Here is a 48,199-nt window from a genome sequence, read left to right on the forward strand (position 1 = left end):
CTCCGGTGTGTCCCGCAGCGTCCCCGCCGCGCCCCGCAGCGCCTCAGCGCCGCCGGTGAAGGGGCTTTTACGGGTAACCCAAAACACCCGCAACCCAAAAATCACAAAAATCACAATCTTTTTGAAATATAAAACAATATCAATGGGTTAATTCTAATTTTTTCGGACGTGCTAAACGTTTCTATTGGACAATCCGTGATTTCTCTTTGGCCCAGGAGTCGCCCTGGTCTCACTCATGCCTATATATTGTGTGCTTTGACGAAACTGACACAACTGTGGTCGCGAGTCGCCCTGAGGCCCAAGGGAGGCAACACGGGCGACTCGGGGAGATTCAGCCGACTCGTCCCTGAAATTGGCGCACCTCGACACCGCCGTCTTCCAAACTCTGGCGCACCGACTTGGCCAAGGCGACAGCAGTTGGCGTATCTCCGTGCAAACAGATCGTATCGATGGGGGCTTGGATCTTCTTGCCGCCTTCGGTGATGATGGCACCGGCTTGAACCATTTCCAGAATACGCGGCCCCGCCACCGCCGGGTCATGGATCACCGCACCGGGGAGGCTGCGGTCGACAAGCGTCGCGTCGTCATTATAAGCACGATCGGCAAAGATCTCTCCACACCAATTACAGCCCAGATCGCGCGCAACCTCTTCCATGGCTGTCGAGGCCAGCACCATAATGATGATGTCGGGACATACATCCAGTGCCCCTTCGTAGCAGGCGCGCGCCAAAGCGTGATCGACGCTGGCCATATTGGCCAATGCCCCGTGCAACTTTAGGTGACGGACATCGGTGCCAACGGAGCGTGCCATGGCCAAGGCGGCTCCCAATTGATAGCGCACCATATTCGCCATCGTGTCATGGGGCACATGCATCTTGCGACGGCCAAAGCCCTGGAGGTCCAGAAAACCCGGATGCGCGCCAATGCCCACGCCCGCGTCCCGCGCCGTTGCCATGGTCTGTGACATGACATCCGGATCGCCGGCGTGGAATCCACAAGCCACATTGGCGCTGGAAATCACCTGCAAAAGGCTGGCGTCATCGCCCATGGTCCAGGGGCCAAAGCTTTCCCCCATGTCTGCGTTCAGATCAACGGATTGGGTCATCGGTCGGCTCCTTTTAAGTCTTTTTCCAAAAATGGGTCATCTGTGGCGGAGACCACGCCTCCGACCAATTGGTAGGCCAACAAGTCTTGCAAGGTTGCGGGATCTCGGACCAATGGCTTGCATTGGCTGCGCAACCGGTTGATCTCTTGGGTTGCGCGCTGTTCGGCGTCCAGTGCCGCGTCCAGGCTGACCCATTTGAACCGCAGCTGTTGGCCAGCGCCCGCCTGGGCCACCCGGGGCAGGTCACAAGGCAGAACCGTGCCAATACGTGGGTAGCCGCCCGTGGTCTGACATTCCCGCATCAGAACAAATGGCTGGCCGTCACCGGTCATCTGGATATCACCGGGCACGATGATCTCGGACAGGATGTTCAGCTGGCCATCCGCGGCAAAGCCTTCCCCCTGGCTAAGCAGTTCGACCCCCATGCGATTGGCGCGTGGTCCGCGCTTAAATGTCGTCTCGGCAAATCGGGTCCGGGTTTGCGGCGCGAAAAGATCCGACTGAAAGCTTTCGACAATGCGGATTTCGCCACCGTCAAACCGTGGATCCACCGGCAGGGTGAGGCCGGTCTCGTACGTAGTGTCGGGCCCGGCCTGCAACACATCCCCTGCTTGCGTGTTCCGCCCAAGTCCCGCGGCCAGATGGACGGACCGCGCGCCCAGCATCTTGGGCGCGTCAATGCCGCCACCCAGGTGCAGATATCCGTAGACACCTTGCTGTGCCGCGCCGATTTTCAAACGTTGTCCCGCCATCACCCCATGCGAAGCATTCCAGGCCAAGGGTGCACCATCCAGCGTCGCCACCATAGGCGCACCAGTCAGGGCGATCCGCAGATCACCTCGCGCCTCGAACTCACCCCCAAAGCCCGCCATTTCGAGGGCCGCCAAATCGGGGGCCTGGCGCAAAAGCGCCGCGCCTTCTGCGAGGGCACGAAGATCTGCGGCGCCCCCTTGGGAGACGCCATAGGACAAGAGCCCCGCGCGGCCGTGATCCTGGATCGATACGGCGGGGCCGGTGCGCAGAACAAAGAGCCCGGTCATGCCTCGACCTCTGACACTTGTGCACCGCCAAGATTGGGGTCCTGTTCACACAGGCGCAAGAACTCGGCCTTGGACACGGGGAAGAATTGCATTTCATCCCCCGCCCGCAGGGTAAACGGCGTGTCTGAGGTTGGTTGGAACCCATGCAAACCGGTTTGTCCCACATGACGCCAGCCGGTTGGCGTAGAAGCGGTGAACAGGACGAACTGTGACACAGCCTGCACCAAAGCCCCCCGTGGCACCATCGGGGTCAGCGCGGTTTGCCGTGGTATGTTCCACTCCGGCCCCAGCGGGCCAAGGTAGGGCTGCCCCGGCGCAAACCCGATGGTCAGGACCCGCACCCGTGCGGCTCCCAAGGCGTCGATGGCGGCCTGTTCGCTCATCCCGGCCAAATCCGCAGCCTCAGCCAGCTGTGGGGCCAGATCACCTCCATAGACTGTAGGCACGCGCCAAAACCGACGCCCTTTGGGCAATGGGGCTTGGGTCCAATCCCGGTCGGCCAACAATTGGGAGAGCTGCGCCGTCAAGGCCGCATGTGTGGATTGTTGCGAGTCAAAGCGCACGTAGACCGAGGCCAACGAGGTTGAAGTTTCCAGAACACCCGGGATGGCCGCATCGGACACTGCAGCCCGCAACGCCAAAGCCGCCCGATTGTACGCATCCTCCAGTCGATTGGAGAAACTGATAATGAGCCCTGAAAGCCCAACCGTTCGGATCTGCGGGTAATCGGCCTGGTCGTCGTTGCGCATGCGCTCTCCTGTTTTGGCACACATTTGCGACAAGGCCTGTGGAGGTCAACATCCGACCGGTTGAAACAGGATCATAATTTAGAACCCAAAAGTGGTCTGATCTTGAAAGCATCACAGCAGCCAGAACAGAGGAATGACTTCCAGTGCGGCTACTTTGTATGACATCAGCCACCAAACGCTGCCTCAAAAAGAAACAGAGGTGGCCGTTTGGCCACCCCCGTTCAAGCTGAGCATAGATGCAGCGGATCTGTTGGTATTAGAAATCGTCCCAGCCCACGGCAGCGTCCATTGTGCCATGCGCCGTCGGCTCGGGCGGAGCCGCCGCTGGACGGGGCGCTTCTTGGAAGGTTGTAACCTGAGCACCGCTTGCGCCGGTGAACATGGCCACCTGCTGTCCCAGGCGGGAAGCATCGTTGTTGAGGGTCTGCGCAGCAGCCGTGCTTTGTTGGACCATGGCTGCGTTTTGCTGGGTGACTTTGTCGAGCTCGGTCATGCCTGAATTTACCTCATTCAGGGTGGTTGCCTGCTCTTCAGCGCCTTGTGCAATATCGCTGACGTGGGTCGAGATCGCGCTCACGCTTTCAATGATCTGATGCAGAGCATTGCCAGCCTGACCCACCAGATCCACACCATTTGACACCTGGCGGTTACTGTCACTGATCAGTTTTTTGATTTCCCCAGCCGCATCCGAGGACCGCTGCGCCAAAGCGCGCACTTCCGAGGCAACAACAGCAAAGCCACGTCCAGCTTCACCGGCACGCGCTGCTTCGACACCGGCGTTCAAAGCCAGCAAGTTGGTTTGGAAGGCGATGTCATCAATGACCGAGATAATATTGGCGATCTTGTCTGAAGATTGCTCAATCTCAGACATGGCCGAGATTGCATTGGTCACGATCTCGCCGCTTTCGGTGGCTTTTTGCTGTTCTTTGCGAACGATATCTTCCACCTGACGGGCACCATCCGCCGAAGACCGCACAGTTGCCGTCAGTTCTTCGATTGCGGCGGCCGTTTCTTCCAGGGTTGCAGCCTGGCTTTCGGTGCGATGCGCCAAATCACCAGAGGACTGGCCAATCTCACCGGCTGTACGCTGAACGGCTTCCGACACGGTTGCCACCGTACCCATTGTCCGCTCCAGCTTTTCGACAGATTCGTTGAACGCTTTGCCCAGATCCGCGACGTCGCGGATATGGGAGGCGGAAATCCGGTGGTTCAGTTTCCCTTCAGCCAGCGCTTGAAGCCCTTCGGCAACTGTTGCCAGACCTTCTTTGCGCTCTGTAATGTCAGATGCCAATTTGGCGACTTTGACAACGTTACCTTCATCGTCATAAATCGGCGCATAAGTGGCCTGGATCCACAGGACGCTACCGTCTTTACGGACGCGCGGGAATTGATCTGTAAACGCTTGGCCGCCAGCCAGATCTTTCCAGAATTTGTCGTATTGTTCCGTTGCCGCGAATGTCTTGTAGACAAACATGCGGTGGTGTTGGCCTTGGATCTCTTCCAGAGAGTAGCCCAACGCGTCCAGGAAGTTCTGGTTTGCAGTGATAATCGTTCCGTCAGGTTCAAACTGAATCGTTGCCTGGGTTCTGTCGACCATCTCCATGATGGCCTTTTGGGTCTCATCCATACCAGCCGATTCAGTGCTCTTCTTGGACTTAAAAAACACGCCAATACTCCGTTACATCATTTGCACAGCTCACCAATTGGATAGACTCAAATTCCAAGCAAACCGTTAAACCCACTTGAAAAGCCCAAAAAAGCAGCCCGATTTTATCTTTCACGCCCCAAATCCAAATAAAAACAAGCAATTTTAATACGTCAAAAACGCATTTTCGAAGCTCCGAAAAATTCCTTTTTTGAGTCGTTGTGTTTTTGATTTTTCCCTGCGTTTTCCTTCACGTTTCGTCAGGGAAACAGAGCTAGGTTGAGCTTCGTTTGAAGGCCCCAGAAGGACACACATCAAATGGATGCCCGATTAAAAAGTGTGTTAAAAATTTTCTGTGTTCTAAGTATCTTAACCGTAGCACTGGCGGGAGCACATTTCGTCCAGCCAAAAGAAGCCCAGCGTCACGCCAGCGTCATCCGTACTCTCGCGCCACAGAATATGGAGGCGCGATCAACGGCGATTATTTTGGTGGGGCAACAAGGTTGGGATCACGAAGTTGAGCAACGCGCCCAGCGCCTGTCAGAGATGCACACCTTGGTCATTGGTGTGACGGCCACAGGCACACTGCGGCAATCTGATGCGTGTGAACAGTTTGCCTCTGAATTGGCGAGAATCGCTGAGACTGAACAAAAAAATCAAAATGCACTTGCGCGCACGCCTGTGTTGGTTGGACTACAGGACGGCGCTGCATTGGCAATTTCCGCTGCTTGGGCCGCGCCCGACCGGTTCAAGGGGCTGGTGACCCAAGCGGCACCTAATAGAAACGGCTTTTGCGACACCACACACACGCCGTCATCGACAAAAGCACCGGTGCGATGGCTGGACATCGCCCTGCCAAACACTTCACCGGCCCAAGGTCTGGCTGGTGTGACCGTTGTGGATCCGACGGACAATCCGCGAAAGGCGTTTTACCAATCGTATCTGCGCCTTGCAGGCACCGATTCCTCCTTTGATATCGACACCGGCGCCGGTGCGGACCTGCGCGACCTGCCGTTGACGGTGCACGAGAATCAAAATGTTGCTGCGCAAGATGTCTATGCGATTTTCCTGTCCGGGGATGGAGGTTGGGCCAAGTTTGACGAGGAGATTTCAGACCGCCTGGCAGATCATGGCATACCGGTCGTTGGAATTTCCAGCCTACGTTATATGTGGCGGGAGAAGACACCTGAACAAATCGCAGCCGACTTTGAACGAATCGATGCGCATTTTCGGCGCAAATTCGGCCGAACCAAGGTGATGCTGCTTGGCTTTTCCCTTGGGGCCAATACCGTTCCCTTTGCCGCCAGACACCTGTCGCAGAACATGCGCGAGCGGCTGCTGGGCGTTGGCCTAATCGCACCCGAAACCCATACCGGGTTTGAAATCGTTGTTGGCGGCTGGCTAGGTCAGCGCACCGGCGCCATTGAAGTCGCGCCTGCCATTCAGTCCCTGTCGGCCCATCTGCCGCCAGAGCGCATCCTGTGTCTGCACGGCCGCAAAGAAACGGTCAGCGCCTGCCCTGTGGCCCAGGTCCCTGGTATGCAACGGGTTGTCTTTGACGGCGGGCATCACATGGGCAACGATCACGATGGCGTCGCACGGCAGCTGGTTCAACTGGTCAAACAACACGGCTGAGCCGCGCTTACCTTCGATTTCACGTGTGACATCCCTTAGGCCATGTCTCTGCCTGCGGCGCGGTCTTTGGACGGGGATACGGACCAGCGACGTCGATACAGGTCAGCAAAGTGAGCCTGCGAGGTAAAGCCGGCCATTTCAGCAATCTCTGCAATGCTGAGGTTGCTGCCTCGCAACATGCTGCGGGCTGTCTCCAATCGCACGCTGCGATAGGCCTCCATAACAGACTGGCCCAGCGCGCTGCGAAACTGCCGTTGCAACTGCCGGTCCGACACGCCGACCAAACGCGCGATTTGGCCAACATCGATGGGGTCCGCGATGTGGCTTTCCATCAGTTCCAACGCTTCTGTCACAACCTGAGACTGGATCCCATAACGCGCTGCGACGCTGGCCTGCTGCGGCGCGTGCGACACGCGGATCTCGGTCTGGATGAACCAGTCGCTGATCCTTTGGGCGAAACCGACACCGTGTTCAGCTGACAGAATCGCATGCATCATGTCCAAAGGTGCAGCCCCTCCGGCACAGGTATAACGGTCCCGGTCGATCACAAAGAGACGCTGTTCCAGCAGATATTGCGCAGACTGCGCGCGCAAATCCTCAAGATGATGCCAATGCACCGTGAAACGGCGGTTCTCCATCAGACCATTGCGGGCGAGGATCACCGCGCCGCCAGAGATCCCGCCCAGCGGGACACCGGCCCTGTCCAGACGACGCAGCCAGGCCGACAATCTGACATCATTGAATCGAAAGGGATCTCCGCCCGCGACAACAAATACCAGATCAAAACTCAACCCCGCATCGGCAATGGATTGCGTCGCAAAGCTGCTGCCAAGGGACGCAGGCACATCGCCGCCATCTACTGACAAAAAGCAAATGTCATAGAGCGCTGTGGGCGCAAAGAGATTCGCCGCCCGCAATGGCTCCATCGCTGCCGCCGTCGAGATCAGCGCATATCCTTCAACCAACAGAAAACCGATCCGTCGCAATCTCTCGCCTCTCGCGACCAAATGACCCTTTCTCGATATTATATGTCCTTTCTGCGAAATCTCAATCTGTCACACACTGACTAAAGTGCCCAAATCAAAATGGAGCATCGAGATGAAGTTTTCCGGTTTGCGGGTAATCAAAGAGGCCTTGACGGGTCACAAAGGGTGGAAACCCCTTTGGAGAGATCCTGCGCCCAAGTCACATTATGACTTTGTCATTATTGGTGGCGGCGGCCATGGGCTGGCGACCGCCTATTATCTGGCAAAAGTGTTCGGCAAGGCCAATATCGCCGTGCTGGAAAAAGGTTGGCTGGGCTCTGGCAATATTGGCCGGAACACGACCATCATTCGCTCTAACTATCTCTTGCCGGGCAACCAGCCGTTTTATGAGTTTTCCATGAAACTGTGGGAAAACCTCGAGCAGGAGACCAACTTCAACTCGATGGTCAGCCAGCGCAGCATCATCAACCTCTTCCACACCGACGGCCAGCGCGATGCCTATCGCCGTCGTGGCAATGCCATGAAATTCTCGGGCGCAGATGCCGAACTGCTGAGCCAGGAAGACCTGCGCCAGCTTGCACCGTTCCTGAATTTCGACAACGCCCGTTTCCCGATCAAAGGCGGGCTGCGCCAGTTGCGCGCGGGGACGGCCCGTCACGATGGTGTGGCCTGGGGTTATGCCCGTGGCGCTGACATGCGCGGCGTCGATCTGATCCAGAACTGCGAAGTCACCGGCATGAAGATCGAAGGTGGCAAGATTATCGGGGTAGAGACCACCCGTGGCTATATCGGCGCGGGAAAAGTGGGCGTTGCGGTTGCGGGCAGCTCATCCCGTGTGATGTCGATGGCTGGAAAACGCCTGCCGATCGAAAGCCATGTCTTGCAGGCCTTTGTGTCTGAAGGTCTGAAACCAACCATCCCCGGTGTCATCACCTTTGGCGCTGGCCATTTCTATGTCAGCCAGTCGGACAAGGGTGGTCTGGTCTTTGGCGGCGATATCGACGGGTACAACTCTTATGCGCAACGCGGCAACCTGCCGGTGGTTGAAGACGTGCTGGAAGGCGGCATGGCTTTGATGCCGATGATCGGGCGCGCGCGCCTGCTGCGGTCCTGGGGTGGTGTCATGGATATGTCCATGGACGGCTCACCGATTATCGACCGAACCGATGTGGACGGCCTCTATTTCAATGGTGGCTGGTGTTATGGCGGGTTCAAAGCAACCCCGGCCTCTGGCTATGCCTTTGCGCATTTACTGGCCACAGACACCCCGCACGAGACCGCGACGGCCTATCGGATGGACCGGTTTGCGCGCGGTTATGTCGTTGATGAAAAGGGCGTCGGCGCCCAACCCAATCTGCACTGAGGTCTGTTTGCGATGCTAATCCCTCATCCCCTTCTTGGCCTGCGTGACGCGCAGGAATTCACCTATCTTGGCGACGCGGACCTGATGCTGCGCCCAGATCCCAATGCCGAAGACGCCGAGGCTCAATTCGCCGAATATGTTTATTTGCGCGACAACCCGGCCGGTCTTCACCGCGAACTGTGGTTCCACGAACAGGGCGATCGCTCTTGGTTGGTGGTGACCCGCAATACACTGACACATGAGATCCTGTCGGCCGAGCTCGCCAGCGATGTCAAACGCAAGATCGGAGTCGCACAATGACTCGTTTAAACGGCGGTTTGATTGACCGTAACGCCCCGCTCTCTTTTACCTTCAACGGCAAGCGGCTGAGTGGCTTTAAGGGCGACACATTGGCATCGGCCCTGTTGGCCAATGGCGTACAGCTGGTCGGTCGCAGCTTTAAATACCACCGTCCGCGCGGCATCTTCTCGGCCGGTTCCGAAGAGCCCAACGCGATGGTGGAACTGCGCAGCGGTGCCCATCAGGAACCCAACACCCGCGCCACCGTAACCGAGCTGTTTGACGGTCTGGAAGCGCGGTCGCAAAACCATGTAGGCTCGCTGGAACGCGATCTGATGGCCGTGAACGACCTGATGTCGCCGTTCCTGTCGGCGGGGTTCTACTACAAGACGTTCATGTGGCCGCGCGCGTTCTGGGAGAAGCTCTATGAACCGGCGATCCGTCGGGCGGCAGGTCTGGGCGAATTGTCGATGCTGCCCGATCCGGATGATTATGACCGCGGCTTCCTGCATTGTGATGTTCTGGTCATCGGGGCTGGTGCCGCGGGCCTGATGGCGGCGCTGACCGCAGGGCGTTCAGGCGCGCGTGTGATCCTGTTGGACGAGGATTGTCGTCTGGGCGGCCGCCTTTTGGCCGAGCGTCAGACTCTTGACGGCACCCCTGCCAGCGATTGGGTTCAATCCGTTGAGGCCGAGCTGAAAAGCCTGCCGAACGTGCAGATTATGACCCGGACCATCGCGTTTGGCACCTATGATCACGGTGTTTTCGGTGCCGTGGAACAGGTCAGCGACCACCTGCTGGCCCCCAACGGCAAAGTGCGCCAGACCCTGTGGCGGATTACGTCGAAACGGGCGGTTCTGGCTGCCGGCGCAACCGAACGTCACATCCCCTTTGCCAATAACGACCGTCCCGGCATCATGATGGCTGGCGCAATGCGCGCCTATGCCAATCGTTGGGCTGTGGCGCCGGTCAAACGGGCGGGCGACGGCATTGCGATCTTTACCAACAATGACGACGGTCACCGCACCGCAGTGGATTTGATGGCCCAAGGGGCCAAGGTTCTGGGTGTGATCGACGTGCGCGATGATGCGCCATGTTTTGGCGAATATCGTGTGTTTGGTGGTGGCACCATCACCGACACACGCGGACGGCATGGGCTGACCGCGATCGAGGTAACCCAGCACGGCTCGTCCACCTGGCACAAGGTCGGCGCGCTTGGCGTCTCGGGCGGGTGGAACCCAAATGTGCACCTGGCATCACACCACCGGGGCCGTCCTGAATGGGATGAAAACCTGCTGGCCTTTGTGCCCGGCGCCAACGGACCGGTTGGGCTGATCCCTGCGGGTGCAGCCTGCGGTCAGGGCAGCACGGCTGCGGCCCTGGCGGATGGGGTGCGCGCTGCCAAAGACGCGTTGAGCCAGCTGGACATGACCGCGACAGAGATTGCGGTTCCCACCGCGGAAAACGAAGCGCAAGCGCAAACCGCCTTCTGGCATGTGCCGGGCGCAAAACGGGCCTGGGTGGATTTCCAGAACGATGTGACCGTCAAAGACGTAAAGTTGGCGCATCAGGAAAACATGAAACCGGTTGAGCATCTGAAACGCTGGACCACATTGGGCATGGCAACCGATCAGGGCAAAACCTCCAACATCTCAGCCTTGGCTGTGATGGCCGAATTGACCGGCAAGTCGATCCCGGAAACCGGCACCACAATTTTCCGCCCACCATACACCGGCGTATCAATGGGTGTTCTGGGGGGCGGCGATACCGGCAAACACTTCCGTCCGCACCGCCTCACGCCCTCCAACACCTGGGCAACAGAGCAAGGCGCTGTGTTTGTGGAAGTTGGACAGTGGATGCGTGCGCAGTATTTCCCCAAAGCGGGCGAAACCCATTGGCGTCAGACCGTGGACCGCGAAGCCCTGGCTGTACGCTCGGCGGTTGGGGTCTGTGACGTAACCACTTTGGGCAAGATAGATGTGCAAGGGGCCGATGCGGGTGAATTCCTGAACCGGATCTATTCCAACATGATGGGCACGCTGGCGGTTGGCAAAACCCGCTATGGTCTGATGTTGCGCGAAGAAGGCACGCTTTACGATGACGGGACCTGCGCCCGTCTGGGTGAAAGCCATTATGTCGTCACCACAACCACAGCAAACGCGGCTGTTGTGTACCGCAAGATGGAATTTGCCCGTCAGTGCCTGTGGCCTGATCTGGACGTCAACCTGATCTCGACCACGGATGCCTGGGCGCAGTTCGCTGTTGCGGGCCCCAAATCGCGTGAGCTGTTGTCGCGCGTCGTCGATGACTTCGACATTTCTAACGAAGGCTTCCCCTTCATGGGCTGTGCTGAGCTCACGATCTGCAAAGGTCTGCGGGCACGTCTGTTCCGCATCTCTTTCTCGGGTGAGCTGGCGTATGAACTGGCTGTTCCGGCCCGCTACGGCAATGCGCTGATGGAACGGCTGATGGAGCTGGGTGAGGATCTGGGGGTCACACCTTATGGGACCGAAACCCTTGGCGTGCTGCGCATCGAAAAAGGCCACGCCACCGGCAACGAGCTGACAGGTCAGACCACCGCAGCGATGCTGGGTCTGGGCCGCATGGTCTCCAAGAAGAAAGACAGTATCGGCGCGGTTCTTTCCCGTCGTGAGGGTCTGGAGGCCGACCGCCGCCGTCTCGTCGGATTCAAGCCGGTAAATGCCGCGTCTGAAGTGGTGGCCGGCGCGCATCTCTTTACCAAAGGGAGCGCACAAACCACCGAGACTGACCAAGGCTGGGTTACCTCGGCGTGCTACTCGCCTCATTTGGGCTGCTACATCGGCCTTGGCTATTTGGAAGACGGCGACACCCGCAAAGGTGAAACCGTGATTGCAAGCAACCCGCTGCAGGGACAATCGATCGAGGTCGAAGTTGTCTCGGCCCATTTTGTGGACCCCGAAGGAGAACGCCTCCGTGACTGATCTATCACCAATTACCGCTCTGGGTGCAGCTGGACCATGGGCCAAATCCTATGGCCCGCTGAGCCTGTCTGAAAACACCATGCTGGCTTTGACATCCTTGTCGCTGCCTGCGCAAACCGTTGTTCCATCGCCCTTTGGCCTGACCTTGCCAGAGGCTGGTCAAAGCACGGCGACCGAGACCCACGGCGCGTTCTGGTCCGGTCCCAATCAATGGATGATCGAAGGCTATGGGCTGGCGGAAACAGATTTCGCTGCGGTTGTCAAAGCAGAAGCCGACGCAGGCTATGTGACCGAGCAAACCGATGGCTGGTGCGCGTTTGACATCGAAGACGCCAGCAATGGCGACGCGATCCAGAAGCTGATGCAAAAGCTCGTCAATATCGACGCCCACCAGTTCAGCCCAGGGTCCGCTGCACGGACCGGCCTTGAACATATGAGCGTTTTTGTGATCCGCCGGTCGCAAAGCAAATTGACCGTTATCGGCATGCGCACGCTTGCCGGTGCCCTGATGCACGCGCTGGCAACTGCCGCCCAGCGCCTGGAGGCTTAAGAGATGAGCGTAACTCTAATTGATGGGAAGGCCTTTGCGGCCAAAGTCCGTGGCCAAGTGGCCGAGCATGTCTCGGCCCTGAAGGAATCCCACGGTGTCACGCCCGGTCTGGCCGTTGTGCTGGTGGGTGAGGATCCGGCCAGCCAGGTCTATGTCCGCTCCAAAGGCAAACAGACTGTCGAAGTTGGCATGAACTCGTTTGAGCACAAGCTGGATGTGGATACATCAGAGGCAGATCTGCTGGCATTGATCGACCGTTTGAACAACGACCCAGACGTGCATGGCATTTTGGTGCAGCTACCGCTTCCGGAGCACTTGAACGAAGATCTGGTGATCAATTCGATCGCGCCGGAAAAGGACGTGGACGGGTTTCACATCTCAAACGTGGGACTTTTGGGCACCGGTCAAACCTCGATGGTGCCCTGCACCCCGCTTGGTTGTCTGATGATGCTGCGGGAACACCATGGTTCACTTTCGGGATTGAATGCCGTTGTGGTAGGTCGCTCCAACATCGTCGGCAAGCCGATGGCCCAGCTTCTGCTGGGTGACAGCTGCACCGTGACCATTGCCCACAGCCGTACCAAAGACCTGCCTGAAGTTCTGCGTCGTGCCGACATCGTTGTGGCGGCCGTGGGTCGCCCCGAATTTGTCCAGGGCGATTGGATCAAGCCCGGTGCAACCGTCATCGATGTTGGCATCAACCGGATCGAACGCGACGGAAAAAACAAGCTGGTCGGCGATGTGGATTTCGCCTCTGCGCAAACGGTGGCCGGTGCGATCACCCCCGTTCCTGGCGGTGTTGGTCCCATGACCATCGCCTGCCTCTTGGCCAATACGCTGACGGCCTGCTGCCGCAGCCGCGGCCTTCCTGAACCCCAAGGGCTTACGGCCTAACCCTTCCACAGACATGCGGGTGCCGCCCGCCAAAATAAAAAGAGAGACCCATGACAAAATTCTGTTTGACCGTAACCTGCCCTTCCACCCGTGGCATCGTGTCTGCCGTATCCAGCTATCTGGCGGAAAAAGGCTGCAACATCACCGACAGCTCGCAGTTTGACGATGCTGAAACCGGCAACTTCTTTATGCGGGTGAGCTTTGCGTCCGAAGACGGCGTGGATCTGGCCACGTTGCAAGACGGGTTTGGTGCAATTGCACAGCCGTTTGACATGAACTTCGCCTTCCATGATGAGTCCGAGAAGATGAAGGTCATCATCATGGTCAGCCGCTTTGGTCACTGCCTGAACGACCTGCTGTACCGGGTTCGCATCGGCGCGCTGCCGGTGGAGGTTGTCGCGGTGATCTCCAACCACATGGATTACCAGAAAGTTGTTGTGAACGCGGATATTCCGTTCCACTGCATCAAAGTGACCAAGGAAAACAAACCAGAAGCCGAAGCCGCAATCATGAAAGTGGTTGAAGACACCGGTGCAGAACTGGTGGTTCTGGCGCGTTACATGCAGATCCTGTCGGATGAGATGTGCCAGAAGATGTCCGGCCGTATTATCAATATCCACCACTCGTTCCTGCCATCCTTCAAAGGCGCAAACCCATACAAGCAAGCCTATGAGCGCGGTGTGAAGCTGATTGGTGCGACGTCCCACTATGTGACTGCGGATCTGGACGAAGGCCCGATCATCGAACAGGACATCGTGCGCATTACCCACTCGCAATCGGCGTCGGACTATGTGTCGCTGGGCCGTGATGTGGAAAGCCAGGTTCTGGCACGCGCCATTCATGCACATGCACACCATCGTGCTTTCCTGAATGGCAATAAAACAGTGGTCTTCCCGGCCTCTGCTGGATCGTTCTCCAGCGAACGCATGGGTTAAGCCCCACAAACACTTCCCCAACTGGGCGCGGAACTTGGTTCCGCGCTTTTTTGTTGAGTCAGACCCGCGCTGCCGACTCTAAAACCAATTTGGCAACCGCACGTGCATCTTGGGCAGGGGTCGCGGAATGGGACATCGCGGCCAGGACAATGGCACCTTCTTTCAGAACCATCAGGTGATTGGCCACCTGGACCGGATCCGCAAATCCCGCCGCTCTGGCCAGACCGGAAAACTGTTCGGCCAAGACTTGTTTATGGGCCAGCGACTGTTGATTGATCGCATGGTCTTCGGACTGGTATTCCGCGCTGGCTTTGACAAACATGCAGCCCTGGAAATTGTCTTCGCAGAACCATTCCTCGATCGCGTCGAACATGGCCAGCAGCTGTCCTTCGGGCGTTGGTGACAGCTCTTCCATACGGCTCATCAGCCAGTTGCGAAACCGGGCATCCCGCAGTTCCAGCGCCGCAAGGATCAGCTCTTCCTTGGTGCGGAAATGCTTGTAGATCGACGTCTTTGAAACCCCGGTCTCCTTGGCAACCAGATCCATACCAGTGGCGTGAAATCCGTTCCGATAAAACAGCCACAAAGACTTTTCGACCAGCTCATCGCGTTTATTGCGGCTCATTCCTGCTCCTGATTACCTGCGTCGGTCTTACTCCACAGGTGTTTTACATTCAATAATGCCCCGATTAGAGGCGATTTCCAGGCCTTGACGAAGCTGTGAACGTCTTTTCGCAAGCTTCAGCCACATTTTCCTTGCGTAGGTTAACAGACCGGTCCACCTTAAGTACATTAACAGATCAGTTACCCGCCACGCGGGCTCACCAGCCTAGACCGGAGTTGCCAATGTCTCGTCCTCCTTTTCCGCCTTTTACCGAAGAAACCGCGCTGAAAAAGATCCGCGCCGCCGAAGATGCTTGGAACACCCGTGACCCGGATCGTGTGACCCTGGCCTATACCGACGACAGCAAATGGCGGAACCGGGCCGAATATGTGAACGGTCATTCCGAAATCCACGCCTTTCTGACCCGCAAATGGGAGCGGGAATTGGATTATCGCCTGATCAAGGGGCTTTGGACCTTTGCCGGGAACCGGATCGCTGTGCGCTTTGCTTATGAATGGCATGACGACAGCGGCCAGTGGTTCCGCTCCTTTGGCAATGAAAATTGGGAGTTTGCCGAAGACGGCCGCATGCGTCGTCGCGTGGCGCAGATCAATGATCTGGCAATTGACGAAGCCGACCGCAAGTTCCACTGGGCGTCGGGCCCACGTCCCGAAGATCACCCGGGCCTAGAAGATCTGGGTCTGTAACCCGCCAAACAAGTCGCCCCCGGCCTCGTGGGTCGGGGGCGTCAACTATGCTGGAAATCCATGTCGCTGAACCAGCGCCCAGATCTCGGTGTTCAGGCGTTCCAGGTTGGCGATACAGGCGTCGATGTTTTCCGTCTCTTCGGGCGTTATGGTCTCCATCTTTCCGACTTTGATGTCTTTGCGCCGGTCCTGAATTCGCATCATGATGGTGCGAAGCCGACCCTGATCCGGGTCAAAGGAATAGATACAGTGATTGTATTTGTTCCGCAGCGTGGACTGACGTACCAGACGGTTGGTCAGCGCCAGCACCTCGTCACGCAGCTCCTCCTCGACCTTGGGCAGTTTGGATAGGCGTTCCACCAGATCCACCCGCGCCCGTGTCGTATTGAGGGTCAGGAACAAAACAACTGCCACGTCTTTTTCAACGCCCGCCAGGCCGGCCATCAAATGGATCAACAGGCTTTCGGTGTTGGTCCAAGTGTAATTTAAGCGCCCGACGCGCAGAAGGATATCATCCAGCTGCACGTCGGACTGAGACCCAGAACCAAGCTCCATCGGTTCCGGCTCCTCCCCCCCCATCAATGTTGCATGACTTCAATGAACTTCATCGCCGCCGCAGTGCGGTTGGTCACCTTCAGCTTGGTGATGACGTGATGAATATGCAGTTTGATTGTATGTTCTGACACGTTGAGCTTTTCGGCGATCTGTTTGTTCTGCAGCCCGTGCATCACATGTTCCATCACCGCAATTTCCCGCTGTGTCAGCGTCTCGGCCAAGGTCCGTTTGGCAACATCCATTGCATCGCCATCCCGACGACAGTCCTGTGGTTCTGCCTCCAGCACATCCGCCGGGAAATAGGTGCCCCCGCTCAGCAACAGGCGCATGACCGCCAGCCATATATCGATGCTCTGGTTCATCGGCAGCACACCCTGGAACCCGTCCACATGCCCGACCGCCGCAAAGACCTTTTGAACACAGGTATCATGCATATACGCCAGCACGATCCCCGGTGCCTCTGGTCCGGTAAGCAAAGTCTCCCGTTCATTGAGCAATCGATAAAACTGGCTGCGCTCCTCATCCAGTATCGAAGCATCAATGACAATCAACCGCGCTGGAACCATTGTCCCGGATGCAATTTGAATAAATTCACTGACTGAATCAAATCGCAATGGTTCGATATCGTCCAGTTCAGCTTCCACATTACGCAGAACGGTATTGGAAAAGCTCTTCTTTGGACCAATAAAAACCGCTGTGTCGTAATTTGATTTAAGTTTCTGATGCACCCCCGACGCCATAGTCTCTGAATTGATAATTTCTGGCATTTCAAACTCCCACACACTCGCTACTTCAATCGGCTTTCGCCAAAATAAGTAAGGGACTTTATTTTATTCTTGCCACAATAGGAAAATAGAGTCCCCTCCCCCGCAAAACAAGCCACGCCTGTGAGTATAGAAATCGCCTCTTATAAATTCGGATTTGCGCACAGTCCACGTTATTGTGGCGGCTCCGAATAGGTCAACTAATCCAATGGTTAGCCATCAGGACCTTAAGGTTATCCACAGGTTATAGCAATTTTTACGAGTCGTTTCAAATGAGTTCTTTCCATCAAAGGCGTTTATGCAGATTACACTACACAGCCTGATCATCATCCATGACGCAACATATTGCTTTTCATGAATAAAAAGAATGTAGCGTAAATCGCAAGTTGGCTTAAATACAATCTCCAGCTTTCGCATGTGCCTGATTTCCTCGACCCTGAACCAGCTTGTGACCCTTCTTCACAAGTTCTTTTTACATCCGCTCAAGCCGATTTTTAGCGGAATCACTTGATCGGATTCGCTAGGGAGGAAATTAGCATCAACACGAAATCTCTTAATTTGTTAGCCACTCAAAATAATTGAGCCAAGCCGACAAAAGAGGAGAAGCACTTCATTTAACAATCAAATCGCTCGACAATGACCGCGTTGGATATACTGGTGGTCGTTCGAGCTCCATTGGGAGATTAAACCATGTCCGGTAATCGGCATAACCATCTGTTTGGCCTACAAGGCCAGCTTCAAGGTCAGCTTCAAGGTCAAGGCCAGCACCAAGGTCAGGGCCAGCACCAGGGTCAGGGCCAAGGGCAACATCAGGGTCAGCACAGCGAAAACCTGAACCTGAACGCCAATGAAGCCCTGAATGGGAACGGAAACCTGAATGGGAACGGCAACCTGAACGGGAACGGAAACCACAACGGGAATGGCAACAACAACGGCAATTCCAACTCAAACAGCAACACCAACGACTCAAGCACCGCATCTGACAGCTCCGGACACGGCGCAGGTGCTGGTGCAGGCATGGGTGTTGGTGCTGGCATGGGTGCTGGCTACGGCGGAGCACATTCTGACTCACATTCCGGGTCGCATTCTGGTTCTGCAGCTCTTGCTGCAACCAAGAACATTTCGTCAACCTCAGTCAGCAGCCATACAGACGTAGATGTCGACATCGCGATCGACCTGCCAGGATATGAGCCAACTGATGATGATTTTGCGGATTTCGACCTGGGTCGTGACGCAGAAATCGGTGATATCACCATGGCCAATGGTGACATGAACACCGATATCGGTGGCAACACTGACTTCAACAAGGTGATGAACAATTCCTTGACCGGTCAGGGCAACGACACTGGCACCATCAACAACATGAACAACGCGCTGCAGGACAATGATGTCTCAGAGTCTGCAGAAGTGTCCAATGACGGCTACTTCAAAGCGTACCAAGGTGCCAAAGGCGGCTATGCGTCTTCGGGCGATGGTATCGACAATGAATCCGATGGCGGCGGTGACGGGTATGCCAAGGCCAACGGCGCTGATGGTGGTAAAGCCTACAGCGATGGTGGTTCGGCTCTCGGCTTTGGTGGCAAACACTATGGCAACGACGGCGGTAAGAGCGAAGGCGATGATGGCGGAGATGGCGGCAACGCAACATCCGTAGGCGTCGGCCTCGGCGGTCTGGGCGTTGGTGTTGGTGTCGGCGGCAACGCAGGCGACTCCGGTGACGCTGGTTCCGGCGGCGGCGGCGGTGGCGGCGGTGGCGGTGGTGGCACCGGTTCGACCGGTGACACTGGCCATGCAGCTGGCTTTGGCAAAGGCGACAGCGGTGACGCAGGCGCAATCGGCGCCGGTCTTGGCGGCGGACATGGCTTCCTGCCATCTGGCCACGGTCTAGGCTGGGCTGATGCCGACAGCGGCAACGCCAACGGCTACGGCAAAGGGGCCTCTGGTGACTCCGGCGATAGCGGTGACGCAGGTGACGGCGGTGCCGGTGGTGCAGGCGGCGCAGGCGGAGCATCCGGCTCGTCCGATGGCGGCTATGCAGGTGGCAAAGGCTACGGTGCTGGTGAAGGCAACGGTCTGGCCAAAGCAATTGCCGGTGACGGCGGTGACGGCGGCGACGGCGGAAACGCAAGCGCATCCGGCGGTATCGCTGGTGGCGCAGTTGTCGGCGGCGGTGATGCATATGCCCAAGGCGGCATGGGCGGAGCCGGTGGCTGGGCGTCCTCGATCGGCGGCCAAGGTGGTCAGTCCGGTGGTTACTGGGGGTCCAACAACGGCGATGATGGTTTCGTAACCGGAACCTCAACCGCTTCGGCAGACGCGGCGCTGGACAACGCAGCCTTTAACCAGAGCATCGTCCAAGGTGCAAACGTTCTGGGCAATACCGTTGACATGACCGTTGTGGGCGGTGGCTACACCTCCACGCTGATCGGCGACGACGATCTTGGGTAACCCCTGATAGAAAACAATGCATTGGGCGCGGCATGACCGCGCCCAATGCCAACAATAAAGACCGAGCAGCTCGGGCCGGTGTGTGGCCCACGACTTTATGGAGTTATGCTCATGCTTGACGACAAATCAGAAATTATTGCCCATTTCATTGGAATTTTCGAACTGAACGTCGAAGCCGCGCGCATGAAGATCCAGTACCAGGAAATGCAGGCCTGGCTATCTCCACAACCCGATCTGGGACCGTTGCTGAACATCACTATCAATGTATCAAGCGCCTATAACCTCAGTGATTTTGAACCGGACCTTGGCTGGCGCACAACAATTCCGGCGTCTCCGTTGTTATTTGTAAACACGTCTATTCCGGCCGCACCGGCCTATGCGGCGCCTTATGTCTACGACTTCTTTCCAAAACTGTTTTTTGACCCCGCCCTGTTTTCCCCGGTGATCCTGAGCGGTGAGCCGGTATTTTTCATCCAACCCCCGTCTTCGGCAGCTTCGATTACGGTCCAGACCAACTGGCTGCAGGATCATGATCTTTTGCTGACTTACGACGCTGGTGTTGAGTTTTTGCCAGCCGCCAGCTTTGACGCGATGTTGCTGGATCTCGCGGAATACGCGCAAACGCTGCATGTGCTGAACATGCCCGAAATGGCCGAAGACGAAGACTCCATGATCCAGAATGCCGCTGAGATGCACGAAACACTGGGTCATATTGCGGATCACGGGGTGCCATTGTCGGCAACTGACGCCGACGTTTACGTCGCCCATGGTGACGACGCTTTAAGCGTGACCGTTAATGGCGCCGCCACGGACGCGTTGACGGAGTTGCCGGAAATAAGCATCCACTTTGCCTCTGAAACATCCGAGGATGAGGATGAGGAAGACGCGACCGATGGCGCAAAAACCGCTGAAGGCGAAGAGATCACACAAGAATTTGACGGTACACCCGACAGCCCTGATAACGCCGAGGATCCCCCGCATGAATTGACAACGGGCGGCAACATCGCCTTGAACGAAGCGCGGATCGCGTCGGACTGGCTGGACGCTTCGGTTGTCACTGTGATGGGACATCACGCTGAAACGATCGCCGTAAGTCAGGTAAATATCTGGAACGACACAGATATCATCAACGGACAAGTTTCCGAGACATCAGAAGGAAGCACCGCTGGGATAAATGGCTTCTCGTTTGAGATGACCTCGAGTCCAAGGCCTGCTGCTGAAAGCGAAGACGGTGAACCTGGTCCGCCACCTTCCTTTGCCGCAATCACTGAAATCGACGGCAATCTCATCAACTACAACTACGTCAAGCAATTCAATTTCGCCTCGGACAATGATGTTGTGAGCGTCCAGTTTGAGGCGCAGGATAGCTATTTCCAGACCGGCGGAAACTTCCTGTCCAACGGTTTTGGCCTGCTTGGTCTTGGCTTCCACTACGATCTGATCGTGGTCGGCGGCAATATGGTCGATATGAAATTCATTTCACAAACCAACGTGTTGCTGGACTCTGACGTGCTCTATCATCAAGCGGGGTTTGAGGGTTCGATTTCTACGTCGGACAATCTCCTGTTTAACTCAGCCTCCATCCGTCAGATCGGCACCGACCAGATTGTCGAAATGAACCAGACCTTCGCCGACGCCTCAGAGGCTGTGATGCGCGGGGACACAGATATCGGAGCGGCGCGCAACGACGAGGCCTTTGTCGGCACAGATCTGCTGCGCATTTTGAACATCAAAGGGGACATCGTTGATGTCCAGATGGTCGAACAATTTAATCTGCTCGGCGACGCCGACCAAATCGCCTGGGCGTCTGAAACAGCCCAAAGCATCGATGGCGCAGATGTTTCGGTGATCAGCGGTGAGAACGAGCTGATCAACATGGCTTCGATCATCGACGCTGGCATCGATTCACGCATTTACACAAGCGAAGGAGCCTATACCGAAAGCTTTTTGTACCAAGCCGATTTCATTTCCGAAGAGGATCCTGTGCTGGCGGCCGAAAACAGCGGCCTGACCGGAGAGGCGTTTTTGTTCCTGGCGGACGGGTTGATCCCGCAGGACGAAGGCGGTGACGACCATGCGATTTCAACCCCGCTTCCAACCGAAGTTTCCGTTGATGTCATGCAGTCGGTCCTCGCTTAAAATCACTTAAGGAGCGCACAAGTGAAGGACTACCAATCAGAAGAAACGCAGGGGTTTTCCACTGCGGCCAACAAGAGCAAGTCTTCACAAAACGAAAAGCCGGACACTTTTCGACTGAAACCAGACCAACGTGTTGATCCTCGAAATGAAGGGCGGATCACTGAAAATTCACCCACAGGGCCAAGCCCAACCGGAGGATCCAGCGCGATACTCAAGAAGATCGCGCCGCCCCCCGCCCCCGCAAGCTCTGGTGGCAAAGGTGGCGGTGGGAACAAGTTTCACAAACGGGTGCGTTCGGGAGGTTTTGCCGACGGGCTGCAACGCGGTCTCAAAGCCATTCGCCAAAACCTGATCCTGGTCGGGATTTTCACCTGCGCCACGAATTTTCTGATCCTTGCTATTCCAGTCTATCTTTTTCAGATCTCTGATCGGGTGCTCACTAGCCGGTCGATGGATACGCTGGTGATGCTGACCGCTGTGATCGTTGGTGCGGTGGTACTGCAAGCGATCCTGGACGCGGTGCGGCGGTTTATCTTGATGCGGACGGCGGTTGAGGTCGCAGCACAATTGGGCGCGCCGATCTTGTCTGCAGCGGCGCGCGCCTCGCTCAACAGCAACGGGCGCGAGTATCAGACCTTGGGTGACCTGCAGCAGCTGCGCGGTTTTCTGGTGTCGGCGACATTACTGTCCTTTTTGGACGTGCCCTTTGCCCCCTTCTTTATCCTCGCCATTTATTTGGTGCACCCGCATCTGGGCACCATCGTTGTGGTTACCGCACTGATCCTGTTTGTCATTGCGTTGATCAACCAGCGCATCACCTCGCGCGGGTTTGCCGAAGCCAACCTGCATCAAAGCCGCGCGAACTTGCATCTGGATTCGATGTCGCGCAACAGCCAGATCATCAACGCCCTGGCGATGATCCCCGAAGCCGTGAACATCTGGGGGCAAGACACAGCTCGGTCGCTGAAATCTCAGGTCAAGGCGCAGGACCGCAATATTATCACCGCTGCCCTTTCCCGTGCTGTGCGTTTGTTGACGCAAATCGGCCTGCTGGGCTGGGGGGCGTATCTGGCCATTCAGGATCAGATCACTGGCGGTATGGTCATCGCCGCGTCAATCATCGCAGGCCGCGCCTTGGCCCCGGTAGAAGGCGCGATTGAAGGCTGGAACCAGTTCCTTTTGGCCCGCGCAGCCTATGGTCGGATCTCAAAACTGCTTCAAAGCTCCCCATTGAATACCAACCGGTTGATTCTGCCCAGCCCCGAAGGTCGCCTGGATGTAGAGCGGCTGCTGTTTGTCCCGCCGGGCACCAAACGCGTGGTGCTCAACGGGCTCAGCTTTATGCTGGATCCGGGTGAATCCCTTGCAGTGATCGGCAACTCTGGCGCCGGCAAGACCACGCTTGGTAAAATGCTGGTGGGCTCGATCTTGCCAACTTCTGGCGCGGTGCGGTTGGATCTGATGGATCTGCGCAATTGGGATCAGCGGCAATTGGGGACCAACATCGGGTATTTGCCGCAGGACGTGCAGCTGTTTCCCGGCACCATCAAACAGAACATCGCCCGGATGCGCACCGACGTCAGCGACGAGCAGATCCACAAGGCCGCCGTTCTGGCAGATGTGCATGAAATGATCGCAAGCTTTCCCGAGGGGTATGAAACCATGGTCGCCGCCGATGGGACGCCGCTGTCGGGCGGGCAAAAACAACGGATAGCCCTGGCGCGCGCGTTTTTTGGCGAGCCGCGCCTGGTGGTGCTGGATGAGCCGAATTCAAATCTGGATACGGCAGGCGACGCCGCTTTGGCGCGCGCCATGAAACATGCCAAGGATCACGGCATGACCGTTGTGGTCATCACGCAAAAGCCTTCGCTCCTCAGCGTTGTGGACAAGATCATGCTGATGGCAGACGGCAATATCGCCATGTTCGGGCATCGCCAACAAGTGCTGCAGGCTTTGGAACAACGTCGCAAGGGGGGGCCTCAAGCCATACGCCCCAACAATGGTGCAACACCGCAGGCACCGCCACAACAGCAGAACCCGAATTTGAACCGCCCGACAGACTAAAGCTGAATTGGATATACGATGACCTTTTTGACAATTGATCACGAAGACCCCCAGGACCGTCCAGAGGAATGGTATACAGAACTGCCGCGCCAAGTCTGGCGGATCGGATTTCTTGGTCTGGTCCTGATGCTGGGGGCGCTTGGCGGGTTTGGATATTGGGCATTTTCCGCCCCATTGGCTGCTGCGGTCGTGTCCCAAGGCAGCTTTGTCGCCACCGGCCGCAACAAGATTGTTCAACACTTTGAAGGGGGCATTATCCATGACATCCCGGTTTCAGAAGGGGATTTTGTCGAAGCGGGACAGACGCTGATCTCGTTGGACAAGACAGCTGCCGAAACGGACCTATCCGAGCTGAAACTGCGCCGCGCACGCCTGAACGCCATGGTGTCCCGGCTGGCGGCGGAATATGAGGGGATGGAGAGCATCGCCTTTACCGACAGGTTGCTGCGCCAGGCGGAACGGGATTTCAATCTAGCCCAAATCATCGACAGCCAACGGCTAAGCTTTGAACTGACCCGTGAAAAAATGGAAAACGAATTGGCTTTGATTGACGCCAATATCTCGGCTCAGAAGCTCCGGATATGGGGCTACCGTGAACAGCGCGACGCCTTGAAGCAGCAGATTTCCTTGTTAGAGGACGATCACGCCGCAAAGAGCGCCTTGTTCAAAAGCGGGCTGACACGACGGACCGAGATCAATTCGCTGCAACGCGCCTTGGTAGACGCACAAGGGCAGATCGCGCGCCTGACTGCTGAGATTGGCGAAAGCGAAACAATGATCGGCAAGTACCAAAAACAGGCGCTCCAAACCAGACATGCCTATAATCAGACGGCCCTTGATGAGCTTCAGGCGGCTCAGGCAGAACTGGACAGCATCAATGAACAGATCTTGCAAGCCGAAGACATTCTGCGCCGAACCGAAATCGTGGCCCCGGTGTCGGGTACGGTTCTGAGGATGCACTATCATACGCCGGGCGGTGTCATCAAAGGTGGCAAGGAAGTTGCGGAAATCCTGCCGATGGATGCGCCGCTGATCATCGAAACCCTTGTTCCCAGAACCGAGATCGACAGCGTTCATTTGGGACAGCACGCCTTTATCAGGTTGGTCGCTTTGAACCAGCGCACCACACCGGTGTTGGACGGAGAGGTTTTCTATGTCTCAGCCGACTCGATCCACAACACCACGGATGTGAAGAACCCAGAGGTCTATGTCGCGCGGATCAATCTTGACCCAGAGAGCATTGCAGAAGTTCCAGGCTTCATTCCCACACCAGGCATGCCGGCGGAAATCCTGATTACCACGCAGGAACGCACGTTCTTCCAATATCTCACCAAGCCGATTGTCGACTCGATGTCCCGCGCATTCCGCGAAGACTGAGACAATCCACAAGGGCAGGCTACACCACCTGCCCGTTTTTTCCAATCGCTTCGCATTGCGGTCAAAGCGGCCGTTTGGTTTTCACCCGCAACGATTCTGCGGCAAATCGCGTGAGCTGATGTGCTCATGTTAAAAAACACCCAACGCCCCAAGTGAAACAATCAATTTCCCAAAAACACATAATTTCAAGCCGAACATATACCCAACAAGAAAACGTCACATTATCGACTTAATTCAACCATCAAAAACTTAAAAATCCATCAGCGTCAAAGATCATCAATTATTAACTCTTTGTTTTTTATACATATAATTAAATTTAGAATTTTAAATGTGCGCAAATTCAAGCCATAATCATGGCGTCAATATGGCGATAAAAAACCAGAAAAATTCATTATTCCGCTCATCACAAAAACGTCATTGGAGACAAATCTCGGGCACCATTACCCCAGTGTTAGGAATGGTTAATTCCGAAATTAATGCAATATTTCTCAAGGAGAGAGCCCTTGAATAAGATTATTAAAGAATTTGAATCAGAATTCGAGATCGGCCAAAGCAGCTCGGAAACTCTTATTAACGCAGAGGGCCAGACCAAAGAAGTAGAGCCCGAAACATCTGAAGCAGATAGCTTCTTACTAGGAAATGCTAATAGCGTATCCACGCTGTCTACAAATGGTGAATTCGTGGACGCTCAAGCCGGTGAAGACGTCGTTGTTGTTGACGCTGGCGACACCACTGGTGGCATTGACATCTCCAGCATTCCTCGTTTCTCGGCGCTTGGCCGCGAGCTGGGCATCAACGCTTCAAACAGCGGTTTTTTGTTTTATGATCGCGGCGCAACCGCACAGTTCGGTGACCAAACGGTTACCGCGAACTTCCACTCTTTGAACAACAATGTCGCCAATCGCGGATCCGATGCCTTGCTGTCGTCGACCGCATTGGAAACCTCGCTCGAATTGGCAAGCCTTGCCGTAAACATCGAAGGTATTGTCGCCACTGACGGCAATGATCGCTACTTTGGCTATCGTGAGGACGCGATTGTCTATGGCGGTGACGGCCGGGACTTCTTCCGCTCTCTGGGTGGGGACAAAGAGCTCTATGGTGAAAACGGCAACGACCGCTTTTTTGTCCGTGGCGGTGACGGTGCCTTTCTTGATGGCGGCAATGGCAACGACCGCGCCTCCTTTGTCAATGAATCCCAAGGGCTGGTGATCGAATCCATCGGACGATACGGCGCATTGGGTCGTGAGCTGGAATTGGCACGATCGGATAAAGCTTATTCGGTCTATCAGCGCGGCGCGACGGCCGAGTTTGACGGGCAAACAGTCAATGCGCGTTACGGTGTGATCAACAGAAATCACCTCAGAGGTTCCGACGAGCAATTGTCGGATTCCGCGCTCGATACAGCGCTGGAATTTGGCCATGTGACCCGCGACATCGAAAAGATCATCGGTAGCCGCCACAATGACAGCTTCTTTGGTGGCCGGTACGACGACCATTTCCATGGTCAGGCCGGGGATGATTGGATTGACTCTCGTGGCGGTGACGACACCATCAAAGGTGGTGCGGGTGATGACCGGATTGTGCTGACAACTGGCAGCAATGACATCGACGGCGGATCCGGTGTCGACCAGCTTTGGCTGCGTGGAACGGCTGATGACTTTGTCGTTGTGGCCGAAGCAGACGGTTCCTTCTCAATCACAACCGCGGCTGGTGAAACCAGCACGGTACGCGGGGTCGAACTGGCCCGTTTGGCTGGCGGCGAAACTGTTTCCTTGCAAGACTTGGCCAGCGGTGCGGTTGTAGACCCATCGCCAACTCCGGCACCGACACCGACCCCAGATCCGGAGCCGACCCCAGAACCCACACCTGCGCCCACACCGGCACAGGCTGCAGACGACACGGGCACGGTCGCCGAGGACAGCGCGGTTGTTCTGGATCTGTTGGAAAATGACACTGGCGAGGGGCTGACGATCACTGCCCTTGGCACCGTGGAAAATGGCACAGCCGAGCTGAATGCAGATGGCACCGTGACCTATCGCCCTGCCGCAGACTTTAACGGCACCGACAGCTTCACCTATACGGCGACCGACTCCAATGGCCAGACCGTGACTGCCAGTGTTTCGGTTGTGGTGGAACAGGTCAATGATGCGCCCTTTGTGGCTGCAGCTGAGGTGACCGTTTTGGAAAACGCCGATGCCGGTGATGTGTTGGCCCAAGTGACCGCCAGCGACGTCGAAGGCGATGCGCTGACCTATGCGATCACAGGCGGCAACGAGGACGGCCTGTTTGAAATCGACGACACTGGCGCGATATCTTTGTCGGATGGATCTGGGCTCGATTTTGAAACGGCACCTGTGCATGACCTTGAAATCTCGGTCAGCGATGGTGTGGCCAGCACCGCTGCAAACGTGACCGTGAATGTCACAGATGTAGATGAAAGCCGCAGCGAGTTGATTGCCAGCACTGACCGTGCCTTTGGCGTGGACAATGGCTCGGGTTCGGTTGGTCTGACGGGTACGGCGGACTACAGCTCGCAATTGCCTTTCCTCGACATATTCAAATCCAGTCGACCCGTAAAAGCGCACGCGCCGGGTGAGTTCGGGACTTATGATTACGCTGAATTGCGTGAGGAAGGTTATCTCGACGACAACGGCTGGCCCACCGAAATCCCTGAGGACGCGCCAACCATCGGTTTCATTTTCTCGGACACGATCGGACGCGAGGGCACTTATGTGCTGCGTTACGAAGGTGAGGGCGAAATCGACTTGCGCTTTGATGCCAATATCATCAGCCAGAAAGATGGCGAAATCGTCTTTGAACATGGCTCAGGCAGCTTTGAGGTGCTCCTGCGGTCAACCGACCCCAACGACACCGGCGATTACATCAAGAACATCAGCATCGTGAAGGAAGAGTACGTCGATCTCTATGACGCTGGCGCGACCTTCAACCCGGATGCGCTGGATGTGCTGGCGGACTTCCGCGAATTCCGCACGATGGCCTGGCAGCGCACGATTGAATCGCCAATCGAAACCCTGGACGATCTGCCCTCACTGGAAGAATCCTCCTGGGCAACCGAATATGGGGTTCCTATAGAAGCCCTGGTTCAGCTTTCAAACGAAGCGGGCACTGATCTGTGGATTACAATCCCGACCAAGGCAAACGCCGATGTGATTGAACATTATGCGACCTACATCCGCGACAACCTGGATCCGAACCTGAAAGTCACCGTGGAATACGGTAACGAGCTTTGGAACTATGGCTATCAGGACACCCATGATCTGCGGGCCGAGGCGATTGAAGCCTGGAACCTGGATCCCGGCGACAACGCATCGCGCTTCGCTTACATCACCTCCAAGGCGGCTGATGTAGCGCTGACGTTCAAGGAGATCTTTAACCAGGTCGGCGAAGATGAACGCCCACTGTTGCACAATACTTTGGGTACCCAGTCGGCGGTTCCAAGCGTCACCGAAGCCCTGTTGCGGGCGGATGCGTGGCAGCTGAATGATCCGGACAACTTTATCCCGCCAGAAGAGATCTTTGACTCGATTGCGGTGACCACCTATTTCGGCGGCGCAACCCTGACCCGCGACGAGCTGCGCGCGGATCTGATCGAGGCAATCAACGATCCGGACGTGGACGCGCAGGCCTTCCTGTTCGAGAAACTGAACGATCCGGATTACCCGTTCTCGATCCCGGCAACAGGCGAGTTTCTGCGTGAGCAGAAAGAGATCGCCGATCGCTATGGGCTGCAGGTCACCGACTATGAAGGTGGCGCGCACCTGCTGCACTTTGACAACACCAACCTGCCGCAGGAGACCGTTGAACAGCTCGAAGGGTTCTATGTGGACTTCTACCGCAGCGAATACATGCGGGAGCTGTTCCAAGGTATCTGGGACATCTGGCGTGAGGTTGGCACCGGTGCCTTCACCAACCACGGCTCGGTGGGCGAACCTTCTCGCTATGGTTTCTTTAGCTTCCTGTCGGATCTCAATGACACCAGCCCGCGTGCGGAGTTCCTGTGGGAGCAAAACGCAAGCCAGGCTCCATGGTGGGAGGATCGCGGTGGCGAGCATTTCCAGCAGGGTGTTATTGAAACCGGCACCGATGGCGAAGATCTGTTGATCGGCACAAACCAGGAAGATTACCTGAGTGGTGGTGACGGCAATGACTATATCGTGGCCGGTATCGGTGATGATGGGGTCAACGGTGGTGAGGGGGTTGATACCATCCTCTTTGCCGGGTCGCGCAGCGAATATGACATCTATCGCGACGGAGATGCGGTGATCTTCCGCCATGCAGATGGCACGGACACCGTGTTGAATGTCGAAGTGGTGGAGTTCGAAAGCGGCGAGATCTTTGACATCGAGGATCTGGTCAAAGGCGATGGCATCGCAAACGAAGGGCCGGTCGCTGCGGCAGATCATGTGGTTGTGACCGAAGACAACAACGCCAATATCACCACGCTTCTGCTGAACGACAGCGATGCAGATGGGGGTGAGTTGGTCATTGTCGAAGTTGGCGAAGCGGAGCATGGCACCCTGCGTCTGGAAGCGGATGGCAGCGTGACCTACATCCCGGATCCGAACTATGAAGGTCCTGACAGCTTTACCTATGTGGTCTCTGACGGCACCGACCGCAGCTCTGCCACGGTGACGCTGACGGTTGTGAACGAAGCCGATGCGCCCACGGTGATCAGCCGCCACCTGACGGTCTTTAACGAAGACTATTCTGCCGGTGATCTGATCCATCAGGTCGAAGCAGATGATCTGGATGGCGATACGCTGACCTACAGCATCGCGGGCGGCAATGACGAGGGCCTGTTTGCCATCGACGCCGAGACCGGTGCGGTCACCACAACGGCCAAGCTGGAAGAGGATGCCTCGGTTGGGATTGCGACCCATGATCTGGAAATCGCAGTCAGCGACGGCAGCTTTGTCACCACATCCACGCTGACGGTAGAAGTCCATCAGGAAGCCAACCTGATTTCGGAAACCGACGTTGTGGGTGAAGTCCTGAATGGCGGCAACGGTGGCAGCGATGTGCTGCAGCTGACGTCGACAGACGGGTTTGGCCGTATCCTTGGCTCGCTGAACAGCTATGGCGGTCAATTTGCCGAACTGCTGAACCAGGACATCGTGGCGGATCGCTCTGCCTCGGCGCTGCAGATCTATTCCTCGCGGTATGAGCTGGATGACGACAGCGGTCTCACAGCCGGAGAAGCACGGGGTGAGGAACTGGATGTCGCGTTGACGGCCTCGAACTTTGCGGTGAACTTTGAAATCGTAGTCGGGACCGAGTATTACGACACGCTGTTCGGCTCCAATGCCAATGACACATATTATGGTGGCGGCGGCTCTGACTTTATCACCGGTCGCGGTGGTGAGGACATCCTTGTCGGCGGCGCAGGCAATGACAACATCTTTGGCGGTGCGGATGCAGATACCTTTGTGTTCGACAGCTTTGACGGTGTTGATCGGCTGCGCGACTTCTCCTTGGAAGACGGGGATCAGCTTGATGTTTCTGCCCTGTTGACCAACTTTGACGGGGATGTGAGCGCCATTGGCGACTACATCGCGCTTGGGGTCAATGAGGCAGGGGAACAAACCCTGGCCGTCAGCGCAAATGGGGATGGAACCTTTGTCGATGTGGCAACCTTTGCCCAGGACAACGGGTTCACAACCACCCTGGCGGAACTCCAGGACAACAACAGCATCCTGTTCGTTTAACCCACAGAACACACAAGAAAGGGGCCGGTTTTCGGCCCCTTTTTGCATGTCGACCAAGGTCGCGTCGGATCAGTCCGCAATCTCCAGCGAAGGGATCGCAGACAGGAGCTTTTGCGTGTAGGCGTGGCGCGGATTGGCAAAGAGTTCACGCGTGGGGGCGCTTTCGACGATTTTTCCGCGATACATCACCGCCACATGGTCACAGGTATGAGCCACAACCGACAGATCGTGGCTGATGAACATAAAGGTCAGCCCCAGATCCCGCTGCAGGGATTTCAACAGGTTCAAAATATCCGCCTGGATCGACACATCCAGAGCCGCCACCGCCTCATCCGCGACGACAAATTGCGGGCCACAGGCCAGGGCGCGCGCGATTGAGATCCGCTGCCGCTGACCTCCGGAAAACGCATGGGGAAAGCGGCGCAGATGTTCGAGGTTCAACCGACATTTGGCGGCAATCTCGCGCACCCTATCGTCGGTTTCTGCCCGCGACTTGGTGAGCTTCATGATCTCAATCGGTTCGGCAATGATATCACGCACGGTCATACGGGGGCTGAGCGCGGCATAGGGGTCCTGAAAAATCAGCTGGGCGCGACGGCGATAGGCTTTCAGCTCTTTTGGGGACATATTGGCCAGATCCAGCTGCAGCTCTCCGTCGTCATAATGCGCCGAACCTGAGGCAATCGGCACCGCATTCAGAAGCGCACGACCCAATGTGGTCTTGCCCGAGCCGGACTCACCCACGACCCCAAAGAATGACCCTTTTGGGATCTCCAATGACACGCCGTCCACCGCGGTCATGACACGGCGATTGAACACGCCGCCGCCAATGGGGAATTCGACTCGCAGGTCTTGTGTCTTGATCAAAGGCTCACTCATGACTCACCTGCCACATCTTCGGGAAACAGTGCCGCAAAATGGCCTGGACGCACCTCGGTCAAAGGGGGGCGTTCGACCTCATAGCGCGATCCGGGGCGCAATTCGGGATTGCGGGGGTGAAAGACACAGCCCGAGGGGCGTTCCAATGGAGACGGAATATCACCGGGAATGGGCATCAAGGGCGCGTCCAGATCATCCAGTTTTGGCAGCGCGTTCAACAGCCCGCGTGTATAGGCATGGGCGGGGGTGCGGATGACATCCCGCACCGGGCCTTGCTCCATAATCCGGCCCAGATACATCACCGCAACCTTATCCGCCGTCTGCGCCACAACACCCAGATCATGGGTGATAAAGATGATGCCCATCTGAAACTCGGCCACCAGATCTTTCATCAGGTCAATCACCTGCGCCTGAATGGTCACATCCAGCGCGGTTGTGGGCTCATCCGCGATCAGCAGCTTGGGTTTGGTCGACAGCGCCATGGCGATCATTGCACGCTGGCGCATGCCGCCCGACATCTCAAACGCATATTGGTTGAACCTTGTGGCGGGTTCGGTGATGCCCACACGGTCCAGCATCTCAATCGACAGCTCCTTGGCCTGGGCCTTGGACAGATCGGTGTGGATCAACAGCTGTTCCACCATCTGTTTGCCGATGCTGATTGCAGGGGCAAAACTGGCCATCGGCTCTTGAAAGATCATCGAGATTGCACCGCCGCGCACCACCCGCAGATCCCGTGGTCGCCGCAGCGCCATGACATCAACTGCCTGCCCCTCGACATTGAGCGTGATCTGGCTGTTGTCCCCATAGACCACGTTAGAGGCGTTGAGCTTCATCAATGCCTTGGCGGTTACGGATTTGCCAGACCCGGATTCGCCAACCAATCCCAGCACCTCTCCCTTGTTCAGGGAGAACGACACATCATCCACCGCCGTGATCAGCCCCTCATCGGTTTTGAACTGTAGGGTCAGGTTCTTGACGTCCAGAAGGCTCATTTACGTGTCTCCGCATATGGATCGGCCGCGTCACGCAGCCCGTCGCCGACAAAGACAAAGGCCAAAACCAGCGTGATGAAGAAGAGAACGGGGATGAAATACCAATGATAGTTCAACAGCACATCCGCTTTGGTCACGTTTTGCAGCATCACGCCCAGCGAATTCACCGGGTCTTTGAGGCCAAGGCCAATGAACGAAAGCGCGGTTTCCGACAGCACCATATAGGGGAAGGAAATCACCAGATCGACGATGATATAGCTGGTGAAACTGGGCAGCAGGTGACGGCGGATGATATGGGCGCCACTGGCGCCGCAGAGCTGTGCGGCCAGCACATATTCCTGATTGCGCTCTGTCAACAAATGGGTGCGCACGCGGCGCGCCAGCGTGGGCCAGCCAATGAGGCCAAGGATCATGGAGATAAAGAAAAACCGCGTCTCGGCCGACCATTCTGAGGGGACAAAGGCGGCAATGGCCATAAACAGCGGGATCGCAGGCACCGTTCGGATCGCGTCCGTAATCATCTGTACCACACTGTCGAGCCAGCCCCCGTAATAGCCTGAGACACCGCCAATCACCAAAGCCAGCACAAAGGAGATCAGAACCCCGATGGTGCCCACCTGCAGCGACGTCCAGACCGCGTGGAGTGTGCGGGAGAAGATATCCTTGCCCGCGCTGTCGGTGCCAAAGAGGTGGATCTTGCCCTCCTCCATCCCAAAGAGGTGAATATTACCGGGGATAAAGCCAAAGAGGTGATAATCATCACCTTTGACAAAGAACCGCATATGGACGCGCGCATCCTCGTTGACCTTTTCCACCCAGCGAAAGTTGGTCTCGATCGAGCGTTCGCGGGTTACCGGATGGACAAATGGCACAAGAGAGCAGCCGTTTTTGTCGCAGAACTGCGGGATCTGGGGCGCGCCGTTCAAATAGTCCTTGTTGCGGCCTGCAACGGTTGGGTCATAAGGCGACAGAAAAGGGGCAAAGAGCCCTGACAGGATCAGTGTGATCAGGACCATGGCAGCCACCATGGCGGCCTTTTGCTTTTTGAAGCGGGCCCAGATCAGCTGCCCCTGAGAGGCGGTAAAATACGCTTCTTTTGCCTTGTTTGATGGGGTCTGGGGCCTGTCCATTGCAGCATCGCTCATGTCTTGGTTACCTCAGAATGCTTTTGCGCACGCGCGGATCAATGGCCGCCAAGAGCACGTCGGTTGCAAAGTTTAGCGTCACAATGGAGGCGGTCAGCAAGAAGATGATCGCGCCTGCCATCTGTTGGTCGTTGGACCGCGCCAGGGCTTCAAGTAGCAGCGCCCCAGCCTCGGTCAGGGTCAGGATCAGGGCGACCACCGGCAGCTCGTTAAAGATGCGGTTCAGGTCAAAGCCCAGGCTGTTCACAATCGGCCCCAGCGCATGGCGCGCAGGATAGCGCCACAGAAGCCGGGTGCCATAGATGCCCCGCGCTGAGGCTGCGGTGACGTAAAGCTTGCCGATCTCATCCGACATCAATGCGCGCACGGTCTGAAGCGCAAAGGCGGTGGCCGACCAGCCCAGAATAAAGACCGGCAGCCAGGCGTGTTTTGCCAGATCAACAAATTTTGCCCAGCTCCAGGGCGCGTCTTTGAATTCGGGGGAAAACAGCCCCGTCAGCGTGTTGCCATAGTAGACCGTGGCAAACAGCATGATCATCAGCGCCAGCAGGAAGTTTGGCAGCGCCAGACCCAGATATGACAGCACGCGCAAGAGATTGTTCAGCGCTGCATTGCGAGAGGCGGCAGAGAGGATGCCCACCGGAATGGCAATGGCATAGGCCAGCAGAAGCGAGCCCAGGCAGACCCCCAACGAGATCCAGAATTTCGAGCCCAGAAGTTGGGCAATATCTACGCGCAGGATGCAGCTTTCACCAAAATCTCCCTGAAACGCCCCACCAAGCCAGCTGGCCCAGCGCGTCAGAAAGGGGCGATCCAGGCCCAGACGGACCCGCTCTGCCTCGATATCAGCGAGCGTGATCGCCTGCCCTTGGGTGTTTTTATAGGCCAAATACCGTTCGGCGCAGTCACCCGGCACCAGCTCCATCAGGGAGAACACAACCAATGACACGATGACCAAGGTCACCAAAGCCATAGCCGCTCGTGTGGCGGCGAAACGTGCAAAGTTCAACATTGCGGCCTCCGCAGATCAAAACCGGGTGCCCAAAGGGCACCCGGCTGAATGTTGCGATTACTCGCTCAACCACCACTGGGTCGCGCGGTAAGGATAGGTGCGGTAGAATTCATAAGACGATGTTTTGAATTCCGGCACGTTGTTCAGCTTGGTGCTGACATAGATCGGCGACGGCGCTGCGACGGTGCCGATAATGGTCAGCGAGCCGGTCATGGCTTCGACCATACGTGCGCCAATCTCACCCTGTTCGGCAGAACCCGGGATCGAGGATTGATAGGCCGCAATGTCTTCGGCAACCGATTTTGCCCATGCTGGCGGTTCAATACCTGCATCACCGTTCGAGGACATCCATTCGCCCCAGCCCATTGCAGGGCGGATCCCGAAGTAATCCGAATAAGGCGGAACCCACAGTTGGTTGTCACCCAAGATGGCGCCGGCCGGCTGACCCACAACCCAGGACACAACGTCCAGTTTGTTGGCAGATTGAGCCGAACGATATTCGTCCGAGGTGACTTCCTTGATGTTGGTGGTCACGCCCAGATCATTCCAGTTCTGTGCGACCAGCTCAACAAGCTGCGCGGACAAGGATTGGGTGGCAAACTGCCAGTCCAGCACCAGCGCGTCGCCGTTGGGCAGGTCACGGTCGCCATCACCATCGGCGTCCACCAGGCCCAGCTCGTCCAGCAGCGCGTTGGCGCGGGCAGGGTCAAAGGCGATCTCGTGGCTGGCCCATTTGCTATCCACGTAATCCGGCAGTGGCGAGAAGCCGACATATTGCTGTGGTGTACCCAGACCAAAATAAACGGTCTCGTTGATTTCATCGCGGTTGATGCCGATCGACATAGCGGTGCGGAAACGGATATCGTTGAACACCGCGCGCAGGGCTTCATCTTCGTGGGTCATGTTGAAGGCAACCGACGGCATCGAGATGGTCGGGCGGACTGAGATGGAATACCCACCCTTTTCCTGACCTTCCAGCAGAACCGGAGCCGATGACAAGTTCACCGCCTGCGCTTTGTAGGTCACTTCACCGTTCAAGAGCTTCAGGGTACGGACCTCTTCGTCACTGATATAGGTCTCGTTCAGCTCGTTGATGTAAGGCAGCTGGTTGCCAGCGGTATCAACGATAAAGAAGTAAGGGTTCGCAACCAGATGGCGACCTTCGGCGTCTTCTTTGACGATGATGTGGCTTTCCAATGTGGGCACGGTGTGCTTGGGCAGACCAGCCAGCTTGTCACCTGCGGTCAGCATCGGCGACGGGGTGTCGGTCCAGTCAGAGTTGCCATAGTAGGCTTTGATCAGGTCATAGCCATTTTCATAGCCCAGTGCCTGTGCCTTGGCGTCTGCATCAGCCGAGATCGCCGGGTGGAACTGACCCAGGAAATGCACCGGCTGGTAGGGCTGCACATATTGCGCGGCAAAGGTTTCGATGAAACCAGGCTTGGGCGCTTTCATGGTGAACTGAACGGTGGTCTCGTCCAGGGCCACCACGTCCATCGGCTCGCCACCGGCCAGCACATAGGCTTTGGCTTCGGCGATCACATTGGTGTCCATCATCAGGTTGTTGTACCAGAACAGGATATCCGCAGAAGTGAACGGCGCGCCATCGGACCATTTGTGGCCTTTGCGCAGCTCAACGGTCAACTGGGTGAAATCTTCGTTCCAGGTAAAGGATTTGGCAACATGGGGGACGATGGTTTGCAGATCATCCGCATAGCGCACCAAGGAAGTGTGGCGGATCGACAGGAAGTCCGAGGTGCCGGATTCGGTGGCGTTGGACAGAGCTTCCAGCTGGCCGCCATATTGGCCGATGCTGTCATAAGGTGCGATCACCAGCGGTTCCTGCGGCAGGCGGTCCGCCAGGGCGGGCAGCGCCGGATTGCCAAAGATCTGGCTGTTCAGGTCGGCAATTGCCGGGTTTTCAGCAAATGTCAGTTCGCACCCTGCTTTGCTGTTAAACTCACCCAGTTCATATTGCTGAAGCTGGTCACCGGCAGCAACGCCTTTGCTGTCGGCAATGGTTACGGCCGGGCAGGCCGCTGCTACGATACCCGGCAGCAGGATCGCTGCCGTGCTGGTCAGAAGAAGATGTTTCATGTTGTTCCAAGCCATTTTAGTAGGATCAAGTTTGGTCTTCAGGTGGTCTTAAATCGTCTTGTCATCGTTGGTGATCGGCCGTGCATCGGGATCTGCCACATGCACGCGGACCTGCCAGTTGGCCAAGGCCTGCTGCAGCCGTGCATCTGGCGCGGCTTCGGTCACAAGGTCGGTTATCTTCTCGGGCGCGCAGGCCACACAGGCGGCGCGCTTGTTAAATTTGCGGCTGTCGGACACCACGATGGCCCGCGCGGATTGATCTACGGCGACACGGGACAGATCCGCCTCAGCTGGATTGGCGATCAGAACACCCAGATCGGGGCAGATCCCGTCACAGCCAAAAATGGCAGCGTCATAGGCAAACTGGCGCACAAAGGCTTCGGTGTTGTGGCCAAAGCTGCCGCGTTCGGCCCGCATCACCTCTCCGCCTGCCAGAAACACACGGCTGCCATTGTGTTCGGCCAATGCTCCGACAACCGAGATGGAATTGGTGACAACCGTCAGCTGGGCGCGTTCACGCAGCTGTTCGGCCACATAAGTGGTGGTCGATCCGACGTTCACAAACAGGGTCATGCCGTCTTGGATCAAGGACAGCGACGTGCGGGCTACCTGGGTTTTCTCCGCCGCATTTTGTTCCAGCGCCCCAGAATACATCGGCGCGTCCTGCTCAACGCTCAGATAGGTGCCGCCATGCACACGGTGCACCTTTCCCGCTTCGGCGAGGTTTTTCACCAGACGACGCACGGTTTCTTCTGAGACGCCCATCACCTGGGCAATCTGTGCATTGCGGGCTGACCCGCCTAAACGGGCCAGCACCTCCAGTAACTCGCGTCCGCGATGAGGGATTTTATCACTTGTGTCGTTCATGGTGGGGGTAATGCACAAAAAGCCTCTACAACCCACAAAAAGACACAACAGTGCATCAGTTTTGTGACGTTTTGTGTGAAATTTATGCTACACCGCCAAATCAAACGTTATTCTACATTGAATTGGTTAGAGTGGACCGGGCACCACCTCAGGAAACAAAGGGCCCCAAACCCATCTGTCGGATCATAAACTTCGGTGAAACCAGATGGTTAGACTGCCGCGCGGACGGTCATCACATGCGGCAGCCAAGCCCCACATCAGATGACAATCACGCGACAGGCTTTGACATGGCTAGCCCTGCACAAAGCTTCGGCGATACAGAAAACCACCCGCCCTTTTGCTGGACCATGATCAAGATGACACGACTGACCTGCGCTGTTCTTTGCCTTTGTGGTTTTCTGTGGGTTTTGCTGAGCGGCTCTGCGCAGGCGCAGAAGGCTGAACCTGTTTGCGGACCGAACCAGACTGTCGGAACCAGCTGTGATGCAATCCGCGCCCGCGAGATCATCAGTGCCAAATCCACGCCTTGGAGCGCCATTGGGCGGGTGAACTATGCAAGCATCAAAATTCGCAGCCATTGCACCGGAACGTTGATTGCCCCCGACACAGTGCTGACCGCGGCCCATTGCCTGTTCAATCATCGCCGCAAGTCCTGGATCCCGCCCGAAAGCCTGCGGTTCGCTGCCGGATATGAACGCGGTACCGCGCTGGCAACCACCGCGGTGGAACGCTACGTCTTGGCCCCGATCCATGACACCAAAAGCCGCAGTTTTCAGCTCATCCCAGCAGCGGATTGGGCCCTGCTCAAACTGGTTGACCCCATTGGCCAAAAGGTTGGTTTTTTGCAGATCGCACAAGATACCCCCCATGGGGCTGAGATTGCCCTGGTCGGATATGCCGGTCTGCGCCCGCATGTTCTGACCAAAGCGAAAAACTGCCAAGCACCCCACCTGCGTCAGACGCCTGAGCTGTTGTTGACCCAATGTGCCTCCATGCAAGGGGACTCGGGCGCGCCGTTGATTGTAGAACAGGACGGGCAGCCCTTTGTGTTGGGCGTCATGTCCGCCATAGCCAAACGCGGCGGGCAGAACATCAATATTGGCGTTGCAACAAAAGCCATCCCGTTTCCCTGATTGTCATACCCTGACCACCGGCGCCCGGTTTTGCACCAGCAAGCACAGGGCTGACGGTATTTGCACAGAGCTGTGCACAAACGACATCAACGCCGCTGCCCTTCCTGTGTCACCTTGCTCCTATTGTCCGGACGAATCCAACAGTCGTCTGCGGTCTCAAAAATACAAAACAACAAAAATATACCTTTCTGACAGGAGGTCTCGAAATGACAAGCCTTTCAATGGCTCCCCCCGCGCAGGGGCAAGACACAACTGACAGCACGCCCGCCTATGGCCCGACCCTTGGCATCTTTCCTCGCACCCCGCTGGGGCGTCTGTTCTTCCTTTGGGGCGTTCTGAACCTCGTACTGGGTCTGTTGCCGGTCTATGGCATCCTCGGCAACAGCGCCGAGATCGGCGCGCTCGGCATGCCGGTCACGGTGCTCTATTGCTATGCGATGTTCTCGCTCAATTGCTTTCTCGGGGTCGCCTATTACCTCACGCGGGGCAAAGACTGCGTAGAGATGACCAAATCCTTCGTTGAAGAAGGAGCTGACACATGATCACCGCGCTCACACTTCTGGGCATCGCGCTTTATCTGGCGCTGATGTTCTATATCGCCTATCGGGCCTATCAAACCAACAAACATGACGACCCCGAGGATTGGTTCCTGATGGGACGCGGGGCCAATACGATGATGCTGGTGGGCACCATGTTTGCCACCTGGTTTTCGACTTTTGCCTTTTTGGGCGGGCCCGGCTTTTTCTACAAATCTGGTGTGAACTGGCTGCTGTTTGGCTTTTTCAACGCGATGGGTCCCATTCTGGTGATGGTCATCGGCCCGCGCATCTGGGCTTTGGGCAAGAAATTCGACTTCATCACCCCCGGTGATCTGCTTGCGGCCTATTACAACAGCAGCCGCCGGGTGCGCATTCTGACCGGGTTGATTTGCATTGCGGTTCTGTTCCCATATTCAGCCATTCAGATCACAGGCATCGCCACCGCGCTGAATTCCATTTCGGGCGGGTTGATCACCTTTAACGTCGGCGTGCTGCTGATTGCCGTCTGCGTTGGGGTCTATTCCTTTGTGGGGGGAAGCCGCGCGGTTGTCTGGACCGATGTAATCCAAGGCTTTGCCTTTGCAGCACTGCTGGTGGGCACCATGCTGTTGGTTATTCGCTGGTCCGGTGGCTGGAACCAAGGCTGGGCGGCGGCAACCGAAGCCCGTCCCGAGCTGTTTGCATTTGACGGTGGTGCGGGGCGTTATATCACCGTGATGACGTTGTTCACCTTTGGTTGGATCCTGACCCCGCACCTGTGGCAGCGTCTTTATATGGCCGACAGCCCGCAAACGCTGGTCAAAGGCGCCGCAATCACCTCGTTCCTAGCGTTGTTTGTGGTCACCTTTACAGGTGCGGTCATTGGCATGATGGCCTTGGGGATGGATTTTGCCCTGCCCGAAGGGATCACATCCGATGCGCTGGTGCCTGAGCTTTATGCCCAGTTCCTGCCTGCCATGGGAGCGATCCTGGTGATTGCCGTCTTTGCGGCCGGCATGTCGACATTGGACAGCCAGCTGATCTCGGCCACATCGAGCTTTATCCAGGATCTGTTGCCCAATGTGGCCAAGGTCGACAATCACCAGGCCATGCGACTGGCGCGCGTGTTTGAAGTGGTCTTTGTGCTGGCATTGGTGATCTTTGCCTTCTCACCCTCGGGTCGCCAACTGATCGCGCCTTTGGCTTCGATTGGTGTGGGCATGGCGCTGACCCTGCTACTGCCGCTACTGGGTGCATTGTTCTGGGCACGGGCGTCTGAGCCTGCGGTGTTCTGGGCGATGTTGTTGAGCTGGGGCGTGATGATCGCCATGCAGTTCAAAGTGCTGCCAAACCCAGGCATTGTTGGCCCGCCGCTCTGGGGGCTTTTGGTCAGCGCTATTGCCTTCTTTGGGATCTCGCTGTTGCGGGACAACCCGGTGGAGGCCGAACGGCGCAAAGCCTTCCAGGACGATATGGCACCACATTTCCCAGAAACAGCACAGGCGCAGGCCGCCCATACGGCCAACGCCTAACCCTCGCTGTTTCCCTTCATTCGCACGAAAAACAGGCGATCCGCAGAGCGTTCTGCGGGTCATCGCCCTTCGCAGCCGCGTCGCACCTTGTTCCTGCCCACGGATCGCGCCTTAAGATACTGGCATGATACGCGAGACCTGCCATGGCTGAACCTGCCGATCCGCTTGCAAAACTTGATTGGGACGATCTCAAAGTGTTCCTGACATCAGTACGATGTCAAAGCGTATCAGCCGCATCACGCGAGCTGAACATCAGCCATTCCACCGTCTCACGCCGATTGTCCCGGTTGGAATACACGCTGGGCACCGCCTTGTTTGAGCGCAATCGTGACGGTCTGATGCTGACAACCTTTGGCCGGATGGTACTGCGACGCGCCGATGAGGTGGTTGCGGGTATCAACAATCTGCGCAGCGATATCTCGGGGGACGGCGACACCCGTGGCGTGATCCGATTTGCCACAATGGAAGGGATCGCGTCCCTGTATCTGTCGTCGCGCTTGGCCAAGTTTCAGGCCAATTACCCCAGTGTCCGCCTCGAGCTGTTGACGACCGCCCGGCAGGTTCAGATCAGCCACCGCGAAGCCGATATGTTCCTGAGCTTCTTCAAGCCTCAAGGCGACAAGATGGCCACCCAAAAGATCGGCAGCTTTGCCATAGGGCTTTACGCGTCGCAGGATTATCTGGATCGACATGGCACGCCGACTGACGCCAGCGATTTAACAGATCACGCCTATGTCGGGTATCTGGATCAGTTTGTGGAACTGGACGCGGTCCGTTGGCTGGAAGAGCTGGTTCAAAACCCGCGCATCGTGTTCTGGAGCAACAGTATGATCGCCCAGCGCGCCGCCGCGCGCGGCGGTTTGGGCATCGTGGCCTTGCCGCATTTTGCGCTGGCAGATCAAGAGGTTCTGGTCCCGGTCCTGCCGGAATTGACGGCCAAACGGAACCTGTGGATGACAGTCCACCACGATCTGCGCCACTCTCCGCATATCGTGGCCTTGCGCAATTATTTTGCCCGTCTGTTCCAGGAAGACGCCGATTACCTTATGGGGCGCGTTCCACCGGCATGCGCGACGCAGACCGGCAAACGCGCGCAGGCCGAAACCGCCTAAGCCAAGCCTGTCAATTTCGGCACGGCGACGTCCGCAAATGAACATTGGGTTCCGTTTTCCTTTGGTCGACAGTCGTCTCCAAAAAACGGAGAGTTGAGATGTTTGACACCCATCGCTTTCGGGCTGCGGCGGCACATATTGCGCCGGTCTATCTGGACGCCCATGCCAGTGCCGAAAAAGCGGTTTCCGCTATTGCCGAAGCAGCACAGGCAGGCGCAAATGTAATCGCGTTTTCCGAAGCCTATCTACCCGGTTTTCCGATCTGGGCCGCGATCCACGCACCCATCAAGACCCATGCGCATTTTGCGGAGTACGCGAAGGCTTCCGTTTACGCCAATGGTCCCGAGGTCGAAATGATCCGTCGCGCTGCGGCGCGACATAACATCATGGTTTCAATCGGGATTTCAGAACGCAACCCGGCCTCGATCGGCAGCCTGTGGAACAGCAACCTGTTGATTGATGAGACCGGAGAGGTGATCAACCACCACCGCAAACTGGTGCCCACGTTCTTTGAGAAAGTCGTCTGGGATCCAGGTGACAGTGCCGGGCTGATCGTTCAGCCAACTCAATGCGGACGCGTCGGCGCGCTGATCTGCGGTGAAAACACCAACCCATTGTCGCGATACAGTTTGATTGCCCAAGGCGAGCAGGTTCACATCTCAACCTATCCGCCAATCTGGCCGACCCGACCGCCAGAGGAACTGGGCAATTACGACAACCGCGCCGCCAATCATATCCGTGCAGCCGGTCATTGTTTCGAGGCCAAATGCTTTGGCATTGTTGTGGCCTGTCCCTTTGATCAACGCGCCACTGAAAAGGTGACCGGCGGCGATCCAGAGCTGATGGCGCTGATAGATGCGTGTAAACGGGCTCCCAGTTTCTTTGTGGATCCAACCGGCAAACCCTTTGGTGACGAGATGCTGGAAGAAGGGATCGGATTTGCCGATATCGATCTGTCTCAATGCCTGGAACCCAAACGGTTTCACGATGTGGCAGCGGGCTATAACCGGTTCGATGTCTTTAGCCTGCAGGTCACCCGCAACCGCGAGACGGCCGTGAACTTTGACGACCGTCCAACCCTGCAACTGCCGCTGGCGGGGGACGCAGCCAAAGAAACAGAGGCTGATTCCGAACGCCAAACGGCACCCATCTCCTGACCAAGATCGCCTTGCAGCAGGTTCTAGTGACCGAGAGGTCCATGAAAACCTGCTCAAGGAACAGGCGTTATTCGCTCCTCCATGTCACGAACTACAATCATCAACACTCGTTATTGTCTAATTTGTATTGACAAATTTACGGTAAATTCCCGTAAGTCATCCGCAAGATCGATTTTCGAACCCAAAACATGATCCCGCACAAAGCGGGGCTTTCACACATACCAACAGGGAAACCCGCTATGACCCACTCCACTCTTTCCCGGATCTCAAGCCACTGGCTGGCCGCGACTCTGGCCCTTGCTGTCGCCCCTGCCGCCATGGCGCAGGAAGAAAAGACCTTTAAACTGGGCGTTGTCAGCTTCTTGTCGGGCGGCGCATCCGGCCCGTTTGGCGTGCCATCGCGCAACGCTGCCGAATTGCTGGCCGATGCAATCAACAACGGCACAGTTCCTGCGCCGTATGACTCGGTTGGCTTTGCCGGCACGCTGATTGAGCCTGTATTTGTGGATGAAGCCTCCAAAAACGTCGTGGCCGACTACCAACGTCTGGTGCAAAAAGACGAGGTGGACGCGATTGTGGGCTATAACTCCTCGGGCAGTTGTGTCGCCATCGCTCCCGAGGTCGAGAAGCTGGAGACATTGACGGTTATGACCGCCTGCGGCACCTCGCAGATCTTTGAGGAGATCGTAACAGAGCCGCACTACCTGTTCCGGGCCGCAAGCCACGCCACAATGGATAACGTCGCCGCCGCCCGTTATGTGGTGGAACATACCCCGGCCGCCGTCGACAAGCTGGGGGAGATTGCAGGCATCAACCAAAACTACTCCTGGGGGCTGGATTCCTGGCGCGACTTTTCTGCGTCCATTCAGGTTCTGAAGAATGATGTCGGCATCGCCAATGAACAATTCCCCAAGATCTTTGCGGGTCAATACGGGGCTGAAATCTCTGCCTTGCTCACCGCGCGCGCAGATGTTGTACACTCCAGCTTCTGGGGCGGCGACCTTGAGGCGCTGGTGATCCAAGGGGCGGGTCGTGGCCTGTTTGGCCGCACGCAGATGGTGTTGACCTCATCTGACACTGCAATCCACCGCCTGGGTCGCCAGATCCCGGATGGAACCATCATTGGCGCGCGCGGATCTTACAACATCTATGCACCGGACTCAGAACTGAACAGCTGGTTCCGCCAAGCCTATTTTGATCGCTATGGCGTCTATCCGGTGCACCCGGCATATCAGATGGTCAATGCGATGCTGGGGATGAAAGCGGCTGCGGACAAAGCCGGCGAAGGCACCGAAGAGGCCATTATCGCCAACCTCAAAGGCCTGTCCTTTGACACCCCCGGTGGCATCGTCGACATGGCGCTGGCGGGCGGTCACCAGGCCATCACCGGAACCTCTTATGGCACCTACAAGTTCGACAAGGACACAGGTCTGGGCACCGTGGAAAATATCGTTTCCTTCAAAGCGGAATGCATCAACCCACCGGCCGGGCTGACCTCGCAAGAGTGGATCAAAACCGGTTTCGAAGGCGCGGATTGCGATTAATCCCACCCAAATGACCAAAGCATCGGGCTGGCGAGGCACAGAGTGTCGCGCCAGCCCAGTTGTAACCTGGGAGTCTCCAAAATGTTCACAACCGTTGCCATCATCCTTGATGGGTTTGGCTTCGCGGCCTGGTTGTTCCTGTCCTCGGTGGGCCTCACGCTGATCTATGGTGTGATGCGCATCTTGAACATCAGCCACGGCGGGTTTTACGCGCTTGGCGCTTACTCGGCAGCCTGGGCCATTGGCCTTTATACTCAGACCGGAAACACAATCGCCCTGACCTATCTGATCATCCCCGTGGCGGCGATTGTCGTGGGCATACTCACCGGTTTGTTGGTGGAGCGCGGGCTGTTGCGTTTCATGTATGGCCACGAAGAGGTGCTGATGGTTCTGGTGACCTATGCGGTCTTTTTGATCCTGGAAGATGTCACCAAGCTGATCTGGGGCACCGAGTCCTATGTCGCCTATCAACCGGCCTTCTGGTTGGGCACTGTCGATGTGGCGGGCATTCCCTATACGATCTACAAATTCCTGATCATCGGCATCGCGGTTGCGGTTGGTGCGGGGCTCTATTGGGGGCTAAATCACACCCGGGTTGGCAAGCTGCTACTGGTGGTCATTCACGACCGCGAAGTCAGCGCGGCCTTGGGGATCAATGTGACATTGTTTTTCACCGTGACCTTTGTCATCGGAACCACTTTGGGGGCCTTGGGTGGCGCGTTAACCGCGCCTGAAATCTCAGTTGTTCCGGGCATCGGCGCCGAGGTGATCGTGATGGCCTTTGCGGTGATTGTCATTGGCGGCATGGGGAGCATTGGCGGAGCAATGATCGGCGCGGTGATCGTCGGCTTTGCCCGCGCCATGTCCGTGCACCTGTATCCCCCGGTTGAGATGTTCTCGATCTATCTGGTTATGGCGGTTGTGCTGGCGGTCAGACCCTATGGGCTGTTTGCGCTGGCAGAAGGCAGAAAAATCTAATGAAAGACTTTGATAAAACCGAATGGGCACTGGTGATCGCCTTTCCCGTTCTACTGGCTTTGATGGTGCTTTTACCCCGCTGGCTGGTGAACTATGTCCAGATTTCCATGGGCATGGGGCTTGTTGCCTTGGCCGTGATGATCCAGATGCGCGCGGGGCTCGTCTCCTTTGGGCAGGGGCTGTATTTCTGCGTCGGTGGCTATGCCGCTGGCATGGCGGACAAGTTTCTGGGGATCTCTGACATCTTTTTGATCCTGATCCTGGCCGTGGCCGCCAGCCTTGTCCTATCTGGAGTTCTGGGGTTGTTGTTGCGACGCTACCGCGAGATCTTCTTTGCGATGCTGACGCTTGCGGTGTCGATGATCCTGTTCTCGCTTCTCTCAAGCTCTCATGGATTGGGCAGCACCGACGGGTTCAACCTGCCGCAGGCCAGCTATCTTGGTTGGACGCCCACCGGGGAAACAGGCACCGCTGCCCTATACGTGCTGACAGCGCTTTTGACGCTGACCAGTGCGGCGTTGATCCACCGGTTTCTGCGCGGACCAGTTGGGAAGATCGTAGAGGCCATTCGCGAAAACGAGCTGCGGGTGGAATATCTGGGCACATCGGCGCATGCCTCGGTCCATGCAACCTATATGATCGCCGCTGTGATCTCTTCGATCGGAGGGGTTTTATGGGCCATGTCTCTGGGTCACGTCACGCCCGAGATGGCCAATTGGACCACATCCGGACAATTTGTTTTTATCGTCATTCTGGCCGGCACCGGCAATGTGATCGCGCCGCTGGTCGGCACATTTGTGTTGGAAGTGCTGCGGGTCTATGCGGTCGAAGTGTCGCCGAACACCTGGCAGATGATCTTGGGCATCGTGATGCTTCTGACCATTGTGTTCCTGCCCAAAGGTCTGTGGTCCCTGTTGGAGCGCGCCTCTAAACGATCCCTCCCTCATGAACACGCCCAGGAGCAATCCCAATGAGTGTCATTCTTGAAACCGTGGGCTTGGAGAAGAGCTTTGATGCGGTTGTTGCGGCCCATAATATCAATATCCGTATTCACGCCGGTGAGGTCGTTGGCGTGATCGGGTCTAACGGCGCCGGCAAGACGACCTTTGTCAATATGGTGACCGGCTATCTCACCCCCACCGCCGGTCAAATCCTGTTCCATCGCGAGGACATTGCAGGGATGCCCACGCGTGAGATCACCAAGATGGGCATTTGCCGGTCGTTTCAGATCCCGCAGCTGTTTCCGGAACTGACTGTGTTGGACAATGTTTTGATCGCACTGACAATTGCCCGCCGGGGAAAACGCGGCTGGTTGCGCCCTGCCATTGATGCAGGTCTGACCCAAGACGCCATGGACCTTCTGGCCCGATTCCACATCGAGGAACACGCACACAAGCTGACAACAACCCTGGCCCAAGGGGTGCGCAAGCTGGTGGATATCGCCATGGCTACAGTGGCTCAACCGCGATTGTTGTTTCTGGATGAGCCCACCAGCGGCGTCAGTGCGGAAGAGAAGATGAGTTTTATGGCGACACTGATTGACGCGCTCAAAGCCACTGATACCTCGGTGTTGTTCATCGAACATGACATGGAGCTGATCGAGGCCTTTGCCCCCCGCTGCATCGCCTTTTACGAGGGCACTATTCTGGCCGATGCGCCGACCTCTCAGGTCCTTGAAAACGACAAGGTGCGGGAGTTTGTCATCGGCGCAGAGTTCCACCGCAGCGCCGACGACGACGCGCAAAATGATATGCAGAAGGGAGCTTGAACGATGTTGACCGTCACAGACATCACCGTCTCTATTCAGGGCACAACGGTTTTAAAGGATGCATCCCTGTCCGTCGCAGCTGGTCAGACCTGTGGCTTGATCGGTCGCAATGGGGCCGGCAAGACCACGTTGATGCGGGCCATCATGGGCGCTTTGCCTTTTACCGGTCAGGGGATCTTTTTCCGGGACCACGATCTGGCAGAGGCAAAAGCCCACAACAGGGCCGAATTTGGCATTGGATATCTTCCCGAAGACCGTCGGTTGGTGCCGCATTTCACCGTGGAAGAAAACATAATGGTGCCTCTGTGGGCCGCCAAAAGCGAGGATCGCGCACGGGTCAAATGGGTCTATGACCTGATGCCGGAAATTGGTCGTTTTGCGGATCGGCGCGCCATGACTTTGTCCGGTGGGCAGCAGAAGCTGGTGGCTTTGGCCCGGTCCTTGGTGGCGGGTCATCAGCTGTTGTTGTTGGACGAACCCTTCGAGGGCGTGGCACCGGCCCTGGCGCAGCGATTGATGGAAGTTGTGGCCGATTTGAAGTCCGAAAATCTGTCGGTCTTGGTATCAGATTCCGACTATACCCATTCCAAACGGCTGGTGGACAAGGTCTACACTATCGAGCGCGGACAGGTTACCATCGCTCCTCATAGCAAAGCTGCGTAAAGCCCGTGCCGATACGGGTGCATGTCTTGACCCCAGCCCGTATCAGCAGCAGATCAGAGCGTCGCGATCATGTTTGGAGCTATGACTTGGTGCATTGCCGCACTGAGTTGGAAAGATCAGGAAATGATCCGGAGGATCATGTGCCCTGAAAACGGAAAAGCGTTCCGCACACTAAACATAATTGACGAGTATAGCGGGGTGATCTCCTTCTCGTCGAAGATCAGCAGACAGCAAATCGTAGCTTACGTCAGTGTCCGAATTTCAGTGGGGT

General features: G+C 56.7%; 37 protein-coding genes. 23 read left to right on the top strand and 14 right to left on the bottom strand.

Annotated elements, in window-relative coordinates:
* Positions 1-331: 331 nt before the first annotated feature.
* From GFB49_RS18965 to GFB49_RS18980, 4 genes are all read right to left on the bottom strand, one after another.
* Positions 332-1,105 carry a LamB/YcsF family protein gene (locus tag GFB49_RS18965; protein WP_153217596.1) on the bottom strand — a complete coding sequence of 258 codons (774 nt, stop codon included), beginning with the start codon at positions 1,103-1,105 and terminating at the stop codon, positions 332-334.
* Positions 1,102-2,145 carry a 5-oxoprolinase subunit C family protein gene (locus tag GFB49_RS18970; RefSeq protein ID WP_153217598.1) on the bottom strand — a complete coding sequence of 348 codons (1,044 nt, stop codon included), beginning with the start codon at positions 2,143-2,145 and terminating at the stop codon, positions 1,102-1,104. The genes GFB49_RS18965 and GFB49_RS18970 overlap by 4 nt, the downstream gene beginning before the upstream one ends.
* Positions 2,142-2,894: a 5-oxoprolinase subunit B family protein gene (locus GFB49_RS18975; RefSeq protein WP_153217600.1), complete on the bottom strand. Its 753-nt coding sequence runs from the start codon at positions 2,892-2,894 to the stop codon at positions 2,142-2,144. The genes GFB49_RS18970 and GFB49_RS18975 overlap by 4 nt, the downstream gene beginning before the upstream one ends.
* Positions 2,895-3,150: 256 nt before the next feature.
* Entirely contained in the window at positions 3,151-4,560 is a 1,410-nt protein-coding gene (locus tag GFB49_RS18980; RefSeq protein WP_343032642.1) for a methyl-accepting chemotaxis protein, read from the bottom strand.
* A 468-nt stretch (positions 4,561-5,028) separates the two neighbouring features.
* Here GFB49_RS18980 and GFB49_RS18985 point away from each other — a divergent pair, with 468 nt between their 5' ends.
* Entirely contained in the window at positions 5,029-6,174 is a 1,146-nt protein-coding gene (locus GFB49_RS18985) for an AcvB/VirJ family lysyl-phosphatidylglycerol hydrolase (protein ID WP_194269408.1), read from the top strand.
* A 35-nt stretch (positions 6,175-6,209) separates the two neighbouring features.
* On the opposite strand, the gene GFB49_RS18990 is transcribed toward GFB49_RS18985, so the two are convergent.
* Positions 6,210-7,160, bottom strand: coding sequence for a GlxA family transcriptional regulator (locus GFB49_RS18990; protein ID WP_153217604.1), 951 nt, complete (start codon positions 7,158-7,160; stop codon positions 6,210-6,212).
* 112 nt (positions 7,161-7,272) lie between these two features.
* On the opposite strand from GFB49_RS18990, the gene GFB49_RS18995 reads away from it, so the two are divergent.
* The 6 genes from GFB49_RS18995 to purU are packed head-to-tail and all read left to right on the top strand — an operon-like array spanning position 7,273 to position 14,144.
* The gene (locus tag GFB49_RS18995; RefSeq protein WP_153217606.1) at positions 7,273-8,523 is read left to right on the top strand and encodes a sarcosine oxidase subunit beta family protein; all 1,251 of its coding nucleotides are present in this window, start codon (positions 7,273-7,275) and stop codon (positions 8,521-8,523) included.
* Between the two features lie 12 nt (positions 8,524-8,535).
* Entirely contained in the window at positions 8,536-8,823 is a 288-nt protein-coding gene (locus tag GFB49_RS19000; RefSeq protein WP_153217608.1) for a sarcosine oxidase subunit delta, read from the top strand.
* Complete coding sequence (locus GFB49_RS19005; protein ID WP_153217610.1) at positions 8,820-11,765, top strand: sarcosine oxidase subunit alpha family protein; 2,946 nt, start codon at positions 8,820-8,822, stop codon at positions 11,763-11,765. The genes GFB49_RS19000 and GFB49_RS19005 overlap by 4 nt, the downstream gene beginning before the upstream one ends.
* Entirely contained in the window at positions 11,758-12,315 is a 558-nt protein-coding gene (locus tag GFB49_RS19010; protein ID WP_343032643.1) for a sarcosine oxidase subunit gamma, read from the top strand. The genes GFB49_RS19005 and GFB49_RS19010 overlap by 8 nt, the downstream gene beginning before the upstream one ends.
* Before the next feature lie 3 nt (positions 12,316-12,318).
* A complete protein-coding gene (gene folD, locus GFB49_RS19015; RefSeq protein ID WP_153217612.1) occupies positions 12,319-13,209 on the top strand; it encodes a bifunctional methylenetetrahydrofolate dehydrogenase/methenyltetrahydrofolate cyclohydrolase FolD in 891 nt (296 codons plus the stop codon).
* Positions 13,210-13,259: 50 nt separating this feature from the next.
* Positions 13,260-14,144, top strand: a complete 885-nt coding sequence (purU, locus tag GFB49_RS19020; protein WP_153217614.1) for a formyltetrahydrofolate deformylase — start codon at positions 13,260-13,262, stop codon at positions 14,142-14,144.
* 58 nt (positions 14,145-14,202) lie between these two features.
* Here the strand turns inward: purU and GFB49_RS19025 are convergent, their stop codons facing one another.
* Positions 14,203-14,769, bottom strand: coding sequence for a TetR/AcrR family transcriptional regulator (locus GFB49_RS19025; protein WP_153217616.1), 567 nt, complete (start codon positions 14,767-14,769; stop codon positions 14,203-14,205).
* Between the two features lie 221 nt (positions 14,770-14,990).
* Between GFB49_RS19025 and GFB49_RS19030 the strand changes: the two genes are divergently transcribed.
* A complete protein-coding gene (locus tag GFB49_RS19030; protein WP_153217618.1) occupies positions 14,991-15,455 on the top strand; it encodes a nuclear transport factor 2 family protein in 465 nt (154 codons plus the stop codon).
* 45 nt (positions 15,456-15,500) lie between these two features.
* On the opposite strand, the gene GFB49_RS19035 is transcribed toward GFB49_RS19030, so the two are convergent.
* Both GFB49_RS19035 and GFB49_RS21315 read right to left on the bottom strand, forming a co-directional pair.
* Entirely contained in the window at positions 15,501-16,010 is a 510-nt protein-coding gene (locus GFB49_RS19035) for a hypothetical protein (RefSeq protein WP_153217621.1), read from the bottom strand.
* A gap of 23 nt (positions 16,011-16,033) precedes the next feature.
* A complete protein-coding gene (locus GFB49_RS21315) occupies positions 16,034-16,777 on the bottom strand; it encodes a response regulator transcription factor (RefSeq protein ID WP_153217623.1) in 744 nt (247 codons plus the stop codon).
* A gap of 687 nt (positions 16,778-17,464) precedes the next feature.
* On the opposite strand from GFB49_RS21315, the gene GFB49_RS19045 reads away from it, so the two are divergent.
* The 5 genes from GFB49_RS19045 to GFB49_RS19065 all read left to right on the top strand — a co-directional run bounded on the left by GFB49_RS19045 (position 17,465) and on the right by GFB49_RS19065 (position 30,528).
* Positions 17,465-19,222 carry a hypothetical protein gene (locus tag GFB49_RS19045; protein ID WP_153217625.1) on the top strand — a complete coding sequence of 586 codons (1,758 nt, stop codon included), beginning with the start codon at positions 17,465-17,467 and terminating at the stop codon, positions 19,220-19,222.
* Between the two features lie 111 nt (positions 19,223-19,333).
* Positions 19,334-21,361, top strand: coding sequence for a hypothetical protein (locus tag GFB49_RS19050; protein WP_153217627.1), 2,028 nt, complete (start codon positions 19,334-19,336; stop codon positions 21,359-21,361).
* A gap of 21 nt (positions 21,362-21,382) precedes the next feature.
* A complete protein-coding gene (locus tag GFB49_RS19055) occupies positions 21,383-23,425 on the top strand; it encodes a type I secretion system permease/ATPase (RefSeq protein ID WP_343032644.1) in 2,043 nt (680 codons plus the stop codon).
* An 18-nt stretch (positions 23,426-23,443) separates the two neighbouring features.
* Positions 23,444-24,802, top strand: coding sequence for an HlyD family type I secretion periplasmic adaptor subunit (locus GFB49_RS19060; protein ID WP_153217629.1), 1,359 nt, complete (start codon positions 23,444-23,446; stop codon positions 24,800-24,802).
* A 503-nt stretch (positions 24,803-25,305) separates the two neighbouring features.
* Positions 25,306-30,528, top strand: coding sequence for an Ig-like domain-containing protein (locus tag GFB49_RS19065; RefSeq protein ID WP_194269409.1), 5,223 nt, complete (start codon positions 25,306-25,308; stop codon positions 30,526-30,528).
* Positions 30,529-30,597: 69 nt separating this feature from the next.
* On the opposite strand, the gene GFB49_RS19070 is transcribed toward GFB49_RS19065, so the two are convergent.
* From GFB49_RS19070 to GFB49_RS19095, 6 genes are read right to left on the bottom strand one after another with little or no spacing between them, the layout of a single operon-like run.
* On the bottom strand, positions 30,598-31,407 hold the full coding sequence (locus GFB49_RS19070) for an ATP-binding cassette domain-containing protein (RefSeq protein WP_153217633.1): 810 nt from the start codon (positions 31,405-31,407) through the stop codon (positions 30,598-30,600).
* Positions 31,404-32,402, bottom strand: a complete 999-nt coding sequence (locus GFB49_RS19075; RefSeq protein ID WP_153217635.1) for an ABC transporter ATP-binding protein — start codon at positions 32,400-32,402, stop codon at positions 31,404-31,406. The genes GFB49_RS19070 and GFB49_RS19075 overlap by 4 nt, the downstream gene beginning before the upstream one ends.
* Positions 32,399-33,547, bottom strand: coding sequence for an ABC transporter permease (locus GFB49_RS19080; protein ID WP_246149805.1), 1,149 nt, complete (start codon positions 33,545-33,547; stop codon positions 32,399-32,401). Before GFB49_RS19080 ends, GFB49_RS19075 begins: the two co-directional genes overlap by 4 nt.
* Positions 33,548-33,554: 7 nt before the next feature.
* Complete coding sequence (locus GFB49_RS19085) at positions 33,555-34,559, bottom strand: ABC transporter permease (RefSeq protein WP_153217637.1); 1,005 nt, start codon at positions 34,557-34,559, stop codon at positions 33,555-33,557.
* 57 nt (positions 34,560-34,616) lie between these two features.
* The gene (locus GFB49_RS19090; RefSeq protein ID WP_153217638.1) at positions 34,617-36,656 is read right to left on the bottom strand and encodes an ABC transporter substrate-binding protein; all 2,040 of its coding nucleotides are present in this window, start codon (positions 36,654-36,656) and stop codon (positions 34,617-34,619) included.
* 48 nt (positions 36,657-36,704) lie between these two features.
* Positions 36,705-37,523: a DeoR/GlpR family DNA-binding transcription regulator gene (locus GFB49_RS19095; protein WP_153217640.1), complete on the bottom strand. Its 819-nt coding sequence runs from the start codon at positions 37,521-37,523 to the stop codon at positions 36,705-36,707.
* Between the two features lie 287 nt (positions 37,524-37,810).
* Between GFB49_RS19095 and GFB49_RS19100 the strand changes: the two genes are divergently transcribed.
* The 10 genes from GFB49_RS19100 (at position 37,811) to GFB49_RS19145 (ending at position 47,928) form a co-directional block, all read left to right on the top strand.
* Positions 37,811-38,656, top strand: a complete 846-nt coding sequence (locus GFB49_RS19100; RefSeq protein ID WP_194269410.1) for a trypsin-like serine peptidase — start codon at positions 37,811-37,813, stop codon at positions 38,654-38,656.
* 206 nt (positions 38,657-38,862) lie between these two features.
* Positions 38,863-39,198 (top strand): hypothetical protein, encoded by a 336-nt coding sequence (locus GFB49_RS19105; protein WP_153217646.1) that lies wholly within the window; start codon positions 38,863-38,865, stop codon positions 39,196-39,198.
* Positions 39,195-40,706, top strand: a complete 1,512-nt coding sequence (locus GFB49_RS19110) for a sodium:solute symporter family protein (protein ID WP_153217647.1) — start codon at positions 39,195-39,197, stop codon at positions 40,704-40,706. The genes GFB49_RS19105 and GFB49_RS19110 overlap by 4 nt, the downstream gene beginning before the upstream one ends.
* 143 nt (positions 40,707-40,849) lie before the next feature.
* Positions 40,850-41,818: a LysR family transcriptional regulator gene (locus tag GFB49_RS19115; RefSeq protein WP_153217649.1), complete on the top strand. Its 969-nt coding sequence runs from the start codon at positions 40,850-40,852 to the stop codon at positions 41,816-41,818.
* A gap of 98 nt (positions 41,819-41,916) precedes the next feature.
* Entirely contained in the window at positions 41,917-42,975 is a 1,059-nt protein-coding gene (locus GFB49_RS19120) for a carbon-nitrogen hydrolase family protein (RefSeq protein WP_153217651.1), read from the top strand.
* A 239-nt stretch (positions 42,976-43,214) separates the two neighbouring features.
* Positions 43,215-44,519, top strand: a complete 1,305-nt coding sequence (locus tag GFB49_RS19125) for an ABC transporter substrate-binding protein (protein ID WP_153217653.1) — start codon at positions 43,215-43,217, stop codon at positions 44,517-44,519.
* A gap of 81 nt (positions 44,520-44,600) precedes the next feature.
* On the top strand, positions 44,601-45,497 hold the full coding sequence (locus GFB49_RS19130) for a branched-chain amino acid ABC transporter permease (RefSeq protein ID WP_153217655.1): 897 nt from the start codon (positions 44,601-44,603) through the stop codon (positions 45,495-45,497).
* Entirely contained in the window at positions 45,497-46,471 is a 975-nt protein-coding gene (locus GFB49_RS19135; protein ID WP_153217658.1) for a branched-chain amino acid ABC transporter permease, read from the top strand. Before GFB49_RS19130 ends, GFB49_RS19135 begins: the two co-directional genes overlap by 1 nt.
* The gene (locus tag GFB49_RS19140) at positions 46,468-47,265 is read left to right on the top strand and encodes an ABC transporter ATP-binding protein (RefSeq protein WP_153217660.1); all 798 of its coding nucleotides are present in this window, start codon (positions 46,468-46,470) and stop codon (positions 47,263-47,265) included. The genes GFB49_RS19135 and GFB49_RS19140 overlap by 4 nt, the downstream gene beginning before the upstream one ends.
* 3 nt (positions 47,266-47,268) lie before the next feature.
* A complete protein-coding gene (locus GFB49_RS19145) occupies positions 47,269-47,928 on the top strand; it encodes an ABC transporter ATP-binding protein (protein WP_153217662.1) in 660 nt (219 codons plus the stop codon).
* The last annotated feature ends 271 nt before the right edge of the window (positions 47,929-48,199 follow it).

The organism is Tritonibacter litoralis, assembly GCF_009496005.1.
Taxonomy (GTDB): domain Bacteria; phylum Pseudomonadota; class Alphaproteobacteria; order Rhodobacterales; family Rhodobacteraceae; genus Epibacterium; species Epibacterium litoralis.

Bases quoted from the DNA above. Each gene is read 5' to 3' on its own strand.
- GFB49_RS18965 (WP_153217596.1), bottom strand. From the start codon at position 1,105: ATGACCCAATCCGTTGATCTGAACGCAGACATGGGGGAAAGCTTTGGC.
- GFB49_RS18970 (WP_153217598.1), bottom strand. From the start codon at position 2,145: ATGACCGGGCTCTTTGTTCTGCGCACCGGCCCCGCCGTATCGATCCAG.
- GFB49_RS18975 (WP_153217600.1), bottom strand. From the start codon at position 2,894: ATGCGCAACGACGACCAGGCCGATTACCCGCAGATCCGAACGGTTGGG.
- GFB49_RS18995 (WP_153217606.1), top strand. From the start codon at position 7,273: ATGAAGTTTTCCGGTTTGCGGGTAATCAAAGAGGCCTTGACGGGTCAC.
- GFB49_RS19000 (WP_153217608.1), top strand. From the start codon at position 8,536: ATGCTAATCCCTCATCCCCTTCTTGGCCTGCGTGACGCGCAGGAATTC.
- GFB49_RS19005 (WP_153217610.1), top strand. From the start codon at position 8,820: ATGACTCGTTTAAACGGCGGTTTGATTGACCGTAACGCCCCGCTCTCT.
- folD (WP_153217612.1), top strand. From the start codon at position 12,319: ATGAGCGTAACTCTAATTGATGGGAAGGCCTTTGCGGCCAAAGTCCGT.
- purU (WP_153217614.1), top strand. From the start codon at position 13,260: ATGACAAAATTCTGTTTGACCGTAACCTGCCCTTCCACCCGTGGCATC.
- GFB49_RS19025 (WP_153217616.1), bottom strand. From the start codon at position 14,769: ATGAGCCGCAATAAACGCGATGAGCTGGTCGAAAAGTCTTTGTGGCTG.
- GFB49_RS19030 (WP_153217618.1), top strand. From the start codon at position 14,991: ATGTCTCGTCCTCCTTTTCCGCCTTTTACCGAAGAAACCGCGCTGAAA.
- GFB49_RS19035 (WP_153217621.1), bottom strand. From the start codon at position 16,010: ATGGAGCTTGGTTCTGGGTCTCAGTCCGACGTGCAGCTGGATGATATC.
- GFB49_RS21315 (WP_153217623.1), bottom strand. From the start codon at position 16,777: ATGCCAGAAATTATCAATTCAGAGACTATGGCGTCGGGGGTGCATCAG.
- GFB49_RS19045 (WP_153217625.1), top strand. From the start codon at position 17,465: ATGTCCGGTAATCGGCATAACCATCTGTTTGGCCTACAAGGCCAGCTT.
- GFB49_RS19050 (WP_153217627.1), top strand. From the start codon at position 19,334: ATGCTTGACGACAAATCAGAAATTATTGCCCATTTCATTGGAATTTTC.
- GFB49_RS19060 (WP_153217629.1), top strand. From the start codon at position 23,444: ATGACCTTTTTGACAATTGATCACGAAGACCCCCAGGACCGTCCAGAG.
- GFB49_RS19070 (WP_153217633.1), bottom strand. From the start codon at position 31,407: ATGAGTGAGCCTTTGATCAAGACACAAGACCTGCGAGTCGAATTCCCC.
- GFB49_RS19075 (WP_153217635.1), bottom strand. From the start codon at position 32,402: ATGAGCCTTCTGGACGTCAAGAACCTGACCCTACAGTTCAAAACCGAT.
- GFB49_RS19080 (WP_246149805.1), bottom strand. From the start codon at position 33,547: ATGAGCGATGCTGCAATGGACAGGCCCCAGACCCCATCAAACAAGGCA.
- GFB49_RS19085 (WP_153217637.1), bottom strand. From the start codon at position 34,559: ATGTTGAACTTTGCACGTTTCGCCGCCACACGAGCGGCTATGGCTTTG.
- GFB49_RS19090 (WP_153217638.1), bottom strand. From the start codon at position 36,656: ATGAAACATCTTCTTCTGACCAGCACGGCAGCGATCCTGCTGCCGGGT.
- GFB49_RS19095 (WP_153217640.1), bottom strand. From the start codon at position 37,523: ATGAACGACACAAGTGATAAAATCCCTCATCGCGGACGCGAGTTACTG.
- GFB49_RS19100 (WP_194269410.1), top strand. From the start codon at position 37,811: ATGGCTAGCCCTGCACAAAGCTTCGGCGATACAGAAAACCACCCGCCC.
- GFB49_RS19105 (WP_153217646.1), top strand. From the start codon at position 38,863: ATGACAAGCCTTTCAATGGCTCCCCCCGCGCAGGGGCAAGACACAACT.
- GFB49_RS19110 (WP_153217647.1), top strand. From the start codon at position 39,195: ATGATCACCGCGCTCACACTTCTGGGCATCGCGCTTTATCTGGCGCTG.
- GFB49_RS19115 (WP_153217649.1), top strand. From the start codon at position 40,850: ATGGCTGAACCTGCCGATCCGCTTGCAAAACTTGATTGGGACGATCTC.
- GFB49_RS19120 (WP_153217651.1), top strand. From the start codon at position 41,917: ATGTTTGACACCCATCGCTTTCGGGCTGCGGCGGCACATATTGCGCCG.
- GFB49_RS19125 (WP_153217653.1), top strand. From the start codon at position 43,215: ATGACCCACTCCACTCTTTCCCGGATCTCAAGCCACTGGCTGGCCGCG.
- GFB49_RS19130 (WP_153217655.1), top strand. From the start codon at position 44,601: ATGTTCACAACCGTTGCCATCATCCTTGATGGGTTTGGCTTCGCGGCC.
- GFB49_RS19135 (WP_153217658.1), top strand. From the start codon at position 45,497: ATGAAAGACTTTGATAAAACCGAATGGGCACTGGTGATCGCCTTTCCC.
- GFB49_RS19140 (WP_153217660.1), top strand. From the start codon at position 46,468: ATGAGTGTCATTCTTGAAACCGTGGGCTTGGAGAAGAGCTTTGATGCG.
- GFB49_RS19145 (WP_153217662.1), top strand. From the start codon at position 47,269: ATGTTGACCGTCACAGACATCACCGTCTCTATTCAGGGCACAACGGTT.